Consider the following 56617-nt stretch of genomic DNA (forward strand, 5'->3'; position numbering starts at 1 on the left):
CAATCGGGAAAGCGCAGACGAAGACCGGCAAGCGCGCACTGCCCGACACGATGGGTATCTCGGTGAAGCTTTCCGCGCTGCATCCGCGATATCTCGCCACGCATCGTGAGGCGGTGCTGAGCGAACTGGTCCCCGACGTACTCAAACTCGCTCAGCAAGCAAAGACGTTCGATCTCAACTTCACCATCGATGCGGAAGAGGCCGACCGCCTGGAACTGTCGCTCGACGTGATCGCGGCCGTTTTCTCCGATCCTTCGCTTGAGGGGTGGGATGGTTTCGGCCTTGCCATCCAAGCCTACCAGAAGCGTGCCCCGCAGGTGATCGCCTTCATCGACGAGCTTTGCCAGTCGCTGGGCCGGCGCATGATGGTGCGGCTCGTCAAGGGCGCTTACTGGGATACCGAGATCAAGCGGGCGCAGGAACGCGGACTTGCCGATTATCCCGTCTTCACGCGAAAGCCGGCAACGGACATCTGCTACCTTGCCTGCGCACGCGACATGCTGGAGCGGCGCCAACGCATCTATCCGCAATTTGCGACGCACAACGCACTGACGATCTCCACGATCCTGGAAATGGCTGGGTCGGATCGCTCCGGGTTCGAATTCCAGCGGCTCCACGGCATGGGTGAGGCCGTCTATTCCGAACTTGCCAGGAGCAACGACCGCGTGCCCTGCCGGATCTATGCGCCGGTGGGCGGATACCGCGATCTCTTGGCCTATCTCGTCAGACGGCTCCTGGAGAACGGGGCCAACTCGTCTTTCGTCACAGTCGCCGGCGACAACAAGGTGCCGATCGCGGAACTCCTGCGACGTCCTCAGGACCATCTGTCGCTGGACGAAGGCAAGTCGGCCCGGCATGCCGCGATCGCCCTGCCGCATGCGATCTATGGCGACCGCCGCAACAGCGCCGGGATCGAGCTTGGATGCGAGGAGTCCCTGAACGGTCTCTTGAGCGGGATGCGCAGCCATACGGCTCCTGTCGATGCGGCGCCGCTGGTGCCGGGCCTGAAGGTCTCGGGTACGGCACAATCCGTCATATCGCCTGTCGATCATTCACGGACGGTCGGCACGGTGCTTTTCGCATCGGAGGCGGATGTCGATCCGGCGATGGCTGCGGCGCGAAAAGGATTTGTGCGTTGGTCACGAATGCCGGCCGATGCGCGCGCCGCCATCATCGAAAAGGCGGCAGACCTGATGGAGGAGGACCGCGACCGATTGATGTCGCTGTTGTCGCGCGAAGCCGGCAAGACGCTGGACGACGGCATCGCCGAGATTCGAGAGGCCGTCGATTTTTGCCGTTACTATGCAGGGCGGGCCCGCGACCTTTTCGGCGCGATGCGCGAAATGCCCGGCCCGACGGGTGAAGACGATCATTATGGCTGGCGCGGGCGCGGTGTCTTCGGCTGCATCAGTCCGTGGAATTTCCCCCTCGCCATCTTCATGGGGCAGGTGACCGCCGCTCTGGCGGCTGGCAACAGCGTGATCGCCAAACCGGCGGAACAGACGCCGTTGATCGCATATGAGGCCGTGCGCCTGCTGCATCGCGCCGGCGTGCCGGCCGATGTGCTTGTCTATCTGCCGGGCGCCGGCGATGTCGGCGCCGCCCTGACACGGCACGCCGCGCTTGCCGGTGTGGCCTTCACAGGGTCGACCGAAACGGCCCGTGTGATCAATCGCACGCTGGCCGAGAAGGACGGGCCGATCGTGCCCTTCATCGCCGAAACGGGCGGCCTCAACGCGATGATCGTCGATGCGACGGCGCTTCCCGAGCAGGTGACCGACGATGTCGTCATGTCGGCGTTCCGCTCTGCCGGACAACGCTGTTCCGCCCTGAGGCTGCTCTATGTGCAGGACGATGTCGCCGATCGTATGCTGGAGATGATCGAGGGCGCCGCCAAGGCCCTCAACATCGGTGACCCCGCCGATCCCTCCACAGATATCGGGCCTGTGATCGATGAGGACCAACTCGCCATGTTGCAGGCCCACATCGACAAGAGCGGCGCCAGCCAGACAGTGCGGTATGCTGGCAAGCCAATGACCGGTGGCACCTATTTTGCGCCGCATATCGTCGAACTGGACCGTGCCGAGGCTTTGGACAGGGAGATTTTCGGACCCGTGCTGCATGTCGTCCGGTGGAAGGCGGGGAAGCTTGATGTGGTTCTCGACAAGATTGCATCGACCGGCTACGGCCTCACGCTCGGGGTGCATTCGCGGATCGACTCGACGGTCAGCCAGGTCGTCGACCGTCTCGATGTCGGCAACATCTACGTCAACCGCAACATGATCGGCGCGGTCGTCGGGACGCAACCCTTCGGCGGTTCAGGTCTGTCGGGCACAGGCTTCAAGGCGGGCGGCCCGAACTATCTGACGCGGTTTGCGCAGGAACAGGTCGTCTCCGTGAACACGGCGGCCGCGGGTGGCAATGCCAGCCTGATCGCGATGGGTGATGGCTGAAGGGCAGGGGCTGAAGATCGGCTCCAACACGCAGAAGCCGCCCCATGGGGCGGCTTCGCAGTCGCGGTTCTGATCGGACGATCAGCCTTCGATAATGTAGACGACTTCAAGGGTCGTGGGATCGACGATCGCGATGCGGCCATCATCGAGCGCGAAATACTGATAGGTTTCGTACTCGGGGACCACCTCGATGATCGTCGGCGGGAGAGGTGCCAGCGTCACGGTGTTCGGAACGACGACGCCCGTCGCGACATCGAAGTCGACAACGACCGGCTCAGGTGCGGTCTCGACAAAGATCTGACGAATCTCGGTTTCCTGATCGGCGGTGATATCGAAGGTCCCGGACGTGCCATCAATGTCAGAATCAACGCCGATGTCGGTGTCGCTCGGCGTATCGATCTGACCGTCGTCGGTGTCTTCACCAGGTCCGGCGTCGGTCTGCGGATCGTCGGACGTGCCCGGAGGTGTGCTCATGCCACCTTCCGTGCCGGTATCCGCACCGGCATCGGTCCCGGCGTCTGCATCCGCACCGGCATCCGCACCTGCATCGGCATCTGCGCCAGCGTCGGCTCCACCAGCGTCCGTGCCACCGGCATCCGCTCCGCCAGCATCTGCGCCACCAGCATCCGAGCTTGATTCAGATCCGCCGGAGCTACCATCACTGCCGCTGTCCTGGGCGTAGACGGGTGCGATTGCGAAAGTGCCAGCCATGAGGCTCGCCGCGAGCAGTTTGTGAAGCTTCTTGTTCATTATTGTTATCCTTTCGTTTGGGCACGTCCCTTCGCCCCGGAAAACACGTGACAGCCGTTGAGGTTCCGCCCGTTCTTTTTCAGTTTGCATATGGCGCTGGGACAATGCGTGATGTCGCATGACGCCAAGGCGTGCGTCGTTTCTCGCTTACAGTGGCAAGCGATGGACAACGAGAACCAATAGGGTCGGGAGGACCAATGACGGCCAACGGATCGGACATCGCCATCGCGCGTGCGGCGAAAAAGCTTCCCATTGCGGAGATCGGGGCGCGGCTCGACATTCCGCACGAGCATCTCATTCCATACGGTCACGACAAGGCCAAGGTCGCCGCGCCGTTCATCGAGGGGCTCAATGGGCGAAAGGACGGGCGGCTGATCCTCGTCACCGCGATCAATCCGACGCCGGCCGGGGAGGGCAAGACAACGACGACGGTCGGCCTCGGCGACGGGCTGAACCGCATCGGCAAGCGGGCGATGATCTGCATCCGGGAGGCATCGCTCGGCCCATGCTTCGGGATGAAGGGCGGGGCGGCCGGCGGCGGCCATGCGCAGGTCGTGCCGATGGACGACATCAATCTTCACTTCACAGGCGATTTCCACGCCATCACCTCGGCGCACAATCTGCTGGCCGCGCTCATCGACAACCACATCTACTGGGGCAATGCGCAGGGTATCGACCAGCGCCGCGTCGCCTGGCGCCGCGTCATGGACATGAACGACCGCGCCCTGCGCGAGATCGTCTGCTCGCTGGGCGGGACGGCGAACGGTTTTCCGCGCGAATCCGGTTTCGACATAACCGTCGCATCCGAGATCATGGCAATCCTTTGCCTGGCGCGCGACCTTGCCGATCTGGAGCGTCGGATCGGCGACATCATCATTGCGTATCGCCGTGACAAGACGCCGGTGCATGCCCGCGACATCAATGCGGATGGGGCGATGACCGTGCTGCTCAAGGACGCAATGCAGCCGAATCTCGTGCAGACGCTGGAAAACAATCCCGCCTTCGTGCACGGCGGCCCTTTCGCCAACATCGCACATGGGTGCAACTCGGTCATCGCTACGAAAACGGCGCTCAAGCTGGCTGACTATGTGGTCACGGAAGCTGGGTTCGGTGCCGATCTCGGGGCCGAGAAATTCTTCGACATCAAATGCCGGAAGGCAGGGCTCAAGCCGGCTGTCGCCGTCATCGTCGCGACGGTTCGCGCGATGAAGATGAATGGCGGTGTCGCGAAAGGCGATCTGGGCCGCGAAAACGTCGAAGCGGTGCGCAAGGGGTGCGCCAACCTCGGGCGGCACATCGAAAACGTCAAACAGTTCGGCGTGCCGGCGATCGTGGCCATCAACCATTTCGCGACCGACACCGAAGCCGAACTCGACGCTATGAAGGACTATGTCGCGTCCTATGGAGAGGAGGCGGTCATCTGCCGGCACTGGGCCCACGGATCGCGAGGCATCGAGGACCTGGCGGAAAAGGTTGCGGCGCTGGCGGACGCGGGGATCGCCCAGTTCTCGCCGCTCTATCCGGACGACATGAAGCTCTTCGACAAGATCACGACGATCGTGCAGCGCATCTATCGCGGTTCCGAAGCGATTGCCGACAAGAGCGTGCGCGATCAACTTCACCAGTGGGAAGCGCAGGGCTACGGCAATCTTCCCGTCTGCATGGCGAAGACTCAGTATTCGTTTTCGACCGATCCCAATCTGCGAGGCGCGCCGACCGGCCATACCGTGCCGATCCGCGAAGTGCGCCTTTCGGCCGGTGCGGGGTTCGTCGTTGCCATCGCCGGATCGATCATGACGATGCCGGGCCTGCCGCAAGCACCTTCCGCAGAAACGATCAGGTTGAATGCATCAGGAGAAATCGAGGGCCTTTTCTAGAGGACGGGCCATCGCAGACACGACCACGGGTTGCGTCCGGCTCGGTTGCCCGCCACTCTTGCCGGTGCGTGTGGGCCTTTCGTCCACGTCGCCAACACGCGGCTCGGGCTGTCGAATGGGGTCTTGCCGGCCGCGACGATCCGCCTAGGTGGATTAGAAGCGAGAGGGAGCAAGGCTTTGGATGAACTGGCGCACAAGCTCGGATTGCGAACCGATCCGATCATCTTCTTCGTATCGGCCGCATTCATGCTGGTCTTCCTTCTGGCTCTGGTCATCGCTCCCGAAGCGATCGGCAATGCGTTCGAGGCCGGCCGCACCTGGGTGGTGACCAATCTGGGTTGGTTCTTCATCCTAGGCGTCAATGTCTGGCTGTTCTTTCTGCTCTGGGTGGCCATCAGCCGCTATGGCGCCATCCGGCTCGGCGGCCAGGATGCCAAGCCCGCCTATGACAACCTGTCCTGGTTCACCATGCTGTTTGCCGGCGGGATCGGCACGATCTTGATGTTCTGGGGCGTTGCCGAGCCGATCTATCACTTCTCCAGCCCGCCCCATGCCGATGTCACGCCGTTCTCCGTGGAGGCGGCGGAAGAGGCGATGGGCTTCTCGCTCTATCATCTCGGCCTGCATACCTGGACGATTTTCACGTTGCCGGGTCTGGCGTTTGCCTACTTCATCTATCGCTACAATCTGCCGGTCCGGGTCAGTTCCGTCTTCTACCCGATATTGAAGGAGCGCATTCACGGGCCGATCGGCAAGACGATCGACATATTCGCGCTTCTTGGGACGCTATTCGGTGTCGCGGTTTCCATCGGTCTCGGCACGCAGCAGATCAATGCGGGTCTCAGCGAATTGTTCGGCGTACCCGACAATGTCGTCACCAAGGTCGCGATCATCGTCGTCCTGACATCGGTCGCGACAGCCTCGATCGTCGCCGGGCTCGACAAGGGCGTGAAGCTGCTGTCGAACATCAATATCGCCATGGCGACGGGTCTGATGCTGTTCGTGCTCTTCACCGGCTCGACGATCTTCCTGCTGCGCGGGATCATTGAGACGCTGGGCATCTACATCGAGAACATCATCCCCATGGCGTTCTGGAACGACATGATGGCGCAATACACCAGCGAAGGCGGCAGCTGGGGCTGGCAAGCGGACTGGACCGTGTTCTACTGGGCCTGGACCGTGACCTGGTCGCCGTTCATCGGCATTTTCGTCGCGCGGATTTCGAAAGGACGCACGATCCGCGAATTCGTGCTGGGCGTGCTCTTCGCGCCTTCGCTCTTCACCCTCGTCTGGTTCGCCATCTTCGGGTGGTCGGCGATGGAGATCGACGGCATCGGCCAGGCCGCGCGTGACGCATTGGGCGCCGAGGCCGGCCAGATGACGGCGGCGGTCGAGGAGAGCGTGCCGCTTGCGATGTTCGCATTCTTCGAGCACTTCCCGTTCACGACGCTCATCCAGGGGCTGGCGATCGTCATCGTGGCGATCTTCTTCGCCACCTCCTCGGATTCAGCTTCGCTCGTCGTCGACATGTTGTGCACGGGCGATGCCGAGCCAGGCCCGACGCGCCAGCGAGTCTTCTGGGGCGTTTCGGAAGGCGCGGTCGCCGTCATGCTCATTGTCCTGGCCGGCGAGGCTGGACTGACAGCGCTGCAGCAGGTCATCACCGTGATCGGGCTGCCGATCTTCATCATGGTCTTTGCCATGGTCTTCGCGCTGATGAAGGGGCTTGCGAGCGAGGACGTCAGCGAGGTGGAGGTTGGCGCACCGCCGAAGCTCAAGGAGCTATGACGGAGCGCCGCGACGCTACGGTGCCTGACAGAGCCGGAAACCGCCGTTGCGTTGGGCGATGTCAAGGTGCAGGTGGTCGTCGTGATAGGGGTCGGATCCGGGGCCGAGCACCGTGGTGAAATAGAGGCAGGCGCCTGAGCCCACGGCCTTCTGGAACGCCTCCGCGGCGTCTCCGTCCCCTTCCTTCGGAGAGACGGCAATGGTCGTGCCGTCCTCGAACGCAAAGCTCATGATGTCGACCGCATTGCCTTTCGCGTGCTCGGAAATCTTGGCGTCCTCGATATTGTTGCGAGAGCGGCAGACATAGGTGGAGCCATGGTTGAGCGCGGTGACTGGGCCGAGATCGAGAGCGGCGGCGGCCGGCAACACCTCCTTCTTCACCCAGCGCGCGAGGTTGAGCGCCACCTCGCAGCGCATTTGCGTCTCGGGCTCAAGCTCAATGTCAGGCAGGATCTGCGAAACGGTGAAGGGTGCCGCGACGCCGCAGCCTGCCTCGTCGCTGCCATTCGGCAGGATCGGATCGCCGCGCTCGAACGTTGCGCCGAGACCGCGAAGCGCTGCGCGGCACACGCGAAGCGCCGCCGCGTCTTCCTCGGGTGGAGGAGATACGGTCTCGCTCTCATCGTCGTCGCCGCCTGAGGCATCACTCTGCGACGCCTTGGCCGTATCGTCGCTTTCACTGGTTGAAGCTTCGCCCGCCTCGTCATCCCCTGCAGCTTCTTTCTCGGCCGGCTCTTCAGGCTGGTCGGACGGCGGGTCGGGACGTTCGGCGGGAACGGGGGCTTCTTCTGGGACTGGAGGACGTGCTTCCTGAGCCGAGGGCGGTGTCGAGGAGAGACAAAGGCTCGTGCCGGCCATGCACGCCAGCACGGCGCAGCGAAAAAACCGTGACCCACGAGCAACTGGATTTTTCAGCATGATTCCCCTCTTTGCCGCAGGAGACCGTGGCGCGGCTCCGGTGTCACTTCACGAACGACGTGCCCGCGCGACATGGTGTGAAACGAATGCGCCTGAGGCCGGAGGGTTCCTCCGAAAGAGGAGATTGTTCGCCGCCGGCCGGCCTGTAGACTGTCCATGCATTGGGGCAGGACATCCTTCGGGGGTTTCGATGCGGGGAATTTCCTACTGGTTCTTCCTGTCGGCCGCACTTTACGTCGCCGCCGGAATGATCTTCGGGCTTTATATGGCGATCAGCCACGATCACACGCTGTCGCCGGCTCATGGCCACCTCAATCTCGTCGGTTGGGTGACGATGGCGATATTCGGTATCTTTTATCATCTGGTGCCGCATGCGGCTCAAGGGATGCTTCCCCGTGTGCATTTCGTGCTGGCAACGGTGGGACTGTGGCTGATGGTGCCGGGCATCGCCCTTGCAATCCGCGGAACCACGGAAGCCTTGGCGGCGCTCGGCTCGATCGCAACCTTCGTCTCCATGGTCCTTTTCCTCGTCGTCGTCGTCCGCAGCCATCGTCGCGTCGTGTGAGGGCGGCCGAATTCGGTTGCGCCGCCTGAGGATCGCGGCTAATGAAATCTGCATGATGACGGCACGCAACAGCAACAATTGGTGGTGGGCTCGCTAAGGCGGCCGCGACCAGTCGTGCGTGACTGAAAGACCGAAGCCGCCCTGGAGGATCTCCCGGCGGCTTTTTTGTTCCAGCCCGCGCGGGACGCGACATGGGCCAGAACGAAGAGGGTGACAATCGATGGCGACCACGATGCTTGCGGACGGCTCGGAGCAGTTCGAAACCGAGGGCGGTGTGACGGTGACGCGCGCGCGCAGGCCGATCAGCTACGACGACGCGATCGACAGCTATATCGACCGACTGGACGAGCGGCGCGGCGCGGTGTTTTCCTCCAATTACGAGTATCCGGGCCGCTATACGCGCTGGGATACGGCTATCGTCGATCCGCCGCTCGGCATCACGTCGAAAGGGCGAGAGATCACGATCGAGGCCTATAACGGGCGGGGCGAGGCGCTTCTTGCGGTGGTTGCCGCGCATCTGAAAGGCCAGCCCGAGATTTCGCTGCATCCGCTTGAGTCGCGAAGACTGCCGATCACGGTCGACATGCCGTCGCGAAGCTTTACCGAAGAGGAACGCTCGCGCGCGCCGACCGTCTTCACCGTGATCCGCTCGATCGTCGATCTTTTCCGCTCGGACCAGGACGGCAATCTCGGCCTTTACGGCGCATTCGGATACGATCTGGCGTTTCAGTTCGACCCGGTTCCCCTCAAGCTCGACCGGCCGGCGGACCAGCGCGACGTCGTGCTGTTCCTCGCCGATGAGATTCTCGTCGTCGACCACTATTCCGCAAAAGCCTGGGTCGACCGCTACGACTTCGAAAAGGCAGGCGTTACGACAAAGGGGCAGGACGGGGCAATCGAGGCCGAGCCATTTTGCCCATCCGACGTGGTGCCGGAGCGCTGCGACCATCAGCCGGGCGAGTATGCGGAACTGGTGCGCAAGGCCAAGGAAAGCTTTCGCCGCGGCGATCTTTTCGAGGTGGTGCCCGGACAGATGTTCAAGGAACGCTGCCAATCGAACCCGTCGGCGATCTCCAGGCGCCTCAAGGCGATCAACCCGTCACCCTATTCCTTCTTCATCAATCTCGGCGATCAGGAATATCTGATCGGCGCCTCGCCGGAAATGTTCGTCCGGGTCAATGGCAGGCGGGTCGAGACATGCCCGATCTCGGGAACCATCAAGCGCGGCGACGATGCAATCTCCGACTCCGAACAGATCCTCAAGCTTTTGAACTCGAAGAAGGACGAGTCGGAGCTGACGATGTGTTCCGATGTCGACCGCAACGACAAGTCTCGCGTGTGCGAGCCCGGCTCGGTCAAGGTGATCGGCCGTCGTCAGATCGAGATGTATTCGCGGCTCATTCATACGGTCGATCATATCGAGGGGCGGCTTCGCGATGGCATGGACGCGTTCGATGCGTTCTTGAGCCATGCCTGGGCCGTGACGGTGACCGGTGCGCCGAAGCTGTGGGCCATGCGGTTCATCGAGAATCACGAGAAGAGCCCGCGCGCCTGGTACGGCGGAGCGATCGGGATGGTGAACTTCAATGGCGACATGAACACCGGCCTGACGCTGAGGACGATCCGCATCAAGGATGGCGTGGCGGAAGTGCGCGCCGGTGCCACCCTGCTTTATGACAGCGTGCCGGAAGAAGAGGAGGCGGAGACCGAACTGAAGGCATCGGCCATGATCTCGGCCATTCGTGATGCCGGCGCGGGCAAGACGCCACAGGACAGGCAGGAGACCGACAAAGTCGGAGCCGGTCTTTCCATCCTGCTGGTCGATCATGAGGACAGTTTCGTCCATACGCTGGCCAATTACTTCCGCCAGACCGGTGCCGAAGTGACCACGGTGCGTTCGCCGGTCGCGGACGATCTCCTGGAGCGGCTCGACCCTGATCTCGTGGTCCTGTCACCCGGCCCCGGAAGCCCGAAGGATTTCGATTGCAAGGCGACGATCAAGCGGGTGCGGGCGCGCGCAATCCCGATGTTCGGCGTCTGTCTCGGGCTTCAGGCGCTGGCAGAGGCCTATGGCGGAGAGTTGCGCCAGTTGGCCCTGCCGATGCATGGCAAACCCTCGCGCATCCGGATCGTCGATCCGGGGACGGTTTTCTCCGGACTTCCCTTCGAGGTAACTGTTGGTCGCTACCACTCAATCTTCGCCGATGCGGCCAGCCTGCCTGCCGATTTCACGATCACGGCCGAAAGCGAGGACGGAACCATCATGGGCATAGAACATGCCCGCGAGCCCGTCGCGGCCGTTCAATTCCATCCAGAATCGATCATGAGCCTTGGCGGCGACGTCGGTATGAAAATGATCGAGAATGTCGTCGCGCATCTGTCGCGCCGTCGCAAGGTTGAGGCGGCTTGAGACCTTCGTATGGTTGAAGTGAACCGACGTGTCAGGCGGCTCGCCTTCTGGTCGATCCCCGTCGCCGTTGCAGTGACCGGCCTCAAGCTGGTTGCATGGTGGGTGACGGGGTCGGTCGCGCTGCTGTCCGATGGCCTGGAGTCGATCGTCAACATCATTGCCGCGCTGATCGCCTACTATGCGATTTCCTATGCGCAAAAGCCGGCGGATGACGACCATCCTTTCGGCCATCACAAGGCGGAGTATCTTTCTGCCGTAATCGAAGGCGTGCTGATAGTCGTTGCGGCGCTGGCAATCATGCAGCAGGCCCTGCCTGCGCTCTTTGCGCCGCAATTGCCCGAAGCGCCGGTGACCGGTCTTGCGATCAACATGCTCGCCGCCGCGGTCAATGCCGGTTGGGCCTATCTCCTGATAACGAACGGTCGCGCGCACCGTTCACCTGCACTGGTCGCCGATGGCCGGCACATTTTTTCCGACGTGATCACGTCGCTCGGTGTGTTCGTGGGGCTCGTGGCTGCCATTTTCACCGGGTTCGCCATTCTCGATCCGCTGCTCGCCATCATCGTTGCGGCCAACATTCTCTGGCAGGGGTCCAAGGTGATCCTGGCGTCCGTCGGCGGCCTGATGGACCGGGCCGTGGAGCCGGAGGACGACGCGGCCATCAAGCAGGCGATCGCGGACCACTCGGGCGGAGCGCTCAACGTTCACGACCTGAAGACAAGACAGGCGGGGGCCGTCACCTTCATCGATTTCCACATGGTGGTCGCCGCGGACATGAGCGTCGCGCGATCGCACGAAATCTGCGACCGGATCGAGGATGCCATTCGTCGGAAATTGCCGGGAGCACGGATCGCCATCCATGTCGAGCCGGAGGGCGTCAAGGCGCATGGCGTGCGCATCTAGGTAGAGACCTTCAGCTTTGCACCGAAGGGGCTTTGCGCGGCGGGCGCGAGCCGAATGAAAGCTCGGCCAGGAACGTTCTCAGGTCTTCGCTGTCTTCGAGCGCGGCTTGCGCTTGGTCGGCTTGGCCGGTGCTGCGGCCGCTTCTGCGGCAGCCTGTTCCTCGATTGCGAGGCGAGCCTCACGGAGCCTTGCGGTCTTGGACTCCCGACGATCGACTTCGGCCTGGATGGCGGCGCGCGCCGCGTTGTCCGTTATCTCGGCCTTCGTTTCGGCCTTCGAACGGCTCGGGCGAAACAGGTTGTCTTTCGTGGTTTCCTCGGTCATGCCCGAACTCCTTTTCAGAAAAAGCAAAAAGGCCGGGATGAACCCGACCTCTCCATTCATCTCAAACGTGCCGGTACATCCGCGGTCACATCCAGATGATATCCTGATTAAGCAGCCTGCAGGTTTTCTGCGGCGCTCTTGCCGGAGCGGTTGTCCTTGACGACGTCGAAGCTCAGCTTCTGGCCTTCAACGATCGTGCGCATGCCAGCGCGTTCAACGGCCGAGATGTGTACGAAGACGTCAGCAGCGCCGTCGTCCGGCTGGATGAAGCCGAAGCCCTTGGTGGAGTTGAAGAATTTTACGGTACCTGTAGCCATGACGATGTCCTTTCAATCGGTCACGCAGTCTTGCTCGCGCGGACGATCATCCGGCGAACGGTTCGGTCGAATTGAGAGGGAAAATCGTCGGGTGCGCCCTCTGGCGCGCGGTAACAAAGTTCAACAAGCAATATCGATGACCGTCTCCTAGAGCATCTTCGTGTTCAAAACAAGGCGCTCTCAACGGCGCCTGTGTGTCAGCGCCATGCCGGAGAGGATGAGTGCGACGCCAAGCGCGCTCGCGAGAAAAGCGGGGGAGGGCGTTCGCAGCGCATCGAGGACGACACCCGAGACCATCTGGCCACCGATAACGAGCAGTGCGGTGTTGATCGCGCCGATGCGAGGGATCAGCCAGCTGCCGGCTGCGACGAAGATGACGCCGATGGGACCACCGACATAGGCGTGCCAGGGGGCATCAGCTGCGCCAGGCGGGATGAGGCCGCCGACGGCGAAGCCGAACGCCGTCAGCGCAACGAAGCCCACCAGATGGTTCCAGAAAGATGCGATGAGCGGCGATGTCGACAGGCTGAGCCGCCCGTTTACCTGCCGGCTGACGCCGACCAAAAGGCCGGCCAGGCAAGCAAAGAGGATATTCAACGTCATGCCGGCTCCATCGCAAAGACGATGATGATCAGGCTGCCGCAGACGATGAGCGCCAAGGCGCCGATATCACGCAGGTCGGGCCGGCGCCGGGGAAGCCCGAAGAGCCCCCAGCGATCGGCCGCAAGCCCGAACACGACCTGTCCCGCGAGCCCGAGTGCCAGCGTGCCGGAGAGCGCCAACGGCGAATTCACCGTCACCGCCGTCAGCATGACAGTGACGGCGCCCGAAATGCCGCCGAGATAGGCCCAGAGCGGTGCTGGCGTCTTCGCGCCGTCATCGGCGACGTGTCGGCGTAGCGACAGAGCGGCCAGCAGCGCGAGTGCTGCAAGCGTGCCCGTGCCATGCGCCGTCCAGGAGGAAAAAAGCGCATTGCCATATCGCGCGAGCTCGCCATTGAAATGGACCATCAGCGTCAACAGACCGCCTGTCCCGAAGGCAGCAGCAAGGTGCAGCGGGTTGATGCGCTGGCGGGAGGGATCGATCATGACGCCGGTCTTCTTGTCTGCGGGAATCATCAGGTGAGGCCCACAAACTGCCACGGCGCGCCTTCGCCGCCTATCCGCCAAATGTCAGCGGAGGTCGACGACCGGTATCCCGGCCGTCGACCAGTTGTCAGTAGATCGCCTCGACCGGCCGCCCAAGCGCGAGCGCACCGGCGTAGTGCGCCTGCTGGCCGGACTGGAGAGGATGATAGCGCGCGCCCTGGATGTCGCGGAAGCGGCGCTCAAGTCCCTGGCTGCGGTAGAAGCCGGGTCCACCGGCAAGTTCCATCGCCAGTTCGACGGCGCGGATGGCGTTCTGTGCGACCAGTGCCTTGCCGATCATGGTCTCGTTGACGCTGTCGGCATCGGGGACCGTGTCGTTCACCATCGACACCATGTGCCGGTGTGCGAGCTGGGCAGCGCGAAGTGCCGTGTCCATGCGGCCGGCGATGTCCAGCGCGTAGGGCGTCGGTTCCTTCCTGCCGGCGAGTTTCACGGCGATGTCGCGGGCGCTTTCCGCAACGCCGAGATAGGCGGCGTAGATCAGTGGAAAGGCGATCGTCGCGATGATCTGGAAGACGGGATGCCATTCGCCCGCCTTGCGCGTCAAGGCAACGCCCTGATCGGGAATGAAAAGATCATCGATCAAGACGTCGTTTGAGCCCGTTCCCCTCATGCCCAGCGTTCGCCATGTCTTGTCGACCTTCACTTCAGCCGCTTTCATCGGGACGCCGAAATGGACAACCTTGGCCGTGCCATCTGCCTCCTTGGCGATCGCGCCCGTCATCAGCAGATCGCCGGCTTCGGCGCCGGAGGTAAAGCCCTTGCGGGCCGAGACGCGATAGCCGCCCTCCACCTTGCGGGCCTCACCCGAGCCGCCGATCCAGTCGGAACCGCCGCTCGACAGCAGAACAATATTTTCGGTAGCGACCCGCCTCAGCAGCGGTTCCACGGCGGACACTTTCTGATGACGCCAGCGCCAGGCCGGGATGGCGACCTGATGGGTATGCATTGAAAACGCCAGTGCCGTGGAGCCGCAGGCATGCGCCATACGGCGCAGCATGTCGGCGAGTTCGGCGACATCCGCGCCGCCTCCGCCCAATTCGCCGGGAACCCCGGCAGCAACGAGGCCGGCTTGCTTCAGCATTGCGTAGTTCTCAGCCACGAAAACATCCGTTTCGTCCGCTGCCGATGCCCGCGCCGCCAGGGCCGGCGTCAGATCGTTGACGATTTCGGCCAGCGATGCGCTGCCATTTGAATGATACGGCTGCCCCAGAGCCGATGCGTCCATTGTTGCAATCGACATGATGGTCACTCCTTCATCATTGCGGGCAGATTTTCCGCCCGGACGGCAAGCGCGTCCAGTTCAGGAAATGAATCGGGCGTCCATGGCGCCTCGATCGGCTTCGCTGTATGCTCGCCGAGGGCTGGCTGCTCAGGGTGATCGGGTATGGAGGACCGCGGAGGATACGGCCAATTCTGCCCCGTCTCGATGGCGGCGGAGATCTTTTGCACCCGATGGACGGCGCTCGTCATCCGGGAGCTTCTGAGCGGGCCGGCACGCTTCAACGACATCCGACGCGGCGTACCGCGCATGTCGCCCGCCCTGCTTTCCAAGCGGCTGAAGGGCCTGGAGCAGGCCGGCATCATCGAGGCGGAGCGTGGCGGCGGCGGCTCGATCGTGGCCTACAAGCTGTCACCCGCTGGCGAAGAGCTCCGGCCGATCGTGATGGAACTCGGATCCTGGGGGCAGCGGTGGGTCGAATCCGAGCTGTCGCTGCGCAATCTTGATCCATCCTTGCTGATGTGGGACATGCGCCGCCGCCTCAACCCCGATCCGTTGCCGAAGCGGCGCTGCACGATTCAGTTCCTGTACCCCGAACTGCCGGCTGCAAAGCAGCGCTGGTGGCTGGTCGTCGATGAGGGCGACGTCGATCTGTGCGGCTTCGATCCGGGCTTCGAGGTCAATCTGTTCGTGAGGAGTTCACTGCGCATCATGACGGCCATCTGGATGGGCCTTTCGGCGGTGCGTCATGAACTCGATGCCGGCCACCTGGAGCTTGAGGGCGACCCCGTCATCTCCCGCGCCATGCAACAATGGCTCGGCCTCAGCCCCTTCGCCGGCGAACCGCGCCGCGTGCAGTAGACACTTGCACGCACAGACGCCGCGCCCTTTGCTTCAATATCGTCCGAAAACTGCTATAGGAGACCGTCCATCAGGACAGGACCGGTGGTTCCTGGATTTCTCTCATTGCCGATGTCGGTTCGCGCCCCGCCCGCACGTCCTTGTGGAGAGCACCGCCTTTCCAGCATTCACATGGGATCCCGCAATGTCGCACATATCGAGCTTTTCGCCGCGCAACAGTGGGACGGCCGCCATCGATGCGCGCGGGCTGGTCAAGCATTTCGGCGATGTAACGGCCGTTGCAGGGATCGATCTTTTGGTACCCAAAGGGATGATCTTCGCCATTCTCGGCCCGAATGGCGCAGGCAAGACGACTTTGATGCGCATGCTCGCCACCCTGGCGCGGCCCGATTCCGGCACGGCGAGCGTCATGGGACATGATCTCGTTTCCGAGCCCGATGCGGTGCGCGGCGCCATCGCCATGACCGGACAATTCGCCTCGCTCGACGAGGACCTGACAGGCCGAGAGAATCTCATTCTTCTGGCGCGCCTTTGGGGCTTCAAGGGGCGTCATGCGCGTGAGCGTGCCGATGACCTGCTCGCGGCGTTCGACCTCGCGGCTGCGGCGGCGAAACAGGTCAAGGCCTATTCCGGCGGTATGCGACGACGCCTTGATATCGCCGCCTCGCTGATCGTGACACCCGGTGTCCTTTTTCTCGACGAACCGACGACCGGGCTTGATCCGACAGCACGCAAGGATGTCTGGCGGATGATCCGCGAACTGGCGCTATCGGGTGTGACGATCCTGTTGACCACGCAATATCTGGAAGAAGCTGATCAACTGGCCGCGCGCATCGCCGTCATCGACAAGGGGCGAAAGATCGCCGAGGGGACGAGCCGCGAGTTGAAGGCGCAGACGGGTTCGGGCTTCGTGCATGTCTCGCTTGCAGATGCTTCGCGGCGCGCGGCGGCGGCGGCCGTACTTGAGAAAGAACTCGGCGTGGAGATCCAGCAGTCTGCCGAGGGCGCCGAACTGTCGGCGATGGCCGGATCTGCGGAGGCCGCCAACCGGGCGCTGGCCGCATTGATCGCGCAGGGGATCGAACTCACCGATTTCTCGATGGGGCAGCCGAGCCTCGACGAGGTTTTCTTCGCGCTCACCGGCGAGAAGAGCAGGGACGCGGAAGAAGAAAGGATGAGCGCATGAGCGACGCCCCGCCCGCCGTGCTGAAGACCGTCGCGCGGCCGCCCAAACCGTCAGCGCTCTCGAACGCGCTGACGTTCGGATGGCGCGCAATGCTCAAATTTCGCCATGTGCCGGAGCAGCTGTTCGATCTGGTGATGACCCCGATCATGTTCACGCTGCTCTTCACCTTCGTCTTTGGCGGGGCTCTGGCCGGATCCACCAGCGACTATCTTCAATTCTTCCTGCCCGGCATCCTTGTTCAGACGGTGGTGTTCAACGCGGTCTATTCCGGCATGGGGCTATCGACCGATCTGGGCAAGGGACTCTTCGACCGCTTCCGCTCCTTGCCGATCTGGCCGCTGGCGCCTTTTGCGGGGTTGATGGTGGGTGACATCCTGCGTCATCTGATTGCCGCATCGATCATCCTGACGATCGGCCTCCTGCTTGGCTACCGGCCCGAAATGGGGTTGCCCGGCGTTCTCGGGGCGTTCGCGTTTCTTGTCGCCATCGGATTCGGCATGGGCTGGATCTTCATCGTACTCGGCCTTCTGATCAGCACGCCGACAACCGTCATGACGCTCGGCTTCACCTTCCTTTTTCCGCTTGTCTTCGCCTCCAACATCATGGTCGATCCGGCCACGATGCCCGATTGGCTGCGCGCCTTCGTCGACGTCAACCCGGTGAGCCTGATGACGACCGCGATCCGGGGTCTGATGAATGGAGGAGGAAGCTGGGGCGATGTCGGATTGGCCCTGATCGCGCCAGCGCTCATCACCGCTGCGCTTGCCCCGGTGACGCTTGCGCTCTACCGGCGCCGGTAACTGCCTTGTCAGTTCGGCCATCCTCGGCTATAGCCTTGCTCATGAGCAAGAGGCGCGACACGGCATTTAATGCATTCGGCCAGGCGATATTCGCCCGGCCTGCCCGTTCGCGTACGCTCAGCTCGCTCCTTCTCCTCGGCCTTACACGCGGTTGCCGGGTCCTTTGAGGAGCGCCCGGCGGCCGACAAGGCTCGCCGGCCCGACGCTCCTCGACCCCTTTGACAGCAACGATATTATGACCGATTGAGGTCACCGCCTGCGCGCCGGACCGTCGCGGGTGGAGGAGACGGAGACGAAACCCATGACTGCTCACACCAAGACCGCCGCCGCCCCGACGCCCCGCCGCGGAATGCCGTCGGCCGCTGCCAAGTATCAGCCTTATCCGGTCATCGATCTGGCCGACCGGACGTGGCCGGCAAAGCGCATCGAGAAGGCACCGATCTGGTGCTCGGTGGATCTGCGCGACGGCAACCAGGCCCTGGTCGACCCGATGGGTCACGATCGCAAGGAGCGCATGTTCAAGCTGCTCCTCGAGATGGGGTTTCCCGAAATCGAGATCGGCTTTCCCTCCGCCTCGCAGACAGATTTCGATTTTGCGCGGTGGTGCGTGGAGCAGGGGAACGTGCCGCGCGATGTCTCGCTGCAGGTACTCGTCCAGTGCCGCCCGGAACTGATTACCCGGACATTCGAGGCGCTCGAAGGGGCTCACCGACCGATCGTCCATTTCTATAATTCGACGTCCGAACTGCAGCGCCGCGTCGTCTTCCAGAAGGACGTCGCGGGCATCAGGCAGATCGCGACCGACGCCGCCAAGATGATCATGGACATGGCCGACAAGGCGGGGTCGAAGGGCGCGGACAGCTATCGCTTCCAATATTCGCCCGAAAGCTTCACCGGCACCGAGCTGGAAGTGGCGCTGGAGATCTGCAATGCCGTCACCGAAATCGTCAAGCCGACGGCCGACAACAAGCTGATCGTCAATCTGCCTTCTACGGTGGAGATGTCGACACCGAACATCTATGCCGACCAGATCGAGTGGATGTGCCGCAACCTCGACAACCGCGAGAACCTGATCGTCTCGCTGCATCCGCACAACGATCGCGGGACGGGCATCGCGGCAACGGAACTGGGACTGATGGCGGGTGCCGACCGGGTCGAGGGCACGCTGTTCGGAAACGGCGAGCGCACCGGCAATGTCGATGTCGTCACGCTGGCGCTCAACATGTTCACGCAAGGCGTCGATCCCGAACTGGATTGCTCGCAGATCGAGCGGATGAAGGCGGTCTACGAATACTCCAACCAAATGACGATCCCGGAACGTCACCCTTATGTGGGGGAACTCGTCTACACCGCGTTCTCGGGCTCGCATCAGGACGCGATCAACAAGGGCATGAAGGCGATCAAGGTCGCGAACAAGGAATTGTGGGAAGTGCCCTATCTGCCGATCGACCCGAAGGATGTCGGCCGCTCCTACGAGGCGATCATCCGCATCAATTCCCAGTCGGGCAAGGGCGGCATCGCCTACATCCTGCAGGAGGACTACGGGCTCAACCTGCCGAAGAAACTGCAGGCAGAGTTCCGCGAGGATATCCAGCGGATCACTGACGAAGAGGGCAAGGAACTGGCCTCGCGGCGCATCTATGAGCGGTTCATGGAGCGTTACGTCTCGCAGCCCGGATCGCGCCTGTCCTTCATCGATCATCAAACCTTCTCCGATCCGGAGCGCAAGGGGATCCGCATCGTTGCCGCCGACATCATCGACGCAGGCGAGACGAAGCGCATCGAAGGCAAGGGCACCGGTCCGGTCGACGGCTTCGTCGATGCGCTCAACCGGCATCTTGGATTGGAGATGACGGTTGCCGACTATTCGGAGCATTCCATGCAGCATGGGTCGAATGCGGCGGCGATCTGCTACATGGAGGTCGAGCACGACGGACGCACGATCTTCGGTGTCGGGGTCAATCAGAACATCGTCGCCGCGTCGCTCGAGGCAATCGTCTCGGCGGCCAATCGCATCCTCGACGCGCGCTGATAGGAGCAAGAAGCGATGACGGAACTTCACGCGACAACCGGCGGCGCGACGGTGTCGGGCAGTCCCGTCATTCTTCTGCACGGTTTCGGAGCCTGCGCCGATGTCTGGGAAAGCGTGGCCGCAAAGTTGGCGGGTACGCACGCGAGCCTTGCCTACGATCTTCCCGGCCACCATCGCTCGATGCTGGCCGATGGGGTCGGCGGTGCCGGAAGGATGGCGAAGGCCATTCTGACCGATCTCCAAGCGCGCGGGCTCGATCGTTTCCATCTGGTCGGCCACTCGATGGGCGGAGCGGTCGCGGCGCTCGTTGCGCTGCGCGTACCGGAAAGCACGGCCTCACTAACCCTTCTCGCGCCGGGCGGTTTCGGCCCTGAAATCAACCATCGTCTTCTGGCGCGCTATGCCTCGGCAACGACGCGCGAGGAGATGCGACTTGCGCTGGAACACATGTTCGGCTGGAACAATGTGGTGCCCGATCGGATGATCGATACGCTTGTCGGATTGCGCCAGGCGGAGGGCGCGGCCGAGGCGCTGCGTTCCATTCTCCCCTCCATGACCAGCGAGGATGGCTCGGGTGGCAAGGTGCAGGGCATGTTGCCGCGCGATGGTCTGGCTACGCTCACCATGCCGGTCAAGGTTTTGTGGGGCACACAGGACAGGGTGCTGCCCACCCGCCAGGCGCACAAGCTACCGCCGCTGTTCGCGGCGCATGTCTTCGAGGATACCGGTCACATGCTGATCGAGGAGCAACCCGATGCGGTCGCAACGCTGATCGCCCAGAACCTTGCGGCCGCGCGCTGAAAGCTGTTGCTGGTCCCCGCCGATGCCGTGCGTCAATCTCGCCAAGAGGACGGCAGCTATGCTAAATGGCTGTTTAACGCGCTCTTTGTGACAAGGTCTCACGGCATGAACGATCACGGCCGACCTGTATCGAAGTCCCGCCGCCTTGCGGAAATCGTGCGGGAGGTGAAGGTCGCCGCCGCCGAGCGGGACGACGTCGTCGTAGAAATGCGCGACGCCGACCGGGCGCGACTCGAGCTTCTGGCGCAGTCCCTGGAAGACATCATCGCGGAAGTGCCGGCCGATGACGATCAGTTCGATCTCGCCTTGTCGTCCGGCCTCCAGCCGCGCTTCTGGATCGATGCTGTCTCGCATGTCCATATGGGACGCGATCGGCGAACCTATCGCTTCGTTCGCGACACGCGGCTCGGCCGGACGGTCATCAGCGAGAGCGCCAATATGGACCTGACCGCCGACGCGGTCGCACGCTACGTCGCCGAGCGGCTGATCCAGCGTCAGCGGCTTCTGGAGGGCGATTTCGAGACCATGCGCGAGAGCCGCGCAGGCTCGCGTCGTGATCTCATGGAGCGCCGCAGTTCGCGCGACGACCGCTCAGGGCGTGAGACCAGTGAGAGGATGTCGCCGCCGACCGGCCCCGATGCACCGCTACCGTCACCTCACGTGACTTCGGCGCCGCGCGATGAGGGCGAAAAGCGGTCTCGGGCGCTGCTAGCGGCGCTTATCTGGTTCTTCACGGGCTGCATAATCGGCGGGCTCGCGCTCATCACCGTCTTCGCCGAACGCCTTGCCAATTGAGAGGGGCGATCCTTCCGGGTCATCCTGGCCGAGCTCGGGCGGAATGTGACCGGGCGGTACAGTCTCGGGCTTGGTCAGATCATCGTCGCTGACCTCGACGGGTGTCTTCGTTCCGTCTTCGGGGAGCTGGAAGCGCTGCAGACGGCAGGACCAGTCGTCGGCTTTTCCGTCAATCGTGAAGAAGTTGTAGGCCGCCGTGGGCTTCTTGCCGCCAGGGCCCTGACTGGCAGAAGCAATGCCGACGACGGGAACGAGGCCGGCCGGCGACTGAAGCCAGTGGATCGTGTTGAGATGTGTATGCCCGTGGATCACCAGCTCGGCACCGGCCTCACGCAGCACGCGGCCAAACCGGCCAATGCCGATCATGCGCTTGTGCCAGATCGCGGCGCGACGCACCGGGGGATGGTGGATCATGATCACACGGAAGAGGCCCGCCTGCTTGGCCTCCTGCAGCAACTCGACGGTGCGGCGTGCCTGGGGGATGCCGAAATAGCCGCTGGCGACAAAGGGCGGGGTCGCCGTCGCCGTCGAAATCCCGATGATCGCGACGTTCTTGCGAACACGCAGATAGGGAAAGAGCCCGTTGTCGGGGCGGATGCGGCGGGCATCGTCGCTGGTCATGTAGTCGCGCCAGGCAACGGCGACCTTGTCGTAGGCGCCCGGAACGTAAGCGTCGTGATTGCCGGGCACGACCGAAGTCGACAGAGAGTCGCCGACCGCTTCCAACCAGGCCGTCGCGACGTCGACCTCATTGTCGGTCGCAAGGTTGACCAGGTCGCCGGTGATCGCCAGGTGATCAGGGCCGCGCGCGAAGATGTCGTCAAGGAGCGATTCCAGAACATCGCCGAAGAGCGCCTTGCGCCGATTGCGCCGCCAGTTCACATAGCCGGTGATGCGCTTCGATGCGAGTTCGCGCACCGATGGCACGCGCTCCAGCCCGAGATGGATATCTGAAATATGAGCAAGCCTGAACATCTAGTGAGGCATAGAGACGGGGGAAAGGAACGGCAAGGCGCAACGCCGCGCCGCGGCCTGCGCGAACGTCTCATGGTAAAGGTGCTGCATCCGTTCTTCCTTCTCAAGCGGCCGATGATCCTGGGGGTGCGGGCGGCAGCCTTCGACGGTCAGGGACGCGTCTTCCTCGTGCGCCATACCTACGTCTCGGGTTGGCATCTGCCCGGCGGTGGCGTGGAACGCGGCGAGAGCGCCGGCCAGGCATTGGAGAAGGAACTGCGCGAAGAGGGAAACCTGCGGGTGAATGGTCCACCGCAGCTTTTCGCGGCCTATTTGAACCGGGCGGCGAGCCGCTGGGACCATGTCTTGCTCTATCATTGCTCTTCCGTGACGCAGGATGCGCCGAAACACGCTGATCGCGAGATTGCCGAGGCGGACTTTTTCCCAACCGACCGACTGCCAGACGGTACGACCGCCGCCACCCGGAGAAGACTTGAGGAACTGAATGGTTCCACCCCATCGCCCTATTGGTAGTCTGCCCATCGATCAGGCAGCCTTGGCCAACCGTTCGCGACCGTGCGGCAGGGTATAGTCGATGTCCGGTCCGAGCGGGACGATCCCGGTCGGATTGATGGTCTCGTGACTGCCGTAGTAGTGATGCTTGATGTGAAAGAGGTCGACGGTCTCCGCGATCCCGGCCGTCTGGTAGAGTTCGCGGGTGAAGCCGATGAGGTTGCGATAGTCGACAAGACGCTGCCGGTTGCACTTGAAGTGGCCGACATAGACAGGGTCGAACCGCACAAGCGTCGTGAACAGCCGCCAGTCTGCCTCCGTCAATGTATCGCCGACCAGATAGCGCTGGTCGGCCAGCTTCTCTTCCAGCATGTCCAGGGCTTCGAACAGGGCTTCGAAATGCTCTTCATAGGCCTCCTGCGTCGTCGCGAACCCGCATTTGTAGACGCCGTTATTGACGCTGTCGTAGACGATCTCGTTGATCGCATCGATCTCGGCGCGCAGGCTTTCCGGATAAAAGTCGGGCCCTGAGGCACCAACCCCGTCGAAGGCCTCGTTGAACATGCGGATGATTTCGGCGGATTCGTTGGAGACGATGGTCTTCTTCTGCCGGTCCCACAGCACGGGAACAGTGACCCGGCCGGAATACACCGGGTCGGCGGCCGTGTAGACTTGCCACAGTTTCGAAAAGCCATGGATGTGGTCGACCGTTCCGCCATCGCGGTCTTTGAACTCCCACCCGTTTTCGCCCATGTGATAGTCGACCACGGAAACGGAGATCATGTCCTCCAGACCCTTGAGCTTTCGCATGATCAGGGCACGATGGGCCCACGGGCAGGCATAGGAAACGTAAAGATGATACCGGCCAGGCTCGGCCTCAAAGCCACCCTGGCCAGACGGTCCAGGTGAACCGTCACGGGTGACCCAGTTGCGGAACTGCGATTCCGAGCGCTTGAAATGACCCTTCGACTTCTTGGTGTCGTACCAGACATCTTCCCACTTGCCCTCCACCAGCATACCCATCGCGCAAGGTCTCCATTCCGTTGATCCTTGCTTCCATCTAGAACCGCTGCCTGCAATTGCGAGCCTATCGCGGTGAACGGAGTGTTTTTGCGTTGCGCGCCAGGGAAACGCCGTGCTATCGCCAAAACACTCTATGGGAACCAGCATGGCCAACAGACGAGACGCCCGACGATTCTAGTCCCCGCGCTTATTCGCGCGGGTGCAATGCTTCGTCCGACGTCTTCCTCTTCCTGGTTGTGCATCCATGCCCCAATCCCACACCGTCTATCTGAACGAAGACGCAGCGCACGACGCGGCGATCCGTCTCATCAACGAAGAAGCCTTCGGACCGGGACGGTTCGTCAGGGCAGCCGAGCGTCTCAGGGAGCAGGGTCCGCATTGCCGGGAACTCTCTTTCGTCGCCATGGCCGAGCGCAAGGTCGTCGGTTCGGTGCGCCTGACGCCAGTGTGGATCGGCGCGATCGCGGGGCATCTCCTTGGGCCGCTGGCGGTGAGGCCGGACTACAAGAATCTCGGCATCGGGCGTGAACTGGTGCGGATTTCGCTGGAGGCGGCCTGCCGGAATGGCAGCGGGGGCGTGCTGCTCGTCGGTGACCCGCCCTACTATCAGCCACTCGGCTTCAAGCCCGTGCCGGCGGGCGTCATTGCCTTCCCCGGACCCGTCGACCTGCGACGGGTGCTTGTCGCCGGCTGCGATCCGACGGACGCGCGCCTTGCCGGACTGGTCTCGTGGCGCGCCGATGACCCCGGACCAGATGTCTCAGCGACCCTCACGATACCAGGTGCCGCCGAGAGCCAGGAGGAGCGCCGCCAGCCCGAGGAAGCCGGCGAATAGCGGATAGCGATCCACACCGCGCAGCACGGTTTCGTCAGTGATCCGCAGTCCGATCCGCCCGCCGCCGGCGTCCCGAACGGCGCCCCGTACCGGCAGCACGCTCGGAACAACGAGCGCACCGTCGCCATCGCTCACCCTTCGGACCGTGCCGCCCGTCTCGGTCGCCAACGGGTCGAGCCTTTCGGTCGTCGAGACGGTGCCGCGAAACTCCGGCGCATTGACGGCGCCGACATGGGCAAGGGCCGTGAGGTCTCCGCTGGCGACCTCGAACAGGCCAACTTCCTCGGTGGGCAGTTCAGCCGTGAAGAGGCCGGTCTCGTCTTCGGTCAGTTCCAGTTCCACGGCCTCACCTGTCGGGCGTGTCACGGTAACCGGTGCGGCTTCATCCTCCATGGTCTGCCGCTCGATCTGAAGCGTGCGGCCGCGCGCGGTGGCGGTCAGGGCCTCTTCTTCCAGCGCCGGCTCTTTCATCAACCAGTGGGCGACGCGTCGATAAAGGTCGGTATGCGGTCCGCCGCCCTCGAACCCGCGCGCCCAGAGCCAGCCATGGTCCGACAACAGCATGGCGACGCGGCCTTCGCCGACGCGGTCGAGAACCAGAAGCGGCTCGCCGTCGGGCCCGTTCAGTATGGTGTCGCCCTCCGGCTCATCGACCTCGACCGCCCGGAACCAGCGCCCCCAATCCGGCGGCTCGCTCGTGCCGCCTTGAAGATCACGGGTGACGGGATGCTTCCGCCCGTCATCGGAAAGACGTGGGTGGAAGCCAACCTCGGTGACGTCTCCCGTCGGCACGGCGGGCAGGATCGGGGCCAGCGGTGTCGAAGCGATCGACTGGGTTCCGGCATGTTCCGGGCCGGCCGCAATCAAGAGGGCGCCGCCCTGGTCCACATACTGCGCGATGTAATCGTAGTAGAGGACGGGCAGCACGCCGCGACGCTGGTATCGGTCGAAGACGATGAGGTCGAATTCGTTGATCTTCTCGACGAAAAGCTCACGCGTTGGAAAAGCGATCAGGGACAACTCGTTGATCGGCGTGCCGTCCTGCTTCTCCGGCGGGCGCAGGATGGTGAAGTGAACGAGGTCGACTGACGCATCTGACTTCAGGAGATTGCGCCATGCGCGCTCACCGGCATGGGGCTCTCCTGAAACAAGGAGCACGCGCAAATTCTCGCGGATGCCTTCAAGTTCCATCACCGTCTTGTTGTTGGCCGCGGTGATCTCGCCATCGAGCACCGCGGTCTCGAACTCCAGAATGTTGTTGCCGCCGTGCGGGACTTCGAACTGGAACATACGCTCCTCGCCCACCGTCACGGTTTCCGTGGCGATTTCCTGGCCGTTGAGGCGGATGTCGACGCTCGCCGTGTCGCCGACGGAAAGGCCATCATCGACAACGCGGTAGCTGACGCTCTGATCTTCACCGACGATGCCGAAGCGGGGCGCCTCCACCATCTCCACGCGCCGATCCGTCTCGTCCGGCCGGCCCGTGACGAGGGCATGGACCGGCGCGTTGAAACCAAGCGCGGAGGCACTTTCGGGCACGTCGTGAACCTGGCCGTCGGTGATCATGATGGCGCCACCGAAACGGGCGGTCGGCACATCCTGAATGGATGAGGCCAGGGTTTCGAAAAGCCGCGTGGAGGGCGAATCCTCGTCTTCACCTGTTGTGCTTTCGACAACGCGAACGTCGAAACGGTCATGCCGCGCCAATTGGTCTTGCAGTGCGGCCAGCGTCGCATCGGTTTGCGCGGTCCGTTCCTGCGAACGCTGGCTCTGACTGCGATCGACGATGATGCTGACGATGCTCGACAGCGGCGCGCGATCCTCCCTGTAAAGGACCGGATTGAGCAGGGCGACGATCAGCGCGGCCAGCGCGGCGGCACGGATCCAGGCGCCGCGCACCCCTCGCATCAGGGCAAGGGCAACGAGCACCGCGGCGATGCCGGCGAAGGCAGCGAGCCAGAAAGCTGGCAGGAGAGGGGACAGATCGAAGGTCATCAGCCGGCTGTCCTCATTGCCCGAGGCGCTCAAGAAGGGCGGGAACGTGGACCTGGTCGGTCTTGTAGTTGCCGGTGAGCATATACATCATGATGTTGACGCCCGTGCGATAGGCATATTCGCGCTGCGCGGGATCGGCTGGCACGGTCGGAAACATCGGGACTTCATTGTCATCCACCGCCCAGGCACCGGCCAGGTCGTTGCCGGTGATGATGACCGACGAGACACCGTCGGCCGAAGCCATGGCCCTGTCAGCGTCGGTTTCGTCGTCGGGCAATTGTTCGATCCACATTTCGCCGCCCCGATAACGGCCCGGAAACTCCGGCAGCAGGTAGAAGGCCTTGGTCAGTACGTGTTCTTCCGGCACGGGTTCCAGCGGCGGAATGTCGAGGTTGGCGAGAATGGCGCGCAGGCGCTCGGTTTCCGGGCTGGTCTGGTCGCCAAGCCCGGAAAATTGGTCGCGCGTGTCGAAAAGCACCGTCCCGCCAGCTTTCATGTAGGCGTCGATCCGGCTGATTGCGGCATCGGAGGGCATCGGGGCCGTGGCGCTGATCGGCCAGTAGATCAGCGGATAGAACGCCAGTTGATCGGTCTCGATGTCCAGTCCGGCAGGAGCGCCGGGTTCAAGCGCGGTGCGATAGGCAAGGAAACGGGACAAGCCGACGAGCCCGCGCTCGCTGATCGCGTCGACGTCCTCTTCGCCGGTGACGACATAGCCGATGTGGGTGGTGTCCAGCTGGGCAAGGATATCAGCGTCCCCCTCATGCGTGTCGCTCTCCTGCGCGCTTGCGCCGGTCGGGGCGAACGCCGCCGCCAGAACCAGAAGACCGGCAAACAGGTTGACGGTCGCGCTCTTGCTAAAATGTCGGGACAGACCACGGAATGCGCCCGACATCACCATGACGATCACCGTATCGACGAGCAACAAAATGAGCGCGAGCGTGAACAGGTGCGGCTTCAGCGGCAGGGCCTCCTCATCGACATAGCCCGAGCGGACGATATCCATTGTATCAGGCAGGGCGAACGGCTCCAGCCGGTCATCCGCACGCATGAGGTTGAGCGCGGTGAAGCCGTCTTCCGTGCCGTAGAGACCGGGCGGGTGCTCGAAAGAGACATCCTGCGCGTCGTCCGTCCCGATCTGCAGCGGCCGAGCGTCGCCGGAGGGGTCTGTCAGAAGACCGTCGGCGCCGAGCAGTCGATAGGGCGGGAGCGCTTGCGGCTCGCCGCCGCCCGCCTCGGCCGACATGCCGCTTGCGGCCGAAAGCATCACGGTCCGGCGCAACATTTCGACGAAGTCGCCGGAAATCGGCAGGTTCGACCACGTCGCCTCGGCGGTGACGTGAAACAGCACGATGCGCCCGCCGCCGACGGCGCGCGTGGTGACCAGCGGCGTGCCGTCCTCGAGACTGGCCCAGGTGTTGCGGGCAAGATCGGCGGACGGCTCGGCCAGCACCTGCCTGTTGACGATGATGTCCTGCGGTGGCGGCATGCCCGCAAATGGGCTTTCGGCGGCATAGGGGGCAAGCGCCTGCGGCTCCGTCCATGAAAGGGCGCCGCCGAGCGCACGCTCACCCTGCCTCAGTTCCACCGGGACAAGCGGATCATCCGCCTCGGCGCCGGCAAGGCGCGGTCCGGCGAAGCGCAGCAGCGTGCCGCCATTCTCGATCCATTGCGTCACGGGACCGTAGGCATCCTCCGGCAATGTGCCGATGTCGGCCATGACGAGAACCGATGGCCGGCTCTCCAGCAATTCCGGGATCGCGGCACTGAGTTCGGCGTTCTCCGGCCGGACCAGATCGGCATAAGGTTCCAGGGCGCGCTCGATGTAGTAGAGAGGCGAAAGCAGCGGCTGTGCCATGTCTGTCGGGGCGCCCGAAAGCAGTCCCACGCGACGGCGACGGAAACTGTCGTCGAGAAGGAATGTCGTGCCGGCGGTGCCGACGCCTTCGACCGACAGGCGCGCGAAATCGTTGCGCAATTCGAACGGTGCAGCGATGCGGCCGCGCCCGGCTGTTTCTCCGGCAGGGAACTCGATGGTGCCCTCTGCGATCGAGCGGCCGCGCACGTCGTGTGCCGCGACGGGAACGGATCGGGCCGCCCCCGCATCGAGCCGCGTCGCCTCGATGAGGAAGGCATCGCCGGAATTCTCCGCTTCGGTCAGAGCCAAGGTGTCTGCCTGTCCCTCGTAGAGCTGCACCGTGTCGACTCCAAGCGCCCTGATCAGGTCCGCCGTCTCTTCCTCGCCGTCTCTGTCGGCGATGCCATCCCCGAGGAGGGCCAGCGTCGCCGGTGTGTCGTCGCGCGTCGCGTCGACGACTGCGGCCATTGCTCGCGCGCGATCGGTGTGCAGCGGCTGGGGGCGGGCGGCGTTCAGCCGGTCGCGCGCCTCGGCGGCGGAGGCGGGTGCTGCATTGTGATCGCGATCGGCGGTGAAAACGAGGGAAACCGGTACCGAATGGCTTTCCGCATCGGCAATCAGCTGTTCGGCGCGGGCGGTGCGCGCATCCCAATCCGGTGCGCTCGCCCACCCATTGTCAACCACCAGCGCCAGGGGGCCGTCGGTCGCGATCGCATTCTCGCGCGGATTGAAGACCGGATCGGCGAGCGCAAGGATGACGAGCCCGGCGAGCGCGAGGCGCAGGGCCGTCAGCCACCACGGGCTTTTCGACGGCGTCTCCTCGCGCCGGGTGATGCGTGCCAGGATGCGCAGCGGAGGAAAGATCTCCTCTCGCGGGCGCGGCGGGGTCAATCGCAGGAGCCACCAGATGATCGGCAGGGCGATCAGTCCGAAAAGCACGGCCGGTGCGGCGAATGCGAGCGGTAGGCCGAGCATCAGGACGCCTCGCGCGCATGCGCGGCGGACCGGTTCGACGGCATGCCCGACAGGTACATATGGAGGGCGACCAGCGCTTCGGACGCCGGGCGGTCGGTGCGATGGGTGGTGTAGCTCCAGCCAAGCCGGCGCATGGTGCCGGCGACAGCTTCACGCCTTGCAAGATAGGCCGAGCGATAATCATCGCGAATTGTCTCGGCCCGCCCCATGGTGAGCTTTCCGCCGGTCTCCGGGTCGCGGAATTCCGTGCGCCCGGCATAGGGGAACGTTTCCTCGACCGGATCGCAAATCTCGAGCAGGTGGCCGCGCACACCGCGCCGCGCGACCGGATCGAGCCGGGCGATGACATCTTCCGGCGGATCGAGGAAGTCGCTGACGAGGACGAGATCGCTGCGCCGGTTGACGCCATCGAGACGGGGCATGCCGCTGCTGTCGGGCGAGCGGGCCAAGGCCGCGGCCAACCGTTCTGCGGCATTGCGGGTGGCAACCGGCTCAAGAATGCCCGGATAGGCGATGCGTTCGCCCGACCGCGCCAATATCTCGGCCAGCGCGAGCACGACCACCAGCGCACGGCCCTCCTTCGACACCAACCCCAACCCCGACTTGAATGTCATGGAGGGTGAGATGTCGGCCCAGAGCCAGATCGTATGGGCGGCTTCCCATTCCTTGTCGCGCAGATAGGTATGATCGTCGCGCGCCGAGCGGCGCCAGTCGATGCGTGACAGGCTCTCGCCCGGAACGTAGGGACGGAACTGCCAGAAATTCTCGCCAATGCCGCGCTTGCGCCGACCGTGCCACCCCGCGATCACCGTGTTGGCAACGCGCCGTGCCTCGACAAGACAGTCCGGAATGAGAGCCGCGCGCTGGCGTGCACGGGCAAGCGCAGCGGCACTTCCTGTCTTTTCGACGATATTTCCGAGAGGCGCCATCAGCGGCTCCAACTCCTCAGGTGGATTGCGAAGAGCGCACGAGGCCCGCGATCACGTCACGCACACTCATCCCTTCCGCCCTTGCGGCAAAGCTCAGCGCCATACGATGCTGCAGAACCGGCTCGGCCAGTGCGCGCACATCATCGACGGAAGGAGCCAACCGGCCGTCATAGAGCGCGCGGGCGCGGGCGCAGAGCATCATCGCCTGACCGGCACGCGGGCCCGGACCCCAGGAGATGTGCTTGTCGGTCTCGTCATTGCCGTGGCCCGGCCGGGCCGAGCGCACAAGATCGAGGATAGCGTCGACCACGCTCTCGCTGACCGGCATTTGCCGGATCAACGCCTGGATTTCCTGAAGCCGCGCAGCATCGATGACTGCCTCGGCCTCAGCTTCCTCCACGCCGGTGGTCTCAAGAAGGATCTTTCGCTCGGCCGACAAATCCGGATAGCGCACGTCGACCTGCATCAGGAAGCGGTCAAGCTGTGCTTCGGGCAGCGGATATGTGCCTTCCTGTTCCAGCGGATTTTGTGTTGCCAGAACGTGGAATGGGGCAGGGAGGTCGTTGCGTGCCCCTGCGACAGTGACGTGATACTCCTGCATCGCCTGCAAGAGTGCCGATTGTGTGCGCGGCGAGGCGCGGTTGATTTCGTCTGCCATCAGCAATTGGGTGAAGATCGGGCCGCGCACGAAGCGGAAGGAGCGTTTGCCGGTTTCGTCCTGGTCCATGACTTCCGACCCGATGATGTCGGAGGGCATGAGATCGGGGGTGAACTGGACGCGGCTGGCCGACAGGCCGAGCACCGTGCCGAGGGTGACGACGAGCTTCGTCTTTGCAAGGCCGGGCACGCCGACAAGAAGCGCGTGGCCGCCCGACAGGATCGACAACAACGCCTGTTCGACGACATCGTCCTGGCCAAAGATGACGTTGGCGATCTCGGAGCGGATGCGGGCGATGTCTTCGAGTGCGCGCTCGGCGGATTGTACCATCGCCTTTTCGTCGAGCGGCTTCGTCACGGATTGCGTCACACCCATCGTCTCACTCCGGCAGGGGCTTTGCGCATGGATCGGGGGCTTTGGCGGCGCGACGAAATGCGCAAAGGCATTTTCACATCGACGGCGGCCGGTCGATCGGCAACCATCCTGTTCACGCAGCTTATTCTCTCGACCCTTGGTGGCAAGCGACTTTGCAATAACTATGTGGTGAGTTAGGCGGAAAGCTGGACGGAACGATGGCACACGAGACCACGAACAAGACAATCACCGGGGCCGACGCGGACAATGGCGGCGCTGCGGGGCTGGCTGCGCTGATTTCCCGCGCGGCATCGACCGAGCGCGGCCTGCCGCCGGTCGAGCGCTGGAACCCGCCATTTTGCGGCGATCTCGACATGGAAATCCGGGCAGACGGCACATGGTACTACCTCGGTACGCCAATCGGGCGCGAAAGGCTCGTGCGACTCTTCTCGACCGTCCTGCGGCGTGACGAGGACGGAAAGACCTACCTCGTGACACCTGTGGAAAAGGTCGGGATTCGGGTCGAGGACGCACCCTTTCTCGCGGTCGAGATGTCCGCGACGGAGCGCGGCGGTGTCCAGACGCTGACCTTTCGGACCAATGTCGGCGATGTGGTGGAGGCGGGCCCGGATCGTCCGTTGCGCTTCGACGTTGCCGGCGATCATGATTCGCTGAAGCCCTACCTTCACGTGCGCGGACGCCTGGAAGCGCTGGTCTCACGGCCACTGATGTATGATCTGGTGGAACTGGGGGAGCGGCTCGATATCGACGGGGAGGAAATGTTCGTGCTGCGCTCCGGCGGCTCGGTCTTCCCGATCATGCCTGCCGCACGGCTTGACGCGTTGGCGCAATGAGCGGACCACTTGCGGCGATGAACAACCTGTCCTTCTCGGCGTCGGATTTTCGCGAACGGGCACTCGCACACAGACGCTCTGCCGATGACGTCGCCGCCGCATTCCGTGATCACGGGGATCATCAGCTCAATCCCGATCTGGTGGCCGATCTGGAGCGGGTCGCAAGCCGCGACGCAGCCGTGCTCATTCCCGTGATCGACGATCATGCATCCGATGCCCGCATCATCCTGACCATGCGGGCCAAGGCGCTGCGCAAGCATTCAGGCCAGATCGCCTTCCCGGGCGGCGCAATCGACCCGGAGGATGCCTCGCCCGAAGCCGCGGCGATGCGGGAGGCACAAGAGGAAATCTCCCTCGACCCCCGCTTTGTCGAGCCCGTCGGACGGCTGCCGCTTTATCTGACGATGACCGGCTTTCGCATCACCCCGGTGCTCGCCTTGGTAAAGCCGGGTTTCCGCCTTCAAGCCAACCCCGAGGAAGTCGATGATGTCTTCGAGGTGCCGCTTTCTTTCCTTATGACTCCGGGGAATCACTTTCGGGAAAGCCGGGTGTGGCAGGGCCGGGAACGGCACTATTATACGATGCCATATAATGACCGCTTCATCTGGGGGGTGACGGCGGGTATTTTGAGAACGCTTTACGAAAGGCTCTATGCATGAGCGCGGGGACGACCATGGACCGAACGGCGGCGGACCTGTCAGGGTCGGACTGGTTCAAGGACGAGAACGTGCAGACCATCATCGGGCTGCTCAACGCCGATGGTGGAGAAGCGCGCATCGTCGGCGGCGCGGTGCGCAACGCTTTGATGGGACTTGCCATCGGCGATGTCGACATCGCGACGACATTGTTGCCGGACGAGGTCATGGCGCGGGCCGAAAAGGCGGGAATCAAAACAATACCCACCGGCATCGACCACGGCACGGTGACGCTTGTGCGGAACGGTCATCCCTTCGAGGTCACGACGTTGCGCACCGACATGGAAACCGACGGGCGGCGGGCCGACGTGGTGTTCGGCACCGACTGGGCGGAGGATGCGGCGCGGCGGGATTTCACGATCAACGCGCTCTACCTCGATGCTCAGGGAAAGGTGATCGATCTGGTCGATGGCCTCAACGACATCGAGACAAAGACGATCCGGTTCATCGGCGACGCAGATCTGAGGAATTCCGAGGACTATCTGCGTATCCTTCGCTTTTTCCGGTTTTTTGCCTGGTACGGCGAGGGGCGGCCGGATGCTGACGGGCTGCGTTCCGCCGCGCGACTGAAGGCTGGACTGGAAAAACTCTCCGCCGAACGCGTGTGGATGGAATTGAAGAAGCTTCTGTCGGCGGAAGACCCGTCGCGGTCGCTCTTGTGGATGCGGCAGACCGGTGTCCTGACTGCCGTTCTGCCGGAGACCGAAAAATGGGGGATCGATGCCATCGCCCCGCTGATCCACGCGGAAGAGGTGTTCGGCTGGGACGCGGACCCCTTACTGCGGATCATGGCCATGGTGCCGCCCGATCCCGATCGCGTTGCGGCAATGGCCAAGCGTCTGCGCCTGTCGCGTGCAGAAAGCCGCCGGCTCGTCGGCTGGGCCCGGACACAACCCGTCAAGCACGACATCGGCGACATGGCGTTCAATCGGGTGCTCTATGGATGCGATCTCGCATCAATGCGCGACTGGCTGCGCCTGGCGCTTTCTGCTGCGCGTCAAAGGGCGCGGTCCGACACCAACGCCCTGGCCGAAGCTGCCGGCTATTCGCGGCTCATCGCGCGCCTCGACAAGTGGAAGCGCCCGGCATTCCCGCTCAATGGGGATGACCTCAAGGAGGTGGGTCTCGAAGCCGGTCCTGAACTCGGCGCTCTGCAAAAGACGCTCGAAGGTCTATGGCTTGAAAGCAATTTTACCATGACGCGCGACGACCTCCTTTTCGAAGCCGTCGCGCGCTCTCAACAATCGCAATCGTGATCAGCTGGCCGCTTTGCGGGCGGTGTCTTCGCTTATGCGCTGCTTGATGTTTTCCACCATGTTCTCGCGCACGGTGGCTTCGCCATGCGCACTACGCAGGTGGTCTACCGCGCGGCGAACCACTTCCGCCTCTTCCTCGGCCGACGTTTCCCATGCGCATCCTGGTACGAGGGAACCGCATTGAAAGGTTTTCATCGCTCGTCTCCCTTCTGTTCATGTGAAGCAGACGAGGGAAAAACGCGCTGGGCCTGAGAAAGTTCACCCGGGCGGGATCAGGGCCAGCGCACGACCGGCGGCAGGGACGACAGGATGGAGTCAACATTGCCGCCTGTCTTCAGACCGAAGATGGTTCCCCGATCGTGCAGCAGATTGAACTCCACGTACCGGCCGCGGCGCACGAGTTGCTCGTCCCGATCGGCCTCGCTCCAGCCGGAATTGAAGTTCGCGCGCACGATCTTGGGGTAGACGATGGCGAAGGCGCGTCCGACATCCTGCGTGAACGCAAAGTCCGCGCTCCAGCCCCCGTCCTCTTCGCCAGAGCGTAGCCAGTCGTAGAAGATGCCTCCGATGCCGCGCGGCTCGTTGCGATGCTTCAGGAAGAAATACTCGTCGCACCAGGCTTTGTACTTTGCATAGTCCGCCACGGGATGCCGGTTGCAGGCGATCTCCATAGCGCGGTGGAACAGCAGCGTGTCGGGATCGCTCTGTGTGCGACGCCGATCAAGCACCGGCGTCAGATCGGCACCGCCGCCGAACCACTGACTGGTCGTGACCACCATGCGGGTGTTCATGTGCACCGTCGGCACGTTCGGGTTGATGGGATGAGCGATCAGCGAAATGCCCGATGCCCAGAATGTCGGATCCTGTTCGGCGCCGGGAATCTGACTGCGGAACTCCGGCGAGAATTCGCCGTGTACGGTCGAGGTGTGGATTCCGGCCTTTTCGAATACGCGGCCGTTCAGCATCGACATGACGCCGCCGCCACCCTCGCCGCCGTCGCGCGCCCAGGGCGACTGCACGAAACGGCCCGGTTCCATGTCCGCGAGCGGGCCTTCGACCTCGTCTTCCAGCGTCTCGAGTGCGGCGCAAAGCGTATCGCGCAGGGTCTCGAACCAGGACCTGGCGCGCGCCTTCTTGTTTTCGATGTCGTCCGGGACGGCCGCCGGAAGGTCCGGTCGTTCCATGTTCCATGCCCCCGTTTGCTTGTTGCTGCTCGACGGCACGATTGCCGCTCGCACGCCATTTTGCAACCAGCCGGTCGCGGTATTGCCAGCCGGTGCCGATTCGACTCGCATTTCTCAAATGGCGCGATTATCCTTTTATTCAGGATTGTGGAAGCCGAAGCTTGATGAGGTCAGGGCGCCATGGCCAAACGACAGCCACCGCCGCCGATGGACGGTCTTCGCCGTCAGATCGCGAAGGGCCGGCGTGAAGGTCCACGCGGTTCGGCGTCCTCCTTCATTCGCGAGACATTTGTTCTGCCCCGCCTTGCCGCCCGCGCCAAAGCGCGCGAATGGCTCGATACCTGGCCGAAGGCGGCCTATTGGACCGAGATCGAGACGTGGCGGCAATTGCCCGACGATCGCATCGAATTCACCATGCGACGGCTGCCGACGGCCGACTGACCGGGAACGCGGCGGCGATTTTCCCCGTGCATATGGCATTGACCTCAACTTAGGTTGAGGTCTTATGAGATGGGCTCCACAACAACGGAGCTCACCCATGCCATCACTGAAACGTTCGATCCTTTCCATCCAGAGATGGCTGAAGCGGTGCGCCGGAGCCAGAGCTCTCCCTTCGCCAAATCTAGCGAGCGTGCCGCAACTGGCGCATGGCTTCTCCGCACACAATGGCACTGGCCATCGCGACGTTGAGCGATCGCACTCCGGCCTGCATGGGAATGGTGAGCCTGATATCGGCGCGCTCATGGACATCCTTGGGCACTCCCGCGCTTTCGCGGCCGAAAAGCAGGATGTCGTCGGCTCGGAATTCGCAATCGGCATAGTCCTCGTCGGCCGCTGTCGTCAAAAGAACGAGACGGCGCTGCTCGGATTCTCGCCATGCATCGAAGGTTTCGAAATTGAGGTGGCGGTTCAACGCAGCACGTTCCACGTAGTCCATGCCCGCACGCTTCAACGCACGGTCGGTGAGATCAAATCCGGCCGGCTCGATGATTTCAACGCTGCAGCCGAGACATGCGGCAAGCCGAATGATGGTGCCGGTATTGCCCGGAATGTCCGGCTGATAGAGGGCGATCGCCATGCGGTTACTCATGCGCATGGAGGTATCTCGGGCCGCGCGACCTCGCAAGGGCGGAAAATCCGGGCGCGGTCAGGCGTTTTTTATCGGGAGGGGGTGGCGGATTGTCGCATCATTTTGTATGAGACCATCCGCAACACGCGCAGCACGGAGGTTTGCATGGACATGACAGACGGCCATCGCCTTCCGGCACGAACAATGACAGCGCCACGGTTGCCCATTTTCTAGCGTTCAGCCAAACCGCCATCTGCGTCATCCGGTCGTCGCGGTCAGTGGCATCCGGCTCACATCGGTCAAGCCGCGCATGCGGCAGCGGCCATGGCTGCGCCTTTGTTCTTCTTCTCATTTACCCGGTGCAGCAGACGATCTGTCTGTGTCGCGCCAGGCGGTCCCGACCGCCCGCTTCTGCGCCGGCCATTCAAGGATCAACGATATGTTCGACTGGTTCGAACGACGCCTCAATCCCTATCCCGCCGACCCGCCCGGCCGTCCGCCGGAAAGCTTCGTCGCGTTCTGCTGGCATTATTCGCGGCAGGCGTGGCCCTGGCTGCTCGCCATGGCCTGTCTGACGGCGCTGATCTCGATCGGAGAAGTGCTGCTTTTCGGCTTCCTTGGAAGCATCGTCGACTGGCTGGCGGCGGCTGACCCCGACGGCTTTCTTGCGCGTGAGGGCACGACGCTGGCCGCGATGGCGGCGCTTGTGCTCGTCGGCCTGCCGCTGATCGTGCTCGTGCAGTCCATGCTCATTCACCAGACGCTGCTCGGCAATTACCCGATGATCGCGCGATGGCAGATGCATCGCTATCTGCTGCGCCAGAGCCTCGGCTTCTTTGCCAACGAGTTCGCTGGACGAGTCGCGACCAAGGTCATGCAGACCTCGCTCGCCGTGCGTGAGACCGTGATGAAGATGCTCGACGTCTTCGTCTATGTGGTGGTCTATTTCGTCTCGATGATCGTGATGATCGCCAGCGCCGACCTTCGGCTGGTGCTGCCGCTGCTCTTGTGGCTGGCGATCTATATTTCGCTGATCGTCTATTTCGTGCCGCGGCTGAAGCAGGTTTCAAGGGCCCAGGCCGACGCTCGATCCACGATGACGGGCAGGGTGGTCGACAGCTACACCAACATCTCGACGGTAAAGCTTTTTTCGCATGCCGGGCGCGAGGAGCGCTATGCGCGCCAGGGCATGGACGAGTTCCTGATGACGGTGCATCGTCAGATGCGTCTCGTGACGCTTTTCCAGGTGCTCATCTATTTCAACAATGCGCTACTGGTCTTCGGCGTATCGGCACTGGCGATCGGCTTGTGGATGGGCAATGCGGTTTCGGTGGGCGCCATCGCCATCGCCATCGGTCTTGCGCTGCGCATGAACGGCATGTCGCAGTGGATCATGTGGGAGGTGTCAGCGCTATTCGAAAATATCGGCGTCGTCATGGATGGCATGGCGATGATGGCACAGCCGCAGGCGGTAACCGACAGCCCGCAAAGCAGCGATCTCGTCAGCCGCAAGGGGCGGATCGCGTTTGAGCGGGTTCGGTTCCACTACGGCAAGACATCGGGCGTGATATCGGACCTGTCGCTTTCCATTGAAGCTGGCGAGAAGATCGGTCTCGTCGGGCGTTCGGGCGCGGGCAAGACAACGCTGATCAATCTGCTCCTTCGCTTCTACGACCTGGAGTCGGGCCGCATTCGCATCGATGGCGTCGACATTGCCGATGTGACGCAGGACAGCCTTCGTGCTCACATCGGCGTCGTCACGCAGGACACGGCGCTGCTGCATCGCTCGATCCGCGACAACATCGCCTATGGAAAGCCGGAGGCGAGCGATGCGGAGATCATCGAGGCTGCGCGGCGCGCCAATGCCTGGGACTTCATCCAGGAGCTCAGGGATCAACAGGGGCGTGTCGGCCTCGATGCCCATGCCGGCGAGCGCGGCGTGAAGCTGTCGGGCGGCCAGCGTCAGCGGATCGCGATCGCCCGTGTCTTCCTGAAAAACGCGCCGATCCTGGTCCTTGACGAAGCGACGTCGGCGCTCGATTCGGAAGTGGAGGCAGCGATCCAGGAGAATCTGTTTTCCTTGATGGAAGGCAAGACGGTGATTGCGATCGCCCACCGGCTTTCGACCATCGCCGAAATGGACCGCCTCGTCGTGCTTGACAGCGGCGAGGTCATCGAGACCGGCTCTCATGCTTCGTTGATCGAGGCAGGCGGGCTTTATGCCGAACTTTGGTCGCGTCAATCCGGCGGGTTCATTTCCACGGACAGGCAGGGCGAAGAGGCGGCGGAGTAGTTTGAACGATGCCGGCGCGGGCCCGCAAGCCGATTGCGGTGCCGCGTCAGTGCATTATATCGCAGGAGATGATCGTCAAACGCGTCTTCAGACTATTCGAGGGGTGGGTCGACCCTTTCCGGACCACCGACAATCTCAGGCCGCCGGGCAGCGTCGTGGCGTTTGTCTGGTTCTATATCAGCCAGGCCCGCTGGCCCTTTGCGGCAATGCTCGCGCTTGGCGGGCTGGTGGCGCTTCTGGAAGCGGCATTGTTCTATTTTGTCGGTCGCATCGTCGATCTGCTCGATTCGATCGAACCGGCGGACGGCTGGGCCGGTCTTGTGGCTGCCCACGGGCCTGAACTGCTCGTGATGCTTTTCGTCATCGTCGTCGCACGTTTCGTGGTAACGGCGCTTGCAGCACTCGTCGAAGAACAGACGATCGTGCCAGGCTTTTACAATCTCGTACGCTGGCAGGCCTATGCGCATGTCGCGCGGCAAAGCCTGTCCTTCTTCCAGAACGACTTCGCCGGCCGGGTGGTCACGAAGGTATGGCAGGCCGGTCAGGCGACCGGCGACTTCATGGTCTCGATCCTGCAGGTCGTATGGTTCGTCATCATCTACACGGCGACGACGATGGCACTGGTGGCGGGTCTCGACTGGCGGCTTTCCGCGCTCGTCGCCATCTGGATCGGCGGCTTCATCCTTTTGGCTCGCTATTTCGTGCCGCGCATTCGCAGGTGGGCGCGCGCATCGGCCGAGGCGTCGTCCATGCTCAACGGCCGGATCGTCGACAGCTACCAGAACGTGCAGACCCTCAAGCTATTCGGTCGGGCCGATCAGAACGACCTCTACATACGCGATGGTTTCGACCGATTTCTTTCCGCCATCATTCCCTTCACCAGAAACCTGACGAGCGTTCGTGCCTCGCTCGCCCTGCTTTCCGGACTGATGATCGCGGCGATCGGAGGCCTTGCCGTTCATCTTTGGCTCGCCGGCAGCATTTCCAGCGGCGCCGTCGCCTTCACAATGGCGCTGGTGCTGCGGCTCAACATGCTCCTGAACCGCATGATGACGCAGCTCAACGCGCTGATGCGCAATTTCGGCACGATCCAGAACTCGATGGAGCTCATCGCGCGCCCGATCGAAATGCGCGACGCGCCGGATGCAACGAAGCTCGTCATCGAGAGGCCAAGCATCGAATTTCGTAACGTCGCCTTCCATTACGGCAAGAGTTCCGGCGTCATCGACGACCTTTCTCTCGTCATAGAGCCGGGCCAGAAGATCGGTCTGATCGGCCGCTCGGGAGCGGGAAAATCGACGCTGGTCAACCTGCTGCTTCGCTTCTACGACCTTGAAAGCGGAGCCATCCTGATCGATGGGCAGGATATTGCCGGTGTGACACAGGAGAGCCTGCGACAGCAGATCGGCATGGTCACGCAGGATACGTCCCTGCTCCATCGCTCCATCCGCGACAACATCCTCTTCGGCCGGCCGGATGCCGGTGATGCCCGTCTCATGGAGGCGGCAAGGAAAGCCGAAGCCAGCGAGTTCATCGCGATGCTAGAAGACGTGCGGGGCCGCAAGGGTTACGACGCCCACGTCGGCGAGCGGGGTGTCAAGCTTTCCGGCGGGCAGCGCCAGCGGATCGCGATCGCCCGTGTCATGCTGAAGGACGCGCCGATCCTCATTCTCGACGAGGCGACCTCGGCGCTCGACTCCGAAGTCGAAGCAGCCATCCAGGAAAACCTTTCCCGACTGATGGAGGGCAAGACGGTGATCGCCATCGCGCATCGACTCTCCACCATTGCGGAGATGGACCGCCTGATCGTCATGGATCGCGGGGCGATCATCGAGGACGGGACGCATGCCGAACTTGTGGCCGCAGGCGGCCTTTACGCCGAACTGTGGACGCGCCAATCGGGCGGCTTCATCGGCGGGGAACTGGCGGCTGAGTGATGCGGTGCGCCGCGTCCTGCGCAAGAGGCCGCGACACGCCATGCGGCAGGGCTTTGACCGTCGAGCGATTATCCCGCGACAATGTGCCCATATGGCCCTGTCGAGACTGGACATATTTCGCCATCAAGCATAGAAACCCGCAAAATGACGGGCGTTTGGCAGCGCTCGCCAGCGGGGGCATTCCTTAGGTTTCGGCGCCGCAGGCGACGTTACGCCGCTACCCGCCATGATCATGCGCAGAGGATGTTTGAGCCGTGAGCGAACACGAAACGACAGCAGAGCCCGGCGGTGAACCGACCCGTCGCGACTTCCTTTTCCTGACGACCGGCATGGCCGCCGTGGTCGGCGGTGCAACCGTTGCCTGGCCGTTCATCGACCAGATGCGGCCGGATGCGTCGACGCTGGCCCTGGCCTCCGTCGAGGTCGATGTGTCGTCGTTGTCCGAGGGCATGTCGCTCACCGTTCAGTGGCGTGGTCGCCCCGTCTTCATCCGCAACCGCACGGAAGAAGAAGTCGAGGCCGCGCAGGCCGTCGAGCTGGCGGAGCTGAAAGACCCGGTCGCGCGCAACGAAAACATACCGAATGCCGAAGCGACCGATCTCAACCGTTCGGCCGGCGAGGGCATGGAGAACTGGATCGTGATGATCGGTTCATGCACCCATCTTGGCTGCGTACCGCTTGGCCAGGCCGGCGACTACAATGGCTGGTTCTGCCCCTGCCACGGTTCGCACTACGACACTGCCGGCCGCATTCGCCGTGGCCCGGCACCCGAAAACCTTCCGGTGCCGCCGTTCGAGTTCATCTCGGACAGCATGATCCGAATCGGCTGAGGCGAGGAGAGACAATTCAATGAGTGGTGATCATTCCACATATGTGCCCAGCTCGGGCGTCGGAAAATGGGTCGATTCGCGCCTTCCTCTGCCGCGTCTTATGCATGACTCCTTCGTTTCCTACCCGGTTCCGCGGAACCTGAACTACGCCTACACCTTCGGCGGCATCCTGATGGTGATGCTGGTCGTGCAGATCCTGACGGGCGTCGTGCTTGCCATGCACTACGCCGCTTCGACGCAGATGGCGTTCGATTCGGTCGAAAAGATCATGCGTGACGTGAATTCCGGCTGGCTGCTGCGCTACATGCACGCCAATGGCGCCTCGTTCTTCTTCATCGCCGTCTACATCCACATCTTCCGTGGGCTCTACTACGGTTCATACAAGGCGCCGCGTGAAATCCTCTGGATCCTCGGCGTCGTGATCCTGCTCCTGATGATGGCGACGGCCTTCATGGGCTACGTTCTGCCCTGGGGCCAGATGTCGTTCTGGGGTGCGACGGTCATCACCGGGTTCTTCACTGCGTTCCCGGTGATCGGCGAACCGCTGCAGCAACTTCTCCTCGGTGGCTTCGCGGTCGACAATCCGACGCTGAACCGGTTCTTCTCGCTGCATTATCTCCTGCCGTTCATGATCGCGGGCGTCGTGATCCTGCACGTCTGGGCCCTGCACGTGACCGGCCAGACGAACCCGACAGGCGTCGACGTGAAGACCAAGACCGACACGGTGGCCTTCACACCCTATGCGACGCTGAAAGACGCCCTGGCGATGGTCGTCTTCTTCGTCTTCTTCGCCTATTTCATCTTCTACATTCCGAATTATCTCGGCCACGCAGACAACTACATCCAGGCCAACCCGCTGGTGACGCCATCGCACATCGTGCCCGAATGGTACTTCCTGCCGTTCTACGCGATCCTGCGTGCCATCACTTTCAACATCGGCCCGATCGACTCCAAGCTCGGCGGCGTTCTGGCGATGTTCGGCTCGATCGCGGTGCTGTTCTTCCTGCCCTGGCTGGACACCTCGCGGGTCCGCTCGGCGGTCTACCGGCCGTGGTACAAGGTGTTCTTCTGGGTGTTCGCCATCAACGCCGTCTTCCTCGGATGGCTTGGTTCGCGGCCGGCTGAGGGCTGGTATGTGACCGCGTCGCAGCTTTCGACGCTCTACTACTTCGCCTTCTTCCTGATCATCATGCCCCTGCTCGGCATGATCGAGACCCCAAGGCGGGTTCCGAACTCCATCTCCGAGGCAGTGCTATCGCGCAAGAACGGTGGCTCCGGCCAGCCTGCGGCAGCTGTTTCGGCACCCGAAGATCGCGCCTGATGCAAGCGGCTCTGAAAGGATCTATCTCGATGAAAAAGCTTGTTTCCGGCCTTCTTTCGCTCGCCTTCCTCGCTGGGCTCGCCATGTCGGGCGCTGCCTTCGCGCAGGAGGAGGAGCACGAAACGCCGCACTATCCGCTGCACAAGCCAGAGCATGTCGACTGGTCGTTCGCCGGCCCCTTCGGTCATTACGACAAGGGGCAGCTTCAACGTGGCCTGAAGGTCTACACGGAAGTGTGCGCCGCCTGCCACTCGATGGATCGGGTCGCATTCCGCAATCTGGAAGATCTCGGATATTCGGAAGACCAGGTTCGCACGCTGGCCGGCAATTACGAGGTCGAGGACGGTCCGGACGCTGGCGGTGACATGTTCATGCGCCCGGCGACAGGCTCGGACACCTTCCCCGCACCGTTCGCCAATCCGGAAGCGGCAGCCGCCTCCAACGGCGGCGCCGTGCCGCCCGACTTCTCGCTGATCGCGAAGGCCCGTGCGGTCGAGCGCGGCTTCCCGAACTTCGTGTTCGACATCTTCACGATGTATGCGGAGAATGGCCCGGACTACATCCATTCGCTGCTGACGGGCTATGAAGAGGCGCCCGAAGGCACCGAGATTCCGCAGGGTACCTACTACAATCCCTACTATATCAACGGTCCGTCGCTCGCCATGGCGCCGCCGCTGTCCGAGGGCATCGTCACCTATGACGACGGCGCGCCGGAAACGGTGGAGCAGTACTCCCGCGATGTCAGCGCGTTCCTGATGTGGGCGGCAGAGCCGCACCTGGAAGAGCGCAAGGCGCTTGGCTTCAAGGTCATCGTGTTCCTGCTGATCTTCGGGACCTTGCTCTATTTCACCAAGAAAACGATCTGGTCGCGCATCGAGCATTGATCGGACGCGGAGCAAGCCGCAACATGTCGATCAAAGGCGCCACCTGCGTGGCGCCTTTTTTATGCCAGGAGAAAGGTCGCATGCGATGAGCCGTTATCTGGAATTGACCGAGAGCATTCGGGCGATTCACGACTATCCGAAGCCCGGCATCGTCTTTCGTGACATCACCACGCTGCTTGGCGACGCGCGATCCTTCCGCCGGGCGGTGGACGATCTGGTGCATCCTTATGCCGGCACGAAGATCGACAAGATCGCGGGGATCGAAGCGCGTGGCTTCATCCTCGGCGGCGCGATCGCGCATCAGCTCTCGGCTGGTTTCGTACCAATCCGCAAGAAGGGCAAGCTGCCGCACGATACGGTGCGGATCGCCTACAGCCTGGAGTATGGCGTCGACGAGATGGAGATGCACCGTGATGCGGTCGAGCCTGGCCAGAAAGTGATCCTCGTCGACGACCTGATCGCGACGGGTGGAACCGCCGAGGCTGCCTGCAAGCTTCTGCTGCAAATGGAGGCTGAGATCGTCGCTGCGTGCTTCGTGATCGATCTGCCGGATCTGGGCGGGCGGCGGAAGCTCGAAGCGCTGGGGGTCGAGGTGCGCACGCTGGTGGAATTCGAAGGCGACTGACTGGGTCAGATCTTTACGAGCACGGCGCTGTCGAATGCCATAACGGTCTTTCCGTCCAGCGTTTCGGCGAAATTGTGGGTCTCAACGAGTCCCCATCCCGGTTTGGTCCGCAGCACGCGCGTCTTTGCCACCACGCAGCCAAAACGGATGGTCTCTCCCGCGAAGACCGGCTTCAACCAGCGCATATTCCTGATGCCAGGGGAGGGGCCGAGCACCGGCGGCACGCCGCCATTCTCGGCGACCCGGGCGAAGTCCTTCTCGCGGAATTCGCAAATCTTGCGCATCCAGACCGCTCCGGTATGCCAGCCTGAGGCACAGAGTCCGCCGAACATGCTGTCGCGGGCCCTGGCCTCATCGACATGGAAGGGCTGGGGATCAAACTTCTTGCCGAATGCGATGATCTCTTGCGCGGTGAAGGTGTGCGTTCCGAAATCCTGGCGCTCGCCGACCTTGTAGTAATTGAGTCCGCTCATTGCGCCTTCTCCACACGGCGCAGCCGCATCATGGCTGGCTGGCGTGTGCGGCACACGATCTCGCCGCGCTGGTTGGTCAGTTCCGCTTCGATGGTCAGAATGCCTATCGCGGGGCGCGAGGCGGACAGGCGCCGGTCCGCGACAGTGCATGTTCCCGACAGCGTATCGCCGGCGAGGACGGGCCGTTTCCAATCGGCGTATTCGATGCCAGGACCACCTTCGGAGGCTGCCCTGCTGATGATCGCGTCACAGAGCATGCGATGGAGCAGCGCGCAGGTATGCCAGCCGGATGCGGCTAGGCCGCCGAGGATGCTTGCCTTTCCCGCCTCCTCGCTGAGGTGCATCGGCTGTGGATCGAACTGTGAGGCAAATTCGATGATCTCACCGGCGGTGACGGTCACAGGGGCGAGGTCGAAGACACGGCCAGGCTCGAAATCCTCATAGTGAAGATAGCTATCGTCATACACCGCGGCCGGCCCTTACGTGTTGAACCGGAAAAGCAGAACATCGCCATCCTGCACGACGTATTCCTTGCCTTCGTCACGCGCCTTGCCCGCCTCCTTCGCCGCGACTTCACCGCCGAGGCCCACATAGTCGTCATAGGCGATCGTCTGGGCGCGGATGAAGCCTCGCTCGAAATCGGTGTGGATGACGCCCGCTGCCTGCGGTGCCTTGGAACCGGTGCGCACGGTCCAGGCACGCGTTTCCTTGGGGCCGGCGGTGAAATAGGTGATGAGTTCCAGAAGACGGTAGCCAGCACGGATGAGCCGATCGAGTCCCGGCTCTTCGAGGTCCATGGAATCCAGGAATTCGCGGGCCTCGTCTTCAGGCAGTTGAGCGACTTCCGCTTCGATCGCAGCGGAGATGACGACTGCCTCGGCGCCCTGTCCCTCTGCCATGGTGGCGACAGCGGTAGTGTGTTCATTGCCCTCGGCGGCGTCGCCTTCCGACACGTTGCAGACGTAGAGAACCGGCTTTGACGTCAGGAGGTTGAGCGACTTCAGAAGCTTCAAGTCTTCCGCCGCGATGCCGTCGAGCAGCAACCGCACCGGCTTCCCGTCCTGGAGCAGCTTGAGCGCCGCCTCCATCATTGGCAGGAGCAGAACGGCCTCCTTGTCCTTGCCGGTGGCGCGTTTGCGCATCTGATCGGTGCGGCGTTCGAGGCTCTCCAGGTCGGCGAGCATCAGTTCGGTCTCGATCGTCTCCGCATCGGCAACCGGATCGATGCGACCCTCGACATGCGTCACGTCATCGTCTTCGAAGCAGCGCAGCACATGGACGATCGCGTCGACCTCGCGAATGTTGGCGAGGAACTGGTTACCCAGCCCTTCACCCTTCGAGGCGCCCCGCACGAGGCCGGCGATGTCGACGAATGAGATACGGGTCGGGATGATTTCCTTCGACTTGGCGATCGCGGCGATCTTGCCGAGGCGCTCATCGGGCACGGCCACTTCGCCGGTGTTGGGCTCGATCGTGCAGAAGGGATAGTTCGCGGCCTGGGCCGCGGCCGTCTTTGTCAGCGCGTTGAAAAGCGTCGACTTGCCGACATTGGGCAGTCCGACGATGCCGCATTTAAAACCCATGAAACCCTAATCCCGTGCGGTGAACGATTGTTGTGTGCGTATTGAGCAAGTGCGACGAGAACGTCAAGGCGCCGGCGCCTGAGCGCATCAATCGCCGCTCTTTCCGCCGAAGAGGCGCTTCAGCATGTCGGCCATCGGTCCCGTTGGTGCTGGGCCTTGTGATTGCGGCCGATTGGCCTGGCGAATGTGGCTGCGCCCCTTGGCCGGCTTGCCGACCGGAGCAGTGGGGGCAGGGGCCTGCGCCGCGCCTGTGAGGGAAAGCGCCAGTTTGTTCATGAAGCCGGAATCATCCCGCTGAACAAGCATCGCGGCATTCTCGCCGATCGCGGCAAGAAACGGCTCGAGCCATGCCCGATCGGCTTTCGAGAAGTCACCGAGCACATGGTTGTGGACCAGTTCCTTTGCACCGGGATGGCCGATGCCGAGGCGGACCCTGCGGTAATCCTTGCCGACATGCGCATCGATCGACTTGATTCCGTTGTGGCCACCGTGGCCGCCAGCGGTCTTTATGCGGGCTTTGCCGGCCTGCAGATCGAGTTCGTCATAGATGACCGTCAGGGCATCTGGTCCCAGCTTGTAGAACCTGATGGCTTCGCCGACGGCCTCACCCGACACGTTCATGAAGGTCTGGGGCTTGAGCAGCAGTACCTTTTCGCCGCCGAGTTCGCCTTCGGCGATCTCTGCCTTGAACTTCTTCGACCAGGGAGAAAAGCCGTTGGCCCGAGCGATCTCGTCGACGGCCATGAAGCCGATATTGTGTCGGTTCCCGGCATAGCGCGCACCGGGATTGCCGAGGCCGGCAATGATCTGCATGGATTGCTCCAATGGGTCGCGAGTGAACGGCGTCGGGCAGGCATATAAAGCCTGCGGCCCGGTACGCCAAGCGTAACCGGGCCGCAGAATGCGTATCGATAAAGGCGGAGGCCTATTTCTCTTCGGCGTCGCCTTCGCTGTCGCCGTCTTCGCCTTCGGCCTCGTCTTCACCTTCAACCGCATCTGCATCGGTCTCGGGCTCTTCCTGGCCTTCGGCTTCCTCTTCCGCCGTCAGGACGGCCGGCGCAGCAATCGTCGCGATCGTGAAGTCGCGATCGGTGATTGTCGGCTCGATGTCCTTCGGCAGCGAAATGTTGGAGATGTGGATGCCATCGCCGATTTCGAGGCCGGTCAGGTCGGCTGCGAAGTAGTCAGGGATCTTGTCGGCCGGGCAATGAACTTCGACGGCGTGACGCACGACGTTGAGCACGCCGCCGCGCTTGATGCCGGGCGATGCTTCTTCGTTTTCGAAGTGAACGGGGACTTCGACGGTCACGATCGTGTTCTTGCCAACGCGCAGGAAATCGACGTGCATCGTGAAGTCGCGCACCGGATCCAGCTGATAGTCCTTGGGCAGGACGCGGATCTTCTTGCCGTCGACAACGATGGTGGCGATGGTGGTCATGAAGCCGCCGCCGTGAATTTTCTTCGTGACGTCCTTGTAGGGCAAGGTAATCGCGATCGGGTCCTGCTTGTCACCATAGATGACAGCGGGAATCTTGCCGTTGCGGCGAAGTTCACGGGCGGACCCCTTACCAACCCGTTCGCGCGCCTCGGCCTTGAGCTCGTATGTATCGCTCATGGCATTTCCTTTCGAGGTATGATCTGGAGCGCCTCGCGCGGACATGCCGCTTTCGAGACGTGGAACTGCTCATTATCGAGAAGTTCATCCGCGTTGCCTCCAAGGGTGTCTACGCGGACGGCGCGTACATACCGGATGTGTGCCGGAAGCGCAAGCTTTGGGCGCGTCGCCTGTGCGCGGCGCCGATGTTGCCAAACGAGCCTCAAGAGACGATTGTGCCTGCCGATGAAAATGGACCACAAGTCAGGACGACGCGATGCCCGCATACCGCTCACGCACGACCACACACGGACGCAACATGGCGGGGGCCCGTGGCCTCTGGCGCGCAACCGGCATGAAGGACGATGATTTCGGCAAGCCGATCATTGCCGTGGTCAATTCCTTCACCCAGTTCGTGCCGGGTCATGTTCACCTGAAGGATCTGGGTCAACTCGTTGCGCGCGAAATCGAAAGTGCCGGTGGGGTCGCCAAGGAGTTCAATACCATCGCCGTCGATGACGGGATCGCGATGGGCCACGACGGGATGCTCTATTCCCTGCCGTCGCGCGAACTGATCGCCGACAGCGTCGAGTACATGGTCAACGCGCATTGTGCCGACGCCATGGTGTGCATCTCCAACTGCGACAAGATCACGCCAGGCATGCTCATGGCCTCGCTTCGCCTCAATATCCCGACCGTCTTCGTTTCGGGCGGCCCGATGGAGGCGGGGAAGGTGGTTCTCAACGGCAAGACGAAGTCGATGGACCTTGTCGATGCCATGGTGGCGGCAGCCGACGAGCGCGTCTCGGACGAGGACGTGGCGGTCATCGAGCGTTCGGCTTGCCCAACCTGTGGTTCCTGTTCGGGCATGTTCACGGCCAATTCGATGAACTGCCTGACCGAAGCGCTTGGTCTTTCGCTGCCGGGCAATGGTTCGACACTCGCAACACATGCCGATCGTAGGCGATTGTTCGTGGAAGCCGGGCACCTGATCGTCGATCTGGCACGGCGTCACTATGAGCAGGACGACGCCAACGTGCTGCCGCGCGCGATCGCTTCGAAAGGCGCGTTCGAGAATGCCATGGCGCTCGACATCGCGATGGGCGGTTCCACCAACACGGTGCTGCACATCCTGGCAGCGGCCCATGAGGGCGAAATCGATTTCGATCTCGACGACATCGACCGGCTGTCGCGCAACGTGCCTTGCCTTTGCAAGGTCGCACCGGCGATCGCGGATGTGCACATGGAAGATGTCCATCGCGCCGGCGGCATCATGGCGATTTTGGGGGAACTCGATCGCGCCGGCCTCATCCGCCGCGAGCAGCCCACCGTACATTCCGAGACGATCGGCGACGCCATCGATCATTGGGATATCGCGGCGACGTCCAGCCAGAAGGTTCGCGATTTCTATCGGGCCGCGCCGGGCGGCGTTCCGACGCAGACGGCATTCAGCCAGGACCAGCGATGGGGCGAACTCGACATCGACCGCCAGAAGGGTGTCATCCGCAGCGCCGAGAACCCGTTCTCGAAGGATGGTGGCCTTGCCGTGCTGCGCGGCAACCTCGCCATCGACGGCTGCATCGTGAAGACCGCAGGCGTCGACGAATCCATCCTCAAGTTCTCGGGGCCGGCCAAGGTGTTCGAGAGCCAGGATGCGGCGGTCAAGGGAATCCTCGGCAATGAGGTGAAGAGCGGCGACGTGGTGGTCATTCGTTACGAAGGGCCGAAGGGCGGGCCAGGCATGCAGGAGATGCTTTATCCGACCAGCTACCTGAAATCGAAGGGCCTCGGCAAAGCCTGCGCCCTGATCACCGACGGCCGGTTTTCCGGGGGCACATCGGGGCTTTCCATCGGCCATGTGTCGCCCGAAGCGGCCAATGGTGGAACGATCGGGCTGGTGCGCGAGGGCGACATGATCGAGATCGACATCCCGAACAGGTCGATCCAGCTCGCGGTCGATGAAGGCGAACTGGCGACACGCCGCGCCGCGCAGCAGGATGCCGGCTGGAAGCCATCAGAGAAGCGCAAGCGCAACGTGACGACGGCGCTCAAGGCCTACGCGGCCTTCGCAACAAGTGCCGACAAGGGTGCGGTGCGCAAGTTGCCCGAATAGGAAGGCGGGTCGGGCCTTCGGGTCCGGCCGTCCCGATCAGTCGAAGAGGCTGGAAACCGATTCTTCGGCCGCGGTGCGGTTGATCGCCTCGCCGATGAGGTTGGCGGTGGTGATGACGCGAATGTTGTGCGCGCTCTGCACCGACGGCGAAGGCTGGATGGAGTCGGTGATCACAAGCTCCTTGAGCTTGGAAGAGGCAACGCGCGAGACGGCGCCGCCAGACAGAACGCCGTGCGTGATATAGGCGGTGACGCTGGTCGCGCCTTGCTTGAGCAGGGCGTCCGCCGCGTTGCAAAGGGTGCCGCCGGAATCGACGATGTCGTCGATCAGGATGCAGTCCTTGCCGGAAATCTCGCCGATGATGTTCATCACCTCCGATTCGCCCGGACGGTCACGCCGCTTGTCGACGATGGCTAGGGCAGCGTCGAGGCGCTTTGCCAGAGCGCGCGCGCGCACGACGCCACCGACGTCGGGAGACACGACGACCACGTTGGAAAGATCGTAGTGCTCCTTCACATCGCGCGACAGGATCGGCACGGCGTAGAGGTTGTCTGTCGGAATATCGAAAAAGCCCTGGATCTGCCCGGCGTGGAGATCGAGCGTCAGCACCCGGTCGGCACCGGCATGGGTGATGAGATTGGCCACCAGCTTTGCCGAGATCGGCGTGCGCGGACCGGGTTTGCGGTCTTGCCTGGCGTAACCGAAATACGGAAGAACCGCCGTGATGCGCCGCGCAGAGGAGCGACGGAACGCATCGATCATGATGAGCAGTTCCATGATGTGGTCATTGGCGGGATAGGAGGTCGACTGAACGACGAAGACGTCCTCGCCGCGCACGTTCTCCTGGATCTCGACGAATATCTCCTGATCGGCGAACCGCCGGACGCTGGCCTTGCCGAGCTGGAGATTGAGGTAGTTGCAGATCGAGTCGGCAAGCAGCCTGTTCGAGTTGCCCGCGAAGATTTTCATGTTGGTCCGCCTGTCGTCGCGCCTGATGCCCGGCCTTTTAGCCTGTGTGCCCGCGATTGCAAGTCGAAGGACGTAAACCGCTGCAGCCGGCGGCCGATCAGGCCGACGTGCCGTTGCGCCAGTTCCCGTATTCGAGGAGGGTGCGTTCGGCAATTTCCCGGAACTGGTCGGAGGATATGGCCTCCCACCCCTCGTCGCCGGTATCGATGGTCTCCGTGGTGCCATGAATGCGGTGAAGGCGTTGGCCGGATTCGTCGAAGACGTCCCAGACATAGATGACCGTGGTGCCTTCGCCGGACGTATCCACGGCCATATAGCCTTTCAGTACATGGTCGCTCGTCTCGTCGGCAAAGGAGCGGATGGCGATGTTCTGGCGGCTCGCCGCCGCGCGCAGGCCGGCAGTCAACGGGTCACTTGCGCTTAATGGAGCCCCGATGATCGGCGCAAAGCGCACGCTCGCCTGTTCGCTCGATTTCAGGGAGGGTTCAGCTTCCGAAAGCCCGGCTAGCGCCATGCGCGTGTCTGTCGTCTCGTCCTCGTTCAGCATGAGAGCTGCAACCGGGCCGTCGCTGGTGCTGCATCCTGCCAGCAACAGCAAGGCCAGGATCGCTGTGCAGCGAATCCCGCAGACGTTTCGTACCATGAGCTCGCCCCCGAGCGTGCCGCCCAGATCGGTCAGGACGGCATCGATGATCCATCGTTGACCACCTTATGGGGGAGCAGCGCCAAGGCTGTCAACGTTGAATAAGCTCAAGCTTATGTTTGGAGAGGGCTTCGGGACCTTCCGGTGTCGTCAGGTAGGTCTGGCCGAGGGTCATGGCGACGCCAGCGTCGGAATCGGCGATGATCATGTGGACGAAGAGCGTCATGTCGGTCTCTATCGTCTGCGCGCTGCCCTGGTAGAACATCTGGTGCTCCATCCACGAAGGGGCGTAGCGCGCGCCGAGCGAATAGCCGCAGGCGTTGAGCCTGTGGCGCGCCAGGCCGCGATCGTCCACGACACGGGCATGGACATCGAAAACGTCGCCGAATGTGTGGCCCGAGGTCAGGACCGGCTCGATCTGCTGAAGGGCGTCCTGACAGGCCTCGAACAGTTCGATGTGGCGGGCCTTGGGTTTGCCGAGGATTAGGGTGCGCATCATCGCCACATGGTAACGGGCGCTGACGCCGGCCCATTCGAGGGTCAGCTGGTCGTTCTTGTTGAGCTTGCGGCGGCCTGACTTGGCGCGGCAGAGCAGGGCGTCCTCGCCCGATCCGATGACGAACTCATTGGCAGGGTAGTCGCCATCACCGGCCAGCACCGCGGCCTGCATGGCGGCCAGGATGTCGGATTCGCGCGCTCCCGGTTCAATCAGCGGCAGGGCCGCGTCCAATGCGCCATCGACCAATTTTGCGGCCTTGCGAACATGGGCGATCTCGGCAGGGCTCTTTATGAGGCGCAAGCGGCTGACGATATAGGACGCGTCGATGATCTTGCCGAAGGACTGCAACTGATTATCGAGACGGCGTGTGTTGGTGCCGGTCAGACCGTGGGTGTCGTACTCCACGCCGATGCGGCAGCCAAGCAGGTCCATCTCGTCCAGAAGGTTCTTCAGATCCGTTGTCGGGTCGGCATTGGCCCGATCGGTCCAGATGTTGATGTTCTCGATGATGGACGTGTGTCGCGCTTGTCTGAGGTCGGCAGAGCGCGTCAGGAGCGTCATCGTGCCGTCGGCTTTCACCACGAGCGTCTGGAAGAAGCAGAAGCCGAACGTGTCGTAGCCTGTCAGCCAGTACATGCTTTCCTGCGCGAAGAGCAGGAGTGCATCGAGGCGCTCGTCCTTCATCGTCAGCAGCAGGCGCTCCAGCCGGCCGGCATACTCTTCCGTCGGGAAGCGAGGGGCCATGGGTCTTACTCCGTAATTGCGATGGCGGCGATCTGCCGGCCGTAGTCCGGTTCGCCGCGATGGGTCGTGCGCCGGTAGGAAAAGAAGCGGTCTTCGTCAGCATAGGTGCAATGCCCGGTCCATTCCGCAGAAACGCCGGCTGCGGCAAGACGATCCAGCGTATAGGCGGGCAGGTCGAACATGGCGTGATGCGTCTTTGCGGACGGCGAGAAGTAGCGTTCGTTCTCAGTGCGAACCGCGCGGAAATTCTCGACGAACTCCGGACCGACCTCATAATGGGTGCGGCTGATGGAGGGGCCGAGGGCCGCCGAAATGGCATCTCGGCGCGCGCCCAGCTTGACCATAGCTTCGATTGTCTCTTCGAGAACGCCGCTGAGCGCGCCGCGCCATCCGGCATGGGCAGCACCGATGACGCGAGCCTCGGGATCCACGAAAAGCACCGGCCCGCAATCGGCCGTCAGAACACCGATCACGAGGGAAGGGGTCGCCGTCACCACGGCATCGGCGCGGGGCCGTTCTTTGCCGAATGGTTCACTGACGACCACGACCTGTGGAGAATGGATCTGGTGGGGGGTCACAAGGCGCACGTCGGTCTGGCCGAACCAGCCTGCCACACGGCACCGATTGACCTTGATATCGTCGGGGCGATCATCCGACCCCATGCCGACGTTCAAGCCCTTGTAGATGCCGCCCGAGACGCCGCCGATTCGCGTGAAGAAGCCATGACGGATTCCGCCATCGGCCACGGCAGAGCCCAGCAGGGGGCTTTCGATCGGCTCGGGTCGTCCGTCGGCTAGCATGAATGGCTATGTCCCCTCACATCAGGCGCGGCGATGGTGGCCGCGGCGGCCGGTTCTGTCAACAAAGCTCGCTCCAGCCGCCTGCGGCCGCGCGAACGGCGGCAGGTCGACGGGCGTGCCGGTAACCGCCAGCACCTTGAACAACTCACCCATTCGACCTTCGCCGGAGCCGGCGATGCGCTCGACCGCAGACTGGATTGCGGCTTGCTCTTCCAGCGACTTGCCGGCACCGAGGCGACCGGCACGCTCCAAGAGGCCGAGCGCGAGAAGAAAATCACCCTGCGGCGCCATCCCCGCAATATATGCGCCCTCGCTCAAAGCAGCTTTCGCCAGAGCCTCGAAATCGACGTGGCTGGTGAGGTCCGCCTCGCCGGGCGCGGCAAGCGGGTCATCGAAACGATGGGCGCGCAGCGCCTGCAAGGTATCGCCAAAGCCGGCGGTCGTGTGGCCATAATCGATCGTGAGGCAAACGCCGCCATCTGCGCGCAGACGAGCCGCGATCTCGCGCATCAGCGCCTCACGCGCGGGCGCCACCTCAGCGATCGTGCCATCTGGCTGGGTCGCGGCGTCCTGCGGCAGCATTGCCGGGTCGATGCTGCCCGCGCCGCGGGCGAAGCACAAACGTCCATCCTGGTCCAGCGCGACAACACGCTCACGAAATCGTCCGCCCTCGGCGACGAACTGATGGAAGGGCAGCGCATCGAACAATTCGTTGGACAGAACGAAAAGATGCCCGCCGGGAACATCGGCCAATGTCTCATGCCAAGTGATCGCAGGCGTTGCATCGCGAAGCGTCTGGCGCTGGATATCGGCGAGGCGCGGGCTCATCTCGACCATATGAACCGTCATGGAGGCGGCAAGGGACGGGGCGATGCGGGTCACGACGCGCAACACATCCTGCATCAGCGTGCCGCGACCGGGCCCGATCTCGACAAGCCGAACGTGCCGGGGCTCGCTTTGCGCATGCCAGGCCTGAACGACGAAAATGCCGAGCATCTCACCGAAGAGCTGGGTGATTTCGGGTGCCGTCACGAAATCGCCGGCAGCGCCGAACGGCTCCTTCTTGCGGTAATAGCCGTCATCGGGGTCGGCGAGGCACATGGCAAAGAAATCGGCGACTGTCATCGGACCGCTGGTGCGGATGAGGCGCGCCATCTTTTGCGCCAGCCGCGTCGGCCCGTCGGCCGGTGAGGCAGACATCTCAAGGCGCCGTCGTCGGCCGGCCGGGTGCCGGCTGCGGCTTGGCCGTTGCCATGGCCCAGGCACCGATGATCAGCATGGGCAATGAGAGGAGCATGCCCATGGTCAGCCAGCCTCCGGCCAGATAGCCGATATGCGCGTCCGGCTCACGGAAGAACTCAACGATGATGCGCGAGATGCCGTAGCCACAGATGAAAGCCCCTGCCACGAAGCGCGGTGTCTTCAGTTTGGCGAGCCCGAAGATGAGGACGGCGAGAACGGCAAGAAGGACGAGGCCCTCCAGAGCCGCTTCATAAAGCTGGCTCGGATGGCGCGGCATCGGTCCGCCGGTCGGAAACACGAATGCCCAGGGCGCGTCGCTTGGCCGGCCCCAGAGTTCGGAGTTGATGAAGTTTGCGATCCTGCCGAAAAACAGCCCGATCGGTGCAACCGCCGCGATCGTGTCCAGCAGGCTCCAGGCATTGATCCCGCGCTTTCGTGCGAAAAGGACGATGGCAAGCGTGGTGCCGAGCAGGCCGCCATGAAACGACATGCCGCCGTTCCATACCGCGAAAATGCTGAGCGGATTGGCGAGGAACGAGCCAAGGTCGTAAAACAGGACATAGCCGATGCGCCCGCCCGCGACGATGCCGAGCGCGGCCCAGAGCAGGAAATCGTCGAGCTCGGCGACTGTCATCGGCTGCCTGTCGCCGGGCCACAAGGCAGCGTTGCCCACAAGACGGCGCGCATAGGCCCAGCCGAGCAGGATGCCGACCACATAGGCCGCGCCATACCAATGAACCGCCAACGGCCCGATCGACACGATGACGGGATCGATCTCAGGAAAGGGCAGCACGGCCAGCGGGGTCAGAAGATAGTCCAAGCGCGATGCCCTCGGTTGAATTCGGGCGGAAGATGGCGGGCGATCGCGGTGTGGTCAAGGCAGATACCCCGACGTGCGCGCCGAGGGCCCCGCAATCGTGCTTTCGGCTTGAATTCCCGGCCTTCAGAACCTAGTTCGTTGCATGGCCAATGCGGCCCTTAGCAGGCAAGACGAAGAGGCCCACGATCATGCCCACCGGTACCAACCGCATTCTCGACGATTTCGCAAAGCTGATGACAGACGCTGCGGGCACTGCCCAGAGCGTTCGGCATGAGTTGGAAACGGCGTTCCGCAGCCAGGCCGAGCGGGTGCTGAATTCGATGGACGTCGTGAAGCGTGAAGAATTCGAGGCCGTTCGCGAGATGGCGATCCGCGCCCGCGACGACAACGAAAAGCTGCTTCAGCGTCTGGAGCAGCTGGAGGCAAAGCTGGCCTCGGGCGCGTCCAACGATGGGACAGGCGCTTAAGGCTCGCAGGCCGAAAGCAGCTTTCCACATTTTTTCGCGGCCGTCCGGCGCCGGCCGCGGGACGCTGAAAACGCTTGTTGCAGAGTCGGTTATGACTCGCCGCTGAATCAAACTGACAAGGACTGTCCACACCCGATTTTCATGTGTCGTCCTGGAGGGGATGGCGTCGGGACTCTCGCATTATACACTGATTTTTAATGATGATTCGAAGCGGACCTGACGAGCGGTCCTCTCCCCCATGATGGCGGAGTCGAGTTTTCGAGTTGTCTATGGGGATGGTCCGGCAAGTCTGGTACATTCGGCGTGGTTCGCACCTCGAACGCGCATGTGCTGGTTCCGGTTCTTGAAGGGTGTGGCATGAGCCTGACGGATATGGATTTTGAACGAGCGATGAATCCGGTCGATATGATCGAATTCGTTGCTGCGACGAACGAATGGTCGTTCGAACGGGCCGGCGAGGACGAGATCGCCATGACCG

Annotated in this window: 53 protein-coding genes and 1 pseudogene (2 of these 54 cut by a window edge); 27 read left to right on the forward strand and 27 right to left on the reverse strand. The window is 62.9% G+C overall.

The genetic code is table 11. The features are described 5' to 3' along the window. Positions 1-2453, forward strand: partial view of a bifunctional proline dehydrogenase/L-glutamate gamma-semialdehyde dehydrogenase PutA gene (gene putA / locus CN673_RS01740; protein ID WP_099864433.1) — the 3' portion only. It extends 673 nt beyond the left edge of the window; 2453 of the gene's 3126 nt are visible here — the last part of the coding sequence; the start codon falls outside the window, past its left edge; the stop codon is at positions 2451-2453. A gap of 81 nt (positions 2454-2534) precedes the next feature. On the opposite strand, the gene CN673_RS20780 is transcribed toward putA, so the two are convergent. After that, positions 2535-3203 carry a DUF1236 domain-containing protein gene (locus CN673_RS20780; RefSeq protein WP_157928758.1) on the reverse strand — a complete coding sequence of 223 codons (669 nt, stop codon included), beginning with the start codon at positions 3201-3203 and terminating at the stop codon, positions 2535-2537. Positions 3204-3400: 197 nt separating this feature from the next. Between CN673_RS20780 and CN673_RS01755 the strand changes: the two genes are divergently transcribed. Continuing rightward, complete coding sequence (locus CN673_RS01755; protein ID WP_099864438.1) at positions 3401-5080, forward strand: formate--tetrahydrofolate ligase; 1680 nt, start codon at positions 3401-3403, stop codon at positions 5078-5080. 177 nt (positions 5081-5257) lie between these two features. After that, positions 5258-6868 (forward strand): BCCT family transporter, encoded by a 1611-nt coding sequence (locus CN673_RS01760; protein ID WP_099864440.1) that lies wholly within the window; start codon positions 5258-5260, stop codon positions 6866-6868. A 15-nt stretch (positions 6869-6883) separates the two neighbouring features. On the opposite strand, the gene CN673_RS01765 is transcribed toward CN673_RS01760, so the two are convergent. Continuing rightward, entirely contained in the window at positions 6884-7786 is a 903-nt protein-coding gene (locus CN673_RS01765) for an extensin-like domain-containing protein (RefSeq protein WP_099864443.1), read from the reverse strand. Positions 7787-7976: 190 nt separating this feature from the next. Between CN673_RS01765 and CN673_RS01770 the strand changes: the two genes are divergently transcribed. The 3 genes from CN673_RS01770 (at position 7977) to CN673_RS01780 (ending at position 11664) form a co-directional block, all read left to right on the forward strand. After that, positions 7977-8351 (forward strand): hypothetical protein, encoded by a 375-nt coding sequence (locus CN673_RS01770; protein ID WP_099864445.1) that lies wholly within the window; start codon positions 7977-7979, stop codon positions 8349-8351. 220 nt (positions 8352-8571) lie between these two features. Further along, the gene (locus tag CN673_RS01775) at positions 8572-10761 is read left to right on the forward strand and encodes an anthranilate synthase (RefSeq protein WP_099864447.1); all 2190 of its coding nucleotides are present in this window, start codon (positions 8572-8574) and stop codon (positions 10759-10761) included. A 9-nt stretch (positions 10762-10770) separates the two neighbouring features. Beyond that, complete coding sequence (locus tag CN673_RS01780; protein WP_099864449.1) at positions 10771-11664, forward strand: cation diffusion facilitator family transporter; 894 nt, start codon at positions 10771-10773, stop codon at positions 11662-11664. A gap of 78 nt (positions 11665-11742) precedes the next feature. On the opposite strand, the gene CN673_RS01785 is transcribed toward CN673_RS01780, so the two are convergent. From CN673_RS01785 to CN673_RS01810, 5 genes are all read right to left on the reverse strand, one after another. Beyond that, entirely contained in the window at positions 11743-11988 is a 246-nt protein-coding gene (locus CN673_RS01785) for a hypothetical protein (protein WP_099864992.1), read from the reverse strand. Between the two features lie 107 nt (positions 11989-12095). Further along, complete coding sequence (locus CN673_RS01790; protein ID WP_099864451.1) at positions 12096-12305, reverse strand: cold-shock protein; 210 nt, start codon at positions 12303-12305, stop codon at positions 12096-12098. 180 nt (positions 12306-12485) lie between these two features. Then, positions 12486-12908, reverse strand: coding sequence for a DMT family transporter (locus CN673_RS01800; protein ID WP_099864455.1), 423 nt, complete (start codon positions 12906-12908; stop codon positions 12486-12488). Continuing rightward, positions 12905-13393 (reverse strand): DMT family transporter, encoded by a 489-nt coding sequence (locus CN673_RS01805; RefSeq protein WP_099864993.1) that lies wholly within the window; start codon positions 13391-13393, stop codon positions 12905-12907. The genes CN673_RS01800 and CN673_RS01805 overlap by 4 nt, the downstream gene beginning before the upstream one ends. 127 nt (positions 13394-13520) lie before the next feature. Then, on the reverse strand, positions 13521-14696 hold the full coding sequence (locus CN673_RS01810; protein WP_245409738.1) for an acyl-CoA dehydrogenase family protein: 1176 nt from the start codon (positions 14694-14696) through the stop codon (positions 13521-13523). Positions 14697-14840: 144 nt separating this feature from the next. Here CN673_RS01810 and CN673_RS01815 point away from each other — a divergent pair, with 144 nt between their 5' ends. The 6 genes from CN673_RS01815 (at position 14841) to CN673_RS01840 (ending at position 21150) form a co-directional block, all read left to right on the forward strand. Then, complete coding sequence (locus tag CN673_RS01815) at positions 14841-15536, forward strand: winged helix-turn-helix transcriptional regulator (RefSeq protein ID WP_099864459.1); 696 nt, start codon at positions 14841-14843, stop codon at positions 15534-15536. Between the two features lie 184 nt (positions 15537-15720). Next, a complete protein-coding gene (locus CN673_RS01820; RefSeq protein ID WP_099864463.1) occupies positions 15721-16722 on the forward strand; it encodes an ATP-binding cassette domain-containing protein in 1002 nt (333 codons plus the stop codon). Next, positions 16719-17522: an ABC transporter permease gene (locus CN673_RS01825; RefSeq protein WP_099864466.1), complete on the forward strand. Its 804-nt coding sequence runs from the start codon at positions 16719-16721 to the stop codon at positions 17520-17522. The genes CN673_RS01820 and CN673_RS01825 overlap by 4 nt, the downstream gene beginning before the upstream one ends. A 301-nt stretch (positions 17523-17823) precedes the next feature. After that, entirely contained in the window at positions 17824-19554 is a 1731-nt protein-coding gene (gene leuA / locus CN673_RS01830) for a 2-isopropylmalate synthase (RefSeq protein WP_099864994.1), read from the forward strand. Between the two features lie 15 nt (positions 19555-19569). Next, positions 19570-20355, forward strand: a complete 786-nt coding sequence (locus tag CN673_RS01835; RefSeq protein WP_099864469.1) for an alpha/beta fold hydrolase — start codon at positions 19570-19572, stop codon at positions 20353-20355. Between the two features lie 105 nt (positions 20356-20460). Next, positions 20461-21150, forward strand: coding sequence for a hypothetical protein (locus tag CN673_RS01840; protein WP_099864473.1), 690 nt, complete (start codon positions 20461-20463; stop codon positions 21148-21150). An 84-nt stretch (positions 21151-21234) separates the two neighbouring features. Here the strand turns inward: CN673_RS01840 and CN673_RS01845 are convergent. Then, positions 21235-22125: pseudogene (locus CN673_RS01845) on the reverse strand (metallophosphoesterase family protein); the annotation flags it as partial. Positions 22126-22197: 72 nt separating this feature from the next. Here CN673_RS01845 and CN673_RS01850 point away from each other — a divergent pair. Next, positions 22198-22638, forward strand: a complete 441-nt coding sequence (locus CN673_RS01850) for an NUDIX domain-containing protein (RefSeq protein ID WP_245409739.1) — start codon at positions 22198-22200, stop codon at positions 22636-22638. A gap of 12 nt (positions 22639-22650) precedes the next feature. On the opposite strand, the gene CN673_RS01855 is transcribed toward CN673_RS01850, so the two are convergent. After that, the gene (locus CN673_RS01855) at positions 22651-23640 is read right to left on the reverse strand and encodes a glutathione S-transferase family protein (RefSeq protein WP_099864479.1); all 990 of its coding nucleotides are present in this window, start codon (positions 23638-23640) and stop codon (positions 22651-22653) included. 244 nt (positions 23641-23884) lie between these two features. On the opposite strand from CN673_RS01855, the gene CN673_RS01860 reads away from it, so the two are divergent. Then, complete coding sequence (locus CN673_RS01860) at positions 23885-24475, forward strand: GNAT family N-acetyltransferase (RefSeq protein ID WP_099864481.1); 591 nt, start codon at positions 23885-23887, stop codon at positions 24473-24475. On the opposite strand, the gene CN673_RS01865 is transcribed toward CN673_RS01860, so the two are convergent. The 4 genes from CN673_RS01865 to CN673_RS01880 are packed head-to-tail and all read right to left on the reverse strand — an operon-like array spanning position 24401 to position 31265. Next, a complete protein-coding gene (locus CN673_RS01865) occupies positions 24401-26470 on the reverse strand; it encodes a hypothetical protein (RefSeq protein ID WP_099864996.1) in 2070 nt (689 codons plus the stop codon). The genes CN673_RS01860 and CN673_RS01865 overlap by 75 nt on opposite strands. Positions 26471-26483: 13 nt before the next feature. After that, entirely contained in the window at positions 26484-29303 is a 2820-nt protein-coding gene (locus tag CN673_RS01870) for a DUF4159 domain-containing protein (protein WP_099864484.1), read from the reverse strand. After that, positions 29303-30232, reverse strand: coding sequence for a DUF58 domain-containing protein (locus CN673_RS01875; protein WP_099864997.1), 930 nt, complete (start codon positions 30230-30232; stop codon positions 29303-29305). Before CN673_RS01875 ends, CN673_RS01870 begins: the two co-directional genes overlap by 1 nt. A 16-nt stretch (positions 30233-30248) precedes the next feature. Then, a complete protein-coding gene (locus CN673_RS01880; RefSeq protein WP_099864487.1) occupies positions 30249-31265 on the reverse strand; it encodes an AAA family ATPase in 1017 nt (338 codons plus the stop codon). A gap of 197 nt (positions 31266-31462) precedes the next feature. On the opposite strand from CN673_RS01880, the gene CN673_RS01885 reads away from it, so the two are divergent. From CN673_RS01885 to CN673_RS01895, 3 genes are read left to right on the forward strand one after another with little or no spacing between them, the layout of a single operon-like run. After that, positions 31463-32098 carry a DUF1285 domain-containing protein gene (locus tag CN673_RS01885; RefSeq protein WP_099864489.1) on the forward strand — a complete coding sequence of 212 codons (636 nt, stop codon included), beginning with the start codon at positions 31463-31465 and terminating at the stop codon, positions 32096-32098. A gap of 17 nt (positions 32099-32115) precedes the next feature. Beyond that, on the forward strand, positions 32116-32757 hold the full coding sequence (locus tag CN673_RS01890; protein ID WP_099864998.1) for a CoA pyrophosphatase: 642 nt from the start codon (positions 32116-32118) through the stop codon (positions 32755-32757). Then, positions 32754-34049, forward strand: a complete 1296-nt coding sequence (locus CN673_RS01895; protein ID WP_245409740.1) for a CCA tRNA nucleotidyltransferase — start codon at positions 32754-32756, stop codon at positions 34047-34049. Before CN673_RS01890 ends, CN673_RS01895 begins: the two co-directional genes overlap by 4 nt. Here the strand turns inward: CN673_RS01895 and CN673_RS01900 are convergent, their stop codons facing one another. Next, complete coding sequence (locus CN673_RS01900; protein ID WP_099864493.1) at positions 34050-34244, reverse strand: DUF1059 domain-containing protein; 195 nt, start codon at positions 34242-34244, stop codon at positions 34050-34052. Between the two features lie 77 nt (positions 34245-34321). Beyond that, positions 34322-35233 carry an oxygen-dependent coproporphyrinogen oxidase gene (gene hemF, locus CN673_RS01905; RefSeq protein WP_099865000.1) on the reverse strand — a complete coding sequence of 304 codons (912 nt, stop codon included), beginning with the start codon at positions 35231-35233 and terminating at the stop codon, positions 34322-34324. Positions 35234-35413: 180 nt separating this feature from the next. Here hemF and CN673_RS01910 point away from each other — a divergent pair, with 180 nt between their 5' ends. Continuing rightward, on the forward strand, positions 35414-35674 hold the full coding sequence (locus CN673_RS01910; RefSeq protein ID WP_099864496.1) for a hypothetical protein: 261 nt from the start codon (positions 35414-35416) through the stop codon (positions 35672-35674). Positions 35675-35855: 181 nt separating this feature from the next. Here the strand turns inward: CN673_RS01910 and CN673_RS01915 are convergent, their stop codons facing one another. Beyond that, entirely contained in the window at positions 35856-36323 is a 468-nt protein-coding gene (locus CN673_RS01915; RefSeq protein ID WP_198585884.1) for a tRNA (cytidine(34)-2'-O)-methyltransferase, read from the reverse strand. 418 nt (positions 36324-36741) lie between these two features. Between CN673_RS01915 and CN673_RS01920 the strand changes: the two genes are divergently transcribed. The 6 genes from CN673_RS01920 to CN673_RS01945 all read left to right on the forward strand — a co-directional run bounded on the left by CN673_RS01920 (position 36742) and on the right by CN673_RS01945 (position 44192). Beyond that, positions 36742-38595, forward strand: a complete 1854-nt coding sequence (locus CN673_RS01920) for an ABC transporter ATP-binding protein (RefSeq protein WP_099865001.1) — start codon at positions 36742-36744, stop codon at positions 38593-38595. Positions 38596-38663: 68 nt separating this feature from the next. After that, a complete protein-coding gene (locus tag CN673_RS01925) occupies positions 38664-40532 on the forward strand; it encodes an ABC transporter ATP-binding protein (RefSeq protein ID WP_099865002.1) in 1869 nt (622 codons plus the stop codon). A gap of 254 nt (positions 40533-40786) precedes the next feature. After that, on the forward strand, positions 40787-41362 hold the full coding sequence (gene petA, locus CN673_RS01930; protein WP_099864501.1) for a ubiquinol-cytochrome c reductase iron-sulfur subunit: 576 nt from the start codon (positions 40787-40789) through the stop codon (positions 41360-41362). A 19-nt stretch (positions 41363-41381) separates the two neighbouring features. Beyond that, complete coding sequence (locus CN673_RS01935; RefSeq protein ID WP_099864504.1) at positions 41382-42683, forward strand: cytochrome b; 1302 nt, start codon at positions 41382-41384, stop codon at positions 42681-42683. Positions 42684-42712: 29 nt separating this feature from the next. Continuing rightward, the gene (locus tag CN673_RS01940; RefSeq protein ID WP_099865003.1) at positions 42713-43567 is read left to right on the forward strand and encodes a cytochrome c1; all 855 of its coding nucleotides are present in this window, start codon (positions 42713-42715) and stop codon (positions 43565-43567) included. Between the two features lie 85 nt (positions 43568-43652). Then, positions 43653-44192, forward strand: a complete 540-nt coding sequence (locus CN673_RS01945; protein WP_099864506.1) for an adenine phosphoribosyltransferase — start codon at positions 43653-43655, stop codon at positions 44190-44192. A gap of 5 nt (positions 44193-44197) precedes the next feature. Here the strand turns inward: CN673_RS01945 and CN673_RS01950 are convergent, their stop codons facing one another. From CN673_RS01950 to CN673_RS01970, 5 genes are all read right to left on the reverse strand, one after another. Next, on the reverse strand, positions 44198-44665 hold the full coding sequence (locus CN673_RS01950; protein ID WP_099864509.1) for a MaoC family dehydratase: 468 nt from the start codon (positions 44663-44665) through the stop codon (positions 44198-44200). Further along, entirely contained in the window at positions 44662-45132 is a 471-nt protein-coding gene (locus tag CN673_RS01955) for a MaoC family dehydratase (protein ID WP_099864511.1), read from the reverse strand. Before CN673_RS01955 ends, CN673_RS01950 begins: the two co-directional genes overlap by 4 nt. 12 nt (positions 45133-45144) lie before the next feature. Next, positions 45145-46248: a redox-regulated ATPase YchF gene (ychF, locus tag CN673_RS01960; RefSeq protein WP_099864514.1), complete on the reverse strand. Its 1104-nt coding sequence runs from the start codon at positions 46246-46248 to the stop codon at positions 45145-45147. A gap of 87 nt (positions 46249-46335) precedes the next feature. After that, on the reverse strand, positions 46336-47061 hold the full coding sequence (gene pth, locus CN673_RS01965; RefSeq protein WP_099864517.1) for an aminoacyl-tRNA hydrolase: 726 nt from the start codon (positions 47059-47061) through the stop codon (positions 46336-46338). 112 nt (positions 47062-47173) lie between these two features. Then, positions 47174-47863, reverse strand: coding sequence for a 50S ribosomal protein L25/general stress protein Ctc (locus CN673_RS01970; RefSeq protein WP_099864519.1), 690 nt, complete (start codon positions 47861-47863; stop codon positions 47174-47176). 256 nt (positions 47864-48119) lie between these two features. Between CN673_RS01970 and ilvD the strand changes: the two genes are divergently transcribed. After that, positions 48120-49955, forward strand: coding sequence for a dihydroxy-acid dehydratase (gene ilvD, locus CN673_RS01975; protein ID WP_099864522.1), 1836 nt, complete (start codon positions 48120-48122; stop codon positions 49953-49955). Positions 49956-49991: 36 nt separating this feature from the next. On the opposite strand, the gene CN673_RS01980 is transcribed toward ilvD, so the two are convergent. From CN673_RS01980 to lgt, 6 genes are all read right to left on the reverse strand, one after another. After that, a complete protein-coding gene (locus CN673_RS01980; protein WP_099864525.1) occupies positions 49992-50924 on the reverse strand; it encodes a ribose-phosphate pyrophosphokinase in 933 nt (310 codons plus the stop codon). 97 nt (positions 50925-51021) lie between these two features. Continuing rightward, positions 51022-51567: a hypothetical protein gene (locus tag CN673_RS01985; RefSeq protein ID WP_099864528.1), complete on the reverse strand. Its 546-nt coding sequence runs from the start codon at positions 51565-51567 to the stop codon at positions 51022-51024. Between the two features lie 91 nt (positions 51568-51658). After that, the gene (locus tag CN673_RS01990) at positions 51659-52810 is read right to left on the reverse strand and encodes a M24 family metallopeptidase (RefSeq protein WP_099864530.1); all 1152 of its coding nucleotides are present in this window, start codon (positions 52808-52810) and stop codon (positions 51659-51661) included. Between the two features lie 5 nt (positions 52811-52815). Then, the gene (gene pgeF, locus CN673_RS01995; protein ID WP_099864532.1) at positions 52816-53610 is read right to left on the reverse strand and encodes a peptidoglycan editing factor PgeF; all 795 of its coding nucleotides are present in this window, start codon (positions 53608-53610) and stop codon (positions 52816-52818) included. Between the two features lie 21 nt (positions 53611-53631). Next, complete coding sequence (locus CN673_RS02000) at positions 53632-54810, reverse strand: class I SAM-dependent methyltransferase (RefSeq protein ID WP_099864534.1); 1179 nt, start codon at positions 54808-54810, stop codon at positions 53632-53634. A 1-nt stretch (position 54811) separates the two neighbouring features. Further along, positions 54812-55672 carry a prolipoprotein diacylglyceryl transferase gene (gene lgt / locus CN673_RS02005; protein WP_099864536.1) on the reverse strand — a complete coding sequence of 287 codons (861 nt, stop codon included), beginning with the start codon at positions 55670-55672 and terminating at the stop codon, positions 54812-54814. Positions 55673-55860: 188 nt separating this feature from the next. Here lgt and CN673_RS02010 point away from each other — a divergent pair, with 188 nt between their 5' ends. Both CN673_RS02010 and CN673_RS02015 read left to right on the forward strand, forming a co-directional pair. Beyond that, positions 55861-56139 (forward strand): accessory factor UbiK family protein, encoded by a 279-nt coding sequence (locus CN673_RS02010; RefSeq protein WP_099865004.1) that lies wholly within the window; start codon positions 55861-55863, stop codon positions 56137-56139. A gap of 357 nt (positions 56140-56496) precedes the next feature. Further along, positions 56497-56617 carry the 5' portion of a type III secretion system chaperone family protein gene (locus CN673_RS02015; RefSeq protein WP_099864539.1) on the forward strand. It continues 380 nt past the right edge of the window, so 121 of the gene's 501 nt are visible here — the first part of the coding sequence; the start codon lies at positions 56497-56499; its stop codon lies beyond the right edge, outside the window.

This window comes from Neopararhizobium haloflavum, assembly GCF_002750855.1.
GTDB classification, from domain to species: Bacteria; Pseudomonadota; Alphaproteobacteria; order Rhizobiales; family Rhizobiaceae; genus Georhizobium; species Georhizobium haloflavum.

Coding starts and splice junctions, on each gene's coding strand:
- CN673_RS20780 (WP_157928758.1), bottom strand. CDS start 3,203: ATGAACAAGAAGCTTCACAAACTGCTCGCGGCGAGCCTCATGGCTGGC.
- CN673_RS01755 (WP_099864438.1), top strand. CDS start 3,401: ATGACGGCCAACGGATCGGACATCGCCATCGCGCGTGCGGCGAAAAAG.
- CN673_RS01765 (WP_099864443.1), bottom strand. CDS start 7,786: ATGCTGAAAAATCCAGTTGCTCGTGGGTCACGGTTTTTTCGCTGCGCC.
- CN673_RS01770 (WP_099864445.1), top strand. CDS start 7,977: ATGCGGGGAATTTCCTACTGGTTCTTCCTGTCGGCCGCACTTTACGTC.
- CN673_RS01775 (WP_099864447.1), top strand. CDS start 8,572: ATGGCGACCACGATGCTTGCGGACGGCTCGGAGCAGTTCGAAACCGAG.
- CN673_RS01780 (WP_099864449.1), top strand. CDS start 10,771: ATGGTTGAAGTGAACCGACGTGTCAGGCGGCTCGCCTTCTGGTCGATC.
- CN673_RS01785 (WP_099864992.1), bottom strand. CDS start 11,988: ATGACCGAGGAAACCACGAAAGACAACCTGTTTCGCCCGAGCCGTTCG.
- CN673_RS01790 (WP_099864451.1), bottom strand. CDS start 12,305: ATGGCTACAGGTACCGTAAAATTCTTCAACTCCACCAAGGGCTTCGGC.
- CN673_RS01800 (WP_099864455.1), bottom strand. CDS start 12,908: ATGACGTTGAATATCCTCTTTGCTTGCCTGGCCGGCCTTTTGGTCGGC.
- CN673_RS01805 (WP_099864993.1), bottom strand. CDS start 13,393: ATGATCGATCCCTCCCGCCAGCGCATCAACCCGCTGCACCTTGCTGCT.
- CN673_RS01810 (WP_245409738.1), bottom strand. CDS start 14,696: ATGTCGATTGCAACAATGGACGCATCGGCTCTGGGGCAGCCGTATCAT.
- CN673_RS01815 (WP_099864459.1), top strand. CDS start 14,841: ATGGAGGACCGCGGAGGATACGGCCAATTCTGCCCCGTCTCGATGGCG.
- CN673_RS01820 (WP_099864463.1), top strand. CDS start 15,721: ATGTCGCACATATCGAGCTTTTCGCCGCGCAACAGTGGGACGGCCGCC.
- CN673_RS01825 (WP_099864466.1), top strand. CDS start 16,719: ATGAGCGACGCCCCGCCCGCCGTGCTGAAGACCGTCGCGCGGCCGCCC.
- leuA (WP_099864994.1), top strand. CDS start 17,824: ATGACTGCTCACACCAAGACCGCCGCCGCCCCGACGCCCCGCCGCGGA.
- CN673_RS01835 (WP_099864469.1), top strand. CDS start 19,570: ATGACGGAACTTCACGCGACAACCGGCGGCGCGACGGTGTCGGGCAGT.
- CN673_RS01840 (WP_099864473.1), top strand. CDS start 20,461: ATGAACGATCACGGCCGACCTGTATCGAAGTCCCGCCGCCTTGCGGAA.
- CN673_RS01850 (WP_245409739.1), top strand. CDS start 22,198: ATGGTAAAGGTGCTGCATCCGTTCTTCCTTCTCAAGCGGCCGATGATC.
- CN673_RS01855 (WP_099864479.1), bottom strand. CDS start 23,640: ATGGGTATGCTGGTGGAGGGCAAGTGGGAAGATGTCTGGTACGACACC.
- CN673_RS01860 (WP_099864481.1), top strand. CDS start 23,885: ATGCCCCAATCCCACACCGTCTATCTGAACGAAGACGCAGCGCACGAC.
- CN673_RS01865 (WP_099864996.1), bottom strand. CDS start 26,470: ATGACCTTCGATCTGTCCCCTCTCCTGCCAGCTTTCTGGCTCGCTGCC.
- CN673_RS01870 (WP_099864484.1), bottom strand. CDS start 29,303: ATGCTCGGCCTACCGCTCGCATTCGCCGCACCGGCCGTGCTTTTCGGA.
- CN673_RS01875 (WP_099864997.1), bottom strand. CDS start 30,232: ATGGCGCCTCTCGGAAATATCGTCGAAAAGACAGGAAGTGCCGCTGCG.
- CN673_RS01880 (WP_099864487.1), bottom strand. CDS start 31,265: ATGGGTGTGACGCAATCCGTGACGAAGCCGCTCGACGAAAAGGCGATG.
- CN673_RS01885 (WP_099864489.1), top strand. CDS start 31,463: ATGGCACACGAGACCACGAACAAGACAATCACCGGGGCCGACGCGGAC.
- CN673_RS01890 (WP_099864998.1), top strand. CDS start 32,116: ATGAACAACCTGTCCTTCTCGGCGTCGGATTTTCGCGAACGGGCACTC.
- CN673_RS01895 (WP_245409740.1), top strand. CDS start 32,754: ATGAGCGCGGGGACGACCATGGACCGAACGGCGGCGGACCTGTCAGGG.
- CN673_RS01900 (WP_099864493.1), bottom strand. CDS start 34,244: ATGAAAACCTTTCAATGCGGTTCCCTCGTACCAGGATGCGCATGGGAA.
- hemF (WP_099865000.1), bottom strand. CDS start 35,233: ATGGAACGACCGGACCTTCCGGCGGCCGTCCCGGACGACATCGAAAAC.
- CN673_RS01910 (WP_099864496.1), top strand. CDS start 35,414: ATGGCCAAACGACAGCCACCGCCGCCGATGGACGGTCTTCGCCGTCAG.
- CN673_RS01915 (WP_198585884.1), bottom strand. CDS start 36,323: ATGAGTAACCGCATGGCGATCGCCCTCTATCAGCCGGACATTCCGGGC.
- CN673_RS01920 (WP_099865001.1), top strand. CDS start 36,742: ATGTTCGACTGGTTCGAACGACGCCTCAATCCCTATCCCGCCGACCCG.
- CN673_RS01925 (WP_099865002.1), top strand. CDS start 38,664: ATGATCGTCAAACGCGTCTTCAGACTATTCGAGGGGTGGGTCGACCCT.
- CN673_RS01935 (WP_099864504.1), top strand. CDS start 41,382: ATGAGTGGTGATCATTCCACATATGTGCCCAGCTCGGGCGTCGGAAAA.
- CN673_RS01940 (WP_099865003.1), top strand. CDS start 42,713: ATGAAAAAGCTTGTTTCCGGCCTTCTTTCGCTCGCCTTCCTCGCTGGG.
- CN673_RS01945 (WP_099864506.1), top strand. CDS start 43,653: ATGAGCCGTTATCTGGAATTGACCGAGAGCATTCGGGCGATTCACGAC.
- CN673_RS01950 (WP_099864509.1), bottom strand. CDS start 44,665: ATGAGCGGACTCAATTACTACAAGGTCGGCGAGCGCCAGGATTTCGGA.
- ychF (WP_099864514.1), bottom strand. CDS start 46,248: ATGGGTTTTAAATGCGGCATCGTCGGACTGCCCAATGTCGGCAAGTCG.
- pth (WP_099864517.1), bottom strand. CDS start 47,061: ATGCAGATCATTGCCGGCCTCGGCAATCCCGGTGCGCGCTATGCCGGG.
- CN673_RS01970 (WP_099864519.1), bottom strand. CDS start 47,863: ATGAGCGATACATACGAGCTCAAGGCCGAGGCGCGCGAACGGGTTGGT.
- ilvD (WP_099864522.1), top strand. CDS start 48,120: ATGCCCGCATACCGCTCACGCACGACCACACACGGACGCAACATGGCG.
- CN673_RS01980 (WP_099864525.1), bottom strand. CDS start 50,924: ATGAAAATCTTCGCGGGCAACTCGAACAGGCTGCTTGCCGACTCGATC.
- CN673_RS01985 (WP_099864528.1), bottom strand. CDS start 51,567: ATGGTACGAAACGTCTGCGGGATTCGCTGCACAGCGATCCTGGCCTTG.
- CN673_RS01990 (WP_099864530.1), bottom strand. CDS start 52,810: ATGGCCCCTCGCTTCCCGACGGAAGAGTATGCCGGCCGGCTGGAGCGC.
- pgeF (WP_099864532.1), bottom strand. CDS start 53,610: ATGCTAGCCGACGGACGACCCGAGCCGATCGAAAGCCCCCTGCTGGGC.
- CN673_RS02000 (WP_099864534.1), bottom strand. CDS start 54,810: ATGTCTGCCTCACCGGCCGACGGGCCGACGCGGCTGGCGCAAAAGATG.
- CN673_RS02010 (WP_099865004.1), top strand. CDS start 55,861: ATGCCCACCGGTACCAACCGCATTCTCGACGATTTCGCAAAGCTGATG.